The organism is Algibacter ulvanivorans (genome assembly GCF_048381495.1).
In the GTDB taxonomy this organism is placed as follows: domain Bacteria; phylum Bacteroidota; class Bacteroidia; order Flavobacteriales; family Flavobacteriaceae; genus Algibacter_B; species Algibacter_B ulvanivorans.
Genome location: NZ_JBLWGD010000003.1, coordinates 1 through 57,671, shown reverse-complemented (window position 1 = coordinate 57,671; position 57,671 = coordinate 1). Strand labels below are relative to the sequence as shown.

45 protein-coding genes (1 of these 45 running past the window's edge) are annotated in these 57,671 nt (G+C 31.1%); 28 read left to right on the top strand and 17 right to left on the bottom strand.

Going from position 1 to position 57,671, the window contains the following annotated elements; genetic code table 11:
- From ACNG5D_RS08645 to ACNG5D_RS08625, 5 genes are all read left to right on the top strand, one after another.
- A protein-coding gene (locus tag ACNG5D_RS08645; protein WP_472249518.1) for a translocation/assembly module TamB domain-containing protein crosses the window boundary here: on the top strand, positions 1–4,111 show its 3' portion. The gene continues 260 nt to the left of window position 1, outside the view; only the last 4,111 of its 4,371 coding nucleotides appear in the window; its start codon lies off the left edge, out of view; it ends in the stop codon at positions 4,109–4,111.
- A 167-nt stretch (positions 4,112–4,278) separates the two neighbouring features.
- A complete protein-coding gene (pfkA, locus tag ACNG5D_RS08640; protein WP_418183114.1) occupies positions 4,279–5,265 on the top strand; it encodes a 6-phosphofructokinase in 987 nt (328 codons plus the stop codon).
- A gap of 18 nt (positions 5,266–5,283) precedes the next feature.
- Complete coding sequence (gene gap, locus ACNG5D_RS08635; RefSeq protein ID WP_418183113.1) at positions 5,284–6,291, top strand: type I glyceraldehyde-3-phosphate dehydrogenase; 1,008 nt, start codon at positions 5,284–5,286, stop codon at positions 6,289–6,291.
- A gap of 140 nt (positions 6,292–6,431) precedes the next feature.
- Complete coding sequence (locus ACNG5D_RS08630) at positions 6,432–7,292, top strand: N-acetylglucosamine kinase (protein WP_418183112.1); 861 nt, start codon at positions 6,432–6,434, stop codon at positions 7,290–7,292.
- 6 nt (positions 7,293–7,298) lie between these two features.
- The gene (locus tag ACNG5D_RS08625; protein ID WP_418183111.1) at positions 7,299–8,534 is read left to right on the top strand and encodes an ABC transporter ATP-binding protein; all 1,236 of its coding nucleotides are present in this window, start codon (positions 7,299–7,301) and stop codon (positions 8,532–8,534) included.
- On the opposite strand, the gene ACNG5D_RS08620 is transcribed toward ACNG5D_RS08625, so the two are convergent.
- Entirely contained in the window at positions 8,531–9,568 is a 1,038-nt protein-coding gene (locus ACNG5D_RS08620; protein ID WP_418183110.1) for a GMP reductase, read from the bottom strand. The two genes, ACNG5D_RS08625 and ACNG5D_RS08620, sit on opposite strands and share 4 nt — an antisense overlap.
- Positions 9,569–9,735: 167 nt before the next feature.
- On the opposite strand from ACNG5D_RS08620, the gene ACNG5D_RS08615 reads away from it, so the two are divergent.
- Positions 9,736–11,124 carry a response regulator gene (locus tag ACNG5D_RS08615; protein WP_418183109.1) on the top strand — a complete coding sequence of 463 codons (1,389 nt, stop codon included), beginning with the start codon at positions 9,736–9,738 and terminating at the stop codon, positions 11,122–11,124.
- A gap of 6 nt (positions 11,125–11,130) precedes the next feature.
- On the opposite strand, the gene ACNG5D_RS08610 is transcribed toward ACNG5D_RS08615, so the two are convergent.
- The gene (locus ACNG5D_RS08610) at positions 11,131–11,511 is read right to left on the bottom strand and encodes a RidA family protein (protein WP_418183108.1); all 381 of its coding nucleotides are present in this window, start codon (positions 11,509–11,511) and stop codon (positions 11,131–11,133) included.
- Positions 11,512–11,514: 3 nt separating this feature from the next.
- Entirely contained in the window at positions 11,515–14,265 is a 2,751-nt protein-coding gene (locus tag ACNG5D_RS08605) for a putative LPS assembly protein LptD (RefSeq protein ID WP_418183107.1), read from the bottom strand.
- A 169-nt stretch (positions 14,266–14,434) separates the two neighbouring features.
- On the opposite strand from ACNG5D_RS08605, the gene ACNG5D_RS08600 reads away from it, so the two are divergent.
- From ACNG5D_RS08600 to bshA, 7 genes are all read left to right on the top strand, one after another.
- On the top strand, positions 14,435–15,532 hold the full coding sequence (locus ACNG5D_RS08600; RefSeq protein WP_418183106.1) for an N-acetylmuramoyl-L-alanine amidase family protein: 1,098 nt from the start codon (positions 14,435–14,437) through the stop codon (positions 15,530–15,532).
- A 55-nt stretch (positions 15,533–15,587) separates the two neighbouring features.
- Positions 15,588–16,529, top strand: a complete 942-nt coding sequence (locus ACNG5D_RS08595) for an MlaD family protein (protein WP_418183105.1) — start codon at positions 15,588–15,590, stop codon at positions 16,527–16,529.
- A gap of 7 nt (positions 16,530–16,536) precedes the next feature.
- On the top strand, positions 16,537–17,850 hold the full coding sequence (locus tag ACNG5D_RS08590; protein ID WP_418183104.1) for a 4Fe-4S dicluster domain-containing protein: 1,314 nt from the start codon (positions 16,537–16,539) through the stop codon (positions 17,848–17,850).
- A gap of 180 nt (positions 17,851–18,030) precedes the next feature.
- Positions 18,031–18,822, top strand: coding sequence for a (Fe-S)-binding protein (locus ACNG5D_RS08585; protein ID WP_418183103.1), 792 nt, complete (start codon positions 18,031–18,033; stop codon positions 18,820–18,822).
- 73 nt (positions 18,823–18,895) lie between these two features.
- Positions 18,896–19,381: an ABC transporter ATPase gene (locus ACNG5D_RS08580; protein WP_418183102.1), complete on the top strand. Its 486-nt coding sequence runs from the start codon at positions 18,896–18,898 to the stop codon at positions 19,379–19,381.
- Between the two features lie 203 nt (positions 19,382–19,584).
- Complete coding sequence (locus tag ACNG5D_RS08575) at positions 19,585–22,503, top strand: glycoside hydrolase family 3 N-terminal domain-containing protein (protein WP_418183101.1); 2,919 nt, start codon at positions 19,585–19,587, stop codon at positions 22,501–22,503.
- 45 nt (positions 22,504–22,548) lie between these two features.
- Complete coding sequence (gene bshA / locus ACNG5D_RS08570) at positions 22,549–23,685, top strand: N-acetyl-alpha-D-glucosaminyl L-malate synthase BshA (protein WP_418183100.1); 1,137 nt, start codon at positions 22,549–22,551, stop codon at positions 23,683–23,685.
- Between the two features lie 80 nt (positions 23,686–23,765).
- On the opposite strand, the gene ACNG5D_RS08565 is transcribed toward bshA, so the two are convergent.
- Positions 23,766–24,245, bottom strand: coding sequence for a hypothetical protein (locus ACNG5D_RS08565; protein ID WP_418183099.1), 480 nt, complete (start codon positions 24,243–24,245; stop codon positions 23,766–23,768).
- 199 nt (positions 24,246–24,444) lie between these two features.
- The gene (locus ACNG5D_RS08560) at positions 24,445–25,308 is read right to left on the bottom strand and encodes a UDP-2,3-diacylglucosamine diphosphatase (protein WP_418183098.1); all 864 of its coding nucleotides are present in this window, start codon (positions 25,306–25,308) and stop codon (positions 24,445–24,447) included.
- Positions 25,309–25,498: 190 nt separating this feature from the next.
- Here ACNG5D_RS08560 and aroC point away from each other — a divergent pair, with 190 nt between their 5' ends.
- Positions 25,499–26,560 carry a chorismate synthase gene (gene aroC / locus ACNG5D_RS08555; RefSeq protein ID WP_418183097.1) on the top strand — a complete coding sequence of 354 codons (1,062 nt, stop codon included), beginning with the start codon at positions 25,499–25,501 and terminating at the stop codon, positions 26,558–26,560.
- A gap of 3 nt (positions 26,561–26,563) precedes the next feature.
- Here the strand turns inward: aroC and ACNG5D_RS08550 are convergent, their stop codons facing one another.
- Positions 26,564–27,442, bottom strand: a complete 879-nt coding sequence (locus ACNG5D_RS08550) for a lysophospholipid acyltransferase family protein (protein WP_418183096.1) — start codon at positions 27,440–27,442, stop codon at positions 26,564–26,566.
- A gap of 61 nt (positions 27,443–27,503) precedes the next feature.
- Between ACNG5D_RS08550 and ACNG5D_RS08545 the strand changes: the two genes are divergently transcribed.
- From ACNG5D_RS08545 to cmk, 4 genes are all read left to right on the top strand, one after another.
- Positions 27,504–28,154, top strand: coding sequence for a rhomboid family intramembrane serine protease (locus ACNG5D_RS08545; RefSeq protein WP_418183095.1), 651 nt, complete (start codon positions 27,504–27,506; stop codon positions 28,152–28,154).
- Between the two features lie 160 nt (positions 28,155–28,314).
- On the top strand, positions 28,315–30,765 hold the full coding sequence (gene lon / locus ACNG5D_RS08540; RefSeq protein ID WP_418183094.1) for an endopeptidase La: 2,451 nt from the start codon (positions 28,315–28,317) through the stop codon (positions 30,763–30,765).
- A gap of 149 nt (positions 30,766–30,914) precedes the next feature.
- A complete protein-coding gene (gene porQ / locus ACNG5D_RS08535; RefSeq protein ID WP_418183093.1) occupies positions 30,915–31,934 on the top strand; it encodes a type IX secretion system protein PorQ in 1,020 nt (339 codons plus the stop codon).
- 135 nt (positions 31,935–32,069) lie between these two features.
- The gene (gene cmk, locus ACNG5D_RS08530; protein WP_418183092.1) at positions 32,070–32,762 is read left to right on the top strand and encodes a (d)CMP kinase; all 693 of its coding nucleotides are present in this window, start codon (positions 32,070–32,072) and stop codon (positions 32,760–32,762) included.
- 58 nt (positions 32,763–32,820) lie between these two features.
- On the opposite strand, the gene ACNG5D_RS08525 is transcribed toward cmk, so the two are convergent.
- The 4 genes from ACNG5D_RS08525 to ACNG5D_RS08510 form a co-directional block, all read right to left on the bottom strand.
- A complete protein-coding gene (locus tag ACNG5D_RS08525) occupies positions 32,821–35,358 on the bottom strand; it encodes a T9SS type A sorting domain-containing protein (RefSeq protein WP_418183091.1) in 2,538 nt (845 codons plus the stop codon).
- Positions 35,359–35,464: 106 nt separating this feature from the next.
- On the bottom strand, positions 35,465–36,217 hold the full coding sequence (locus ACNG5D_RS08520) for a LytR/AlgR family response regulator transcription factor (RefSeq protein WP_418183090.1): 753 nt from the start codon (positions 36,215–36,217) through the stop codon (positions 35,465–35,467).
- A 3-nt stretch (positions 36,218–36,220) separates the two neighbouring features.
- On the bottom strand, positions 36,221–39,079 hold the full coding sequence (locus tag ACNG5D_RS08515) for a sensor histidine kinase (protein ID WP_418183469.1): 2,859 nt from the start codon (positions 39,077–39,079) through the stop codon (positions 36,221–36,223).
- Between the two features lie 204 nt (positions 39,080–39,283).
- Positions 39,284–39,661: a LysM peptidoglycan-binding domain-containing protein gene (locus ACNG5D_RS08510; RefSeq protein ID WP_418183089.1), complete on the bottom strand. Its 378-nt coding sequence runs from the start codon at positions 39,659–39,661 to the stop codon at positions 39,284–39,286.
- Positions 39,662–39,742: 81 nt separating this feature from the next.
- On the opposite strand from ACNG5D_RS08510, the gene ACNG5D_RS08505 reads away from it, so the two are divergent.
- The 8 genes from ACNG5D_RS08505 to ACNG5D_RS08470 all read left to right on the top strand — a co-directional run bounded on the left by ACNG5D_RS08505 (position 39,743) and on the right by ACNG5D_RS08470 (position 47,297).
- Positions 39,743–40,915: a GNAT family N-acetyltransferase gene (locus ACNG5D_RS08505; RefSeq protein WP_418183088.1), complete on the top strand. Its 1,173-nt coding sequence runs from the start codon at positions 39,743–39,745 to the stop codon at positions 40,913–40,915.
- Positions 40,916–41,153: 238 nt separating this feature from the next.
- Entirely contained in the window at positions 41,154–42,986 is a 1,833-nt protein-coding gene (rpsA, locus tag ACNG5D_RS08500; protein WP_418183087.1) for a 30S ribosomal protein S1, read from the top strand.
- Positions 42,987–43,205: 219 nt separating this feature from the next.
- A complete protein-coding gene (locus ACNG5D_RS08495) occupies positions 43,206–43,973 on the top strand; it encodes a T9SS type A sorting domain-containing protein (protein ID WP_418183086.1) in 768 nt (255 codons plus the stop codon).
- Between the two features lie 131 nt (positions 43,974–44,104).
- Complete coding sequence (gene pyrR / locus ACNG5D_RS08490) at positions 44,105–44,644, top strand: bifunctional pyr operon transcriptional regulator/uracil phosphoribosyltransferase PyrR (RefSeq protein ID WP_418183085.1); 540 nt, start codon at positions 44,105–44,107, stop codon at positions 44,642–44,644.
- An 8-nt stretch (positions 44,645–44,652) separates the two neighbouring features.
- On the top strand, positions 44,653–45,582 hold the full coding sequence (locus ACNG5D_RS08485; RefSeq protein WP_418183084.1) for an aspartate carbamoyltransferase catalytic subunit: 930 nt from the start codon (positions 44,653–44,655) through the stop codon (positions 45,580–45,582).
- Positions 45,583–45,585: 3 nt separating this feature from the next.
- Positions 45,586–45,918, top strand: coding sequence for a ribonuclease Z (locus ACNG5D_RS08480; RefSeq protein WP_418183083.1), 333 nt, complete (start codon positions 45,586–45,588; stop codon positions 45,916–45,918).
- A gap of 1 nt (position 45,919) precedes the next feature.
- Complete coding sequence (locus ACNG5D_RS08475) at positions 45,920–46,390, top strand: DUF3291 domain-containing protein (RefSeq protein ID WP_418183082.1); 471 nt, start codon at positions 45,920–45,922, stop codon at positions 46,388–46,390.
- Position 46,391: 1 nt separating this feature from the next.
- On the top strand, positions 46,392–47,297 hold the full coding sequence (locus ACNG5D_RS08470; protein ID WP_418183081.1) for a ribonuclease Z: 906 nt from the start codon (positions 46,392–46,394) through the stop codon (positions 47,295–47,297).
- A 31-nt stretch (positions 47,298–47,328) separates the two neighbouring features.
- On the opposite strand, the gene ACNG5D_RS08465 is transcribed toward ACNG5D_RS08470, so the two are convergent.
- Positions 47,329–47,757, bottom strand: coding sequence for a hypothetical protein (locus ACNG5D_RS08465; protein WP_418183080.1), 429 nt, complete (start codon positions 47,755–47,757; stop codon positions 47,329–47,331).
- Between the two features lie 74 nt (positions 47,758–47,831).
- Between ACNG5D_RS08465 and pdxH the strand changes: the two genes are divergently transcribed.
- On the top strand, positions 47,832–48,479 hold the full coding sequence (gene pdxH, locus ACNG5D_RS08460; RefSeq protein ID WP_418183079.1) for a pyridoxamine 5'-phosphate oxidase: 648 nt from the start codon (positions 47,832–47,834) through the stop codon (positions 48,477–48,479).
- Positions 48,480–48,644: 165 nt separating this feature from the next.
- Complete coding sequence (locus tag ACNG5D_RS08455) at positions 48,645–49,142, top strand: CAP domain-containing protein (RefSeq protein ID WP_418183078.1); 498 nt, start codon at positions 48,645–48,647, stop codon at positions 49,140–49,142.
- 49 nt (positions 49,143–49,191) lie between these two features.
- Here the strand turns inward: ACNG5D_RS08455 and ACNG5D_RS08450 are convergent, their stop codons facing one another.
- The 6 genes from ACNG5D_RS08450 to ACNG5D_RS08425 form a co-directional block, all read right to left on the bottom strand.
- The gene (locus ACNG5D_RS08450; RefSeq protein WP_418183077.1) at positions 49,192–49,557 is read right to left on the bottom strand and encodes a DUF1801 domain-containing protein; all 366 of its coding nucleotides are present in this window, start codon (positions 49,555–49,557) and stop codon (positions 49,192–49,194) included.
- Between the two features lie 140 nt (positions 49,558–49,697).
- Positions 49,698–50,417, bottom strand: a complete 720-nt coding sequence (locus ACNG5D_RS08445; RefSeq protein ID WP_418183076.1) for a hypothetical protein — start codon at positions 50,415–50,417, stop codon at positions 49,698–49,700.
- Positions 50,418–50,524: 107 nt separating this feature from the next.
- Complete coding sequence (locus ACNG5D_RS08440; protein ID WP_418183075.1) at positions 50,525–52,447, bottom strand: OmpA family protein; 1,923 nt, start codon at positions 52,445–52,447, stop codon at positions 50,525–50,527.
- 68 nt (positions 52,448–52,515) lie between these two features.
- Entirely contained in the window at positions 52,516–54,441 is a 1,926-nt protein-coding gene (locus tag ACNG5D_RS08435; RefSeq protein ID WP_418183074.1) for an OmpA family protein, read from the bottom strand.
- A 13-nt stretch (positions 54,442–54,454) separates the two neighbouring features.
- Positions 54,455–55,381 (bottom strand): PorP/SprF family type IX secretion system membrane protein, encoded by a 927-nt coding sequence (locus ACNG5D_RS08430; RefSeq protein WP_418183073.1) that lies wholly within the window; start codon positions 55,379–55,381, stop codon positions 54,455–54,457.
- Between the two features lie 11 nt (positions 55,382–55,392).
- Positions 55,393–57,671 (bottom strand): gliding motility-associated C-terminal domain-containing protein (locus ACNG5D_RS08425; protein WP_418183072.1); only part of this gene is annotated, 2,279 nt, incomplete at its 5' end.

Here is a 57,671-nt window from a genome sequence, read left to right as displayed (position 1 = left end):
CCTATTATTTCATATAAAAACTTATAAAGGTGAAACGCAAACCAACCTTGATGTTTTTGTAGACAGGTTTGAAGATGATAACCCTAGAACAGGGAAGAGTAGTTTTTTATTGTCGTCAAGCGATGTATCTATTTACAATAGTATTTTTAAACTAACCGATGAAACTAAAGAAACAACTAAAGTGCTTCATTTTGAAGATTTAAATATTAATGCAACAAATTTTTTAATTAATGGTAGCGATGTTAGTACAAGAATAAATACACTTGCTTTTAAAGATAGTAGGGGTGTAGAGGTTAAAAATTTAATGACCAATTTTGCCTATACATTAACCGATATGACTTTTGCAGATTTGCAAATAAAAACACCAAACTCTGTATTAAAAGGCAACTTAAAGTTTTCTTACAAACGTGAAGATTTACAATATTTTGTAGATAAAGTGCAAATAAATGCAAGTTTTAAAGAATCAAATGTATTGTTAGATGAATTAAATACATTCTATAACGAATTTGGTAAAAACCAATACGCCAAGTTTAGTGCCAATTTTACTGGAACTTTAAACAATTTGCAAACAAAAAATTTAAGGTTAAACTCAAACTACAACACACGAGTTTATGGGAATATAAATTTTAAAAACTTATTTAGTAAAGCTGATGACGATTTTTATATGAATGGAAATTTTAGCAATTTATCATCAACTTATAAAGATTTAAAAGCCCTTTTGCCTAACGTTTTAGGAGAGGCCATACCAACGTCTTTCGATAGGTTAGGCTATTTTACTATAACAGGAAACTCTCAAGTAACATCAACCAAAGTTTTAGCAGATATTGAAATAGATACCGAGCTTGGATTTGTAGATTCTAATTTAGAAATTACTAAAATAAACGACATAGATAATGCCGATTACAAAGGAAATATAATATTTAAACAATTCGATTTTGGAATCTTTTTAAACGATAGCAATGTTGGCGAAGCCTCTTTAGATGTTAATGTAGATGGAAAAGGGTTTACAACCGAAAAAGTAGATACTCAAGTAAAAGGCGAAATTTTCGAGTTGGTTTATAATAATTACAACTATAAAAAAATAAAAGTAGCCGGAAACATACAAAATAGAATTTTTGATGGTAACTTAAACGTAAATGATAAAAACCTACAGCTAAACTTTACAGGTTTGGTAGATTTTTCTGAAACTATAAGAAAGTACGATTTTGAGGCTATAGTAGATTATGCAAACTTAAATACTTTAAATTTTATAAAAAAAGATAGTATATCTATTTTTAAAAGTAGAGTTAAAATGAACATGAATAGTAGTAGTTTTGACGATGCTTATGGAAAAATATCATTTAGTAAAACAAGTTACAAAAACGAAAACGACACATATTATTTCGATAAATTTAATGTGTATTCAAGATTCGAAAACAAAATTCGTTTTGTAGAATTTAACTCGCCAGATATTATTGAGGGCGAATTAAAAGGTCGTTTCTTTTTAAAAGAATTAAAAAAGTTATTCGAAAATTCTATTGGCCATATATACACCAATTATATACCGCATAAAGTACAAGCAAACCAAAGCATCGATTTTAATTTTAAAATATATAATAAAATAGTAGAAGTTGTTTTTCCAGAAGTAGAATTAGGAAAGAATACCTTTATTCGTGGTAGGGTTGAAAGCGATGAAGAAAACTTTAAACTAAGCTTTAAATCGCCCCAAATTAAATACCTTGAAAACTTTGCCGATAATATAGAGTTGCAAGTAGATAACAGTAATCCACTATTTAATACATATGTAGAAATAGATAGCTTAAATACAAAATATTATAACGTTTCAAAATTTAATTTAATTAACGTAACAGTAAACGATACATTGTTTATGCGTTCAGAATTTAATGGAGGTAACCGCAATAAAGACATTTTTAATTTAAGTTTTTACCATACTATAAATAACGAAAACGAATCTGTAATAGGCTTTAAACAGTCTAATTTTACTATAAAAAACAATACATGGTTAATTAACGAAGCCCAAGATAAGTTTCATAAAATATCGTTCGATAAAAAACTAACTAAGTTTAGTATAGATAAATTTAAAGTTAATCATAACAACGAAGAAATTAAACTTTCTGGGTTTATAAAAGATTCCACCCAAAAAGACATAAAGCTAAATTTTACTAATGTAGATTTAGCAAAAATAACACCAGATATTGATAGTTTGTCCTTAGCAGGAAATGTAAATGGTAAATTAGATATTTTACAAAAAAACGGAAGCTATCTTCCAAACTCTACTATTATAATTGATGATTTAAAAGTGAATAATTTCCTTTTAGGTTCTTTTGATGCTACAATAACAGGAAACGAATCGTTAACCAATTACAATGTAGATGCAACAATTAAAAACGACATTACAAAATCGTTTGCAGCAAAAGGCAATATTTCTGTTTTAGGCAAAAACTCTACAATAAATGTAGCTCTAGATTTTAATGCGTTTAATTTATATCCACTAAATCCATTGTTAGATGGCATATTGTCTAATATTCGTGGTGAAGCCAATGGAAATGTTAAAGTTGTTGGTAATCTTAAAAAGCCAAATATAAACGGCGATTTAATAGTTAAAAACGGAGGCTTAGGAATTCCATATCTTAATGTAGATTACGATTTTAGTACCAATGCTTCTGTAACATTACAAAACCAAAGTTTTAATTTTAATAGAATTAAGCTAACAGATACCAAATATAATTCTGTAGGCTTTTTAAGCGGCACGTTAAGTCATGTAAACTTTTCTAATTGGAGTTTAGGTTTAGATATTACAACGCCACGTTTATTAGTGCTAGATACCAAAGAAACAGAAGAATCTTTATATTATGGTACAGGATTTATAGGTGGTCGTGCAAGTATATCTGGTCCAACAGAGCAATTGGTAATTAGTGTTACCGGAGAAACAAAACCAGGTACTGTATTTAAAATACCATTTACAGATGCCGAATCTTTTGGCGATAATTCATACATACATTTCATAACAAAAGAAGAAAAAGAAGCCAGAAAAAAAGGCGAAGAGTTTATAATTGAAGAAATACAAGGGCTAGCACTTGATTTCGATTTAGATGTTACTGAAGATGCAGAAGTAGAACTAATTATAGATAAAGAAACTGGACATGCGTTAAAAGGTCGTGGAGTTGGTGGTTTATTAGTTGAAATAAATACCAACGGAAAGTTTGATATGTGGGGCGATTTCTCGGTTTTTGAAGGGGTTTATAATTTTGCCTACGGTGGCTTAATTCAAAAAGCATTTACAGTTCAGCCAGGAGGAACAATAGCTTGGGAAGGCGAACCAGCAAAACCTATAATTAATATGTTGGCCACCTATAAAACACAAACAAACCCATCACCATTATTAGATAACCCAATAAACAGAAGCATTCCAGTTGAAGTAAATATAAGCTTAAAAGGAAACTTAGAACAATTAGATCCAAATTTTAGTTTCGAGTTTCCAAATGTAAACTCGACCATAAAATCTGAGCTACAATACCGCTTAGAGTCAGAAGAGAATAAGCAAGATCAAGCCTTATATTTAATTTCAACCGGTTCATTTTCAAGAGGTATAAACGAACTCAATTTTTCGGGTACTATTGCAGAGCGTTTAAATGGCATAATAAACGGTATATTTACCTCTGGCGATAGCAAAGTAAATGTAGGTTTAAATTATGAAGCAGGACAAAACAGACCCGATTACCAAACCGACGATCGTTTTGGAGTTACCCTTCAAACACAAATTAGCGATCGTGTTTTAATTAACGGAAAAGTAGGTGTGCCTGTTGGTGGAGCAACCGAAACCGTTATAGCTGGCGATGTAGAAATAGATTTTTTACTTAATGAAGAAGGCACTCTTACCGCAAAAGTTTTTAATAGAGAAAATAGTATTAGAAATTTTGGAGATCCCATAGGTTATACGCAAGGTGTTGGGCTTTCTTATAATGTAGATTTTGATACGTTTAAAGAATTGCTTCAAAAACTTTTTAAAAGCCATACAGAAAATAAAAAAGAAGCTCCAGAAGAGACATTAAAAAACGAAGAAGAAGCACTTCCAGATTTTATTTCAATTAAATCATCTTCAAAAAAATAAACACTTTTTTAGTCTGTTTTTCATAACATTACCTTTTTAAATATTAACTAAAACGTTTTAGTTTTAAATACTAAAACGTTGTAGTTTTAAAATCATATTAATTTACAATATTGCTATAGATATATGCATTTTGTTTACTAATTTTACTTTATTAAATACAAAAATTAATGCCAAAAACAATTAAAAAAATAGCAGTTTTAACATCAGGAGGAGACTCTCCAGGGATGAATGCAGCCATTCGTTCAGTAGTTAGAACATCTGCTTATCATAATATAGAGTGCGTTGGTGTATATAGAGGTTACGAAGGCTTAATAGAAGGCGATTTTAAACAACTTGATGCTAGAAGCGTAAAAGGGATAATAAATAAAGGTGGTACGATACTTAAATCTGCAAGATCCAAAGAGTTTAGAACAGAAGAAGGAAGAAAAAAAGCATTTCAAAATTTAATAGATGCCAATGTAGATGCCTTAGTTGTTGTTGGAGGAGATGGGTCTTTTACAGGAGCCTTAATATTTAATCAAGAATTTGGCTTTCCAGTAATGGGTATTCCAGGAACCATAGATAACGATATTTTTGGAACATCGCACACATTAGGTTTCGATACAGCTTTAAACACAGTAGTTGAAGCTATCGATAAAATTCGAGACACAGCAAGTTCGCATAACCGTTTGTTTTTTATAGAGGTTATGGGGCGCGATGTGGGGCATATTGCGTTAAATGCCGGAATAGCTGGTGGAGCCGAAGAAATTTTAATACCAGAAGAAGATTTAGGATTAGACAGGTTAGTTGAATCTTTAAAAAGAAGTAGAAAATCTGGTAAAACATCTAGTATAGTTATTGTTGCCGAAGGCGATAAAATTGGTAAAAACATTTTCCAATTAAAAGATTATGTAGATGAAAACATGGAAGGTTACGATGTTAGAGTATCTGTACTAGGGCATATGCAACGTGGCGGAGCTCCTTCTTGTTTTGATAGGGTTTTAGCTAGTAGAATGGGTGTAAAAGCTGTAGAGTCTTTATTAAACGGACAAACCAACTATATGGTAGGCCTTCTAGATGGTAAAATGGAGCTAACCCCTTTAGATAATGCCATAAAAGGAAAAACAAAAATTAACTTAGAATTATTGCGTGTATCAGATATCATGAGCACATAAACATTTATAAATACAATTATGTCAAAATTAAAAATTGGAATTAACGGATTTGGTAGAATAGGAAGAATTGCTTTTAGAGTAGCAGCTTCTAGATCTAATGATATTGAAGTAGTAGGAATTAATGATTTATTAGATGTAGATCATTTAGCTTACCTATTAAAGTTCGATTCTGTTCACGGGCAGTTTGATGGAACTATTGAAACTAAAGATGGAAACTTAATAGTAAACGGAAACACTATTAGAGTAACTGCAGAGCGTAACCCAGAAGATTTAAAATGGGATGCCGTAGGAGCAGACGTGGTTCTAGACTGTACAGGTATTTTTACAACCTTAGATAAAGCACAAGCACATATTAAAGCAGGTGCTAAAAAAGTGGCTATTTCTGCACCATCAGCAGATGCGCCAATGTTTGTAATGGGTGTAAACCATAAGCAAATTACAGCAGCAGATACTATTGTATCTAACGCATCTTGTACTACTAACTGTTTAGCACCTTTAGCTAAAGTTATTAACGATAAATTTGGAATTGCAGAAGGTTTAATGACTACGGTTCATGCTGCAACAGCAACACAATCTACAGTTGATGGTGTTTCAAGAAAAGATTACAGATTAGGTCGTGCATCTTTAAACAACATCGTGCCTGCTTCAACAGGAGCTGCAAAAGCGGTTGGAAAAGTAATTCCAGAATTAAACGGAAAATTAACAGGTATGGCTTTTAGAATCCCAACGGTTGATGTATCTGTAGTAGATTTAACTTGTCGTTTAGAAAAACCAGCATCTTGGGATGAAGTAAAGAATGCTTTAAAAGAAGCTTCTGAAGGCGAATTAAATGGCGTTTTAGGATATACTGAAGAGGGTGTTGTATCTCAAGATTTCGTATCAGAACCAAAAACTAGTACTTTTGATGCTAACGCAAGTATGGCATTAAACGATGGATTTATCAAATTAGTATCTTGGTATGATAATGAGTTTGGTTACTCAACTAAATTAATCGATTTAGCTCAACATATCGGTTCTTTAAAATAAATAATTTATATATTTCCACAGTATTATTTAATTAAATAATGCTGTGGATTTTTTATATACACACATTACTTTTACCGTTAGGTAGGCTTTAACTTTTTTTAAAGATATTACAACGTTTCTAAACTTATAAAACTAAACTCATGATTTTAATTGTTGATAGTGGTTCTACAAAATCCGATTGGCTAGCTGTAGATAACAACGGAAATAAATTAATGGATAAAATCCGTACTAAAGGCTTAAACCCAGCTATTTTATCTGAAAAAAAACTAAAAAAATTAATTAAAAAAAGTAAGGAGTTAAAATCTAACGCAAATGTGGTATCGCATGTATTTTTCTATGGTGCAGGATGCGGTACAGATAACGCTAGAGAACTATTAACAACCGTATTAAAAGACATTTTTACTAATGCTCATGTAGAAGTGAATGAGGATACGTTGGCAGCAGTCTATGCAACAATTAATCATCCAAAAGAAGCAGCAGTAGTTTGTATTTTAGGTACGGGTTCTAACTGTAGTTATTATGATGGCGAAGTACTACACCAACGTGTAAAATCTTTAGGATATTCATTAATGGATGATGCATCTGGTAACTATTTTGGTAAACAATTAATTAGAGATTATTACTTTAACCATATGCCAGAAAACGTTAAAATAGCGTTTGGAGCAAAATTTAATATGGATGCCGATTTTATAAAATATAATTTATACAAACAACCAAGTCCCAACGCTTATTTGGCAAATTTTGCCGAGTTTATGTTTTTGCATAAAGATTCTCAATATACTATAGATTTAATAAAAAAAGGTATTCGAGTGTTTGCTACAAATATGATTATGCAATTTAAAGAAGAGCTTAAAACGGCACCTGTGCATTTTGCTGGCTCAATAGCATTCTTTGCGCAAAAAGAAATTAAAGAAGTTGCGCAAGAAATGGGTTTTAAAGTTGGTAATTTCGAGCGTAGACCAATTGATGGTTTAGTGCCATTTCATACTAAAGACTTATAAAAGTTTATGCTAAAGCATAAAGCATTTTATATTTCTAATAAAGAAAACAAAAAGCAACTTATAAGCAATATTACTTCTGGTAAATGGTTTAAAGATTTAACGCTTCTTAAAGGTGCTGTTTTTTCAGAATTTACAATAAATGCTTTTATTGAAGAAGAAATTCGTCATGCTCGTTTTAAAGTGCAAACCGTAACGAAAAATAGTTTAAAAAATTCTTCTGAAGGCGAACGTAAACGCGCTTTATTAAAACATATTTTAAAGTCTAATCCAGAGTATATTGTTTTAGATAATGTTTTTGATTGTTTAGATAATGAAGCACAATTAAAAATAAAAAATACACTTACCAAGTTAAGTAATACGGTTTTAATTATTCAAATAACCACAAGAAAGCGAGATATCTTAGCTTTTATAAATAATGTTTTTGTTGTTGATAATGATAAGCCAAAACGATTTATAGACACAAAAACTAAACATAAAAAGGAATACTTTACGCAACATTTACCAAAACCCTATAAGGCACGGAAAGTAAGTTTTAATCCATTAGTGCAACTTAAAAATGTATCTGTAAGTTATGCCAATAAATGCATTGTTAAAAATATAACTTGGAGTATTAAACCAGGAGAATTTTGGCAACTTGTTGGGCCAAATGGTTCAGGAAAAAGTACAATACTTTCATTAATTTCTGGCGATAACCCTAAAGGGTATTTGGTAGATATGACCTTGTTTGGAATAAAAAAGGGTAGTGGTGAAACAGTTTGGGATATTAAAAAAAATATAGGCTTTTACACATCAGAGTTGTTACAAGGTTTTAAACGTAGAGATACTATTGAAAGTATGATTATATCTGGATTTGAAGATTCTATAGGACTCTATAAATACCCAACCGATATGCAAATTACTATAGCCAACCAATGGTTAGCACTTTTAAATATGCTTCATATAAAAGACAAAAGCTTCCAGTTTTTGTCTGATGGGCATAAACGTTTGGTGCTAATTGCTAGGGCTATGGTAAAACATCCACCATTGCTTATTTTAGATGAACCTACAAACGGACTTGACGATGCCGATGCAAAATTATTTTCGGCATTGGTTAATAAAATTGCTAAAGAAAGCGAAACAGCTATAATATATGTATCGCACAGAAAGGAAGAGTTTATAAAACCCGATTTTGTTTATATGCTTGTACCAAACAAAAACGGGTCTACTGGTAAATTAATTGATAATTTAGTGTGTTATGTTTAAGTGTAAACCCTGTTTTCTTGCTCTGCTACACGAATAAAAGTGGTACGTTTTGTTAACTCTTTTAATCTGGAAGCACCTACATAAGTACATGTGCTTCTAATACCGCCTAAAATATCTTGTAGAGTGTTTTCTACCTTGCCTTTGTAAGGCACTTCTACCGTTTTACCTTCGCTTGCTCTGTATTCTGCTACACCTCCAACATGTTTATCCATGGCAGTTTCAGAACTCATACCGTAAAATTTTCGATACGATTTGCCATCTTTCTCAATAATATCGCCACCACTTTCGTCGTGTCCAGCAAGCATTCCTCCTAACATTACAAAATCTGCTCCTGCACCAAAAGCTTTAGCAATATCACCAGGAGTAGTACAACCGCCATCGCTTATAATTTGCCCGCCTAAGCCATGAGCTGCATCGGCACATTCTATAATAGCAGATAACTGTGGGTAACCAACACCAGTTTTAACACGAGTTGTACAGACCGATCCTGGCCCAATACCAACCTTAACAATATCGGCACCAGAAAGCAGTAGCTCTTCAACCATTTCGCCAGTAACTACATTACCAGCAATAATAACCTTATTTGGGTATTCTGTTCTGGTTTGTTTAACAAATTCTGTAAAATGTTCTGAATAACCATTTGCAACATCAATACAAATAAATTTTAATTGCGGGTGGTTGGCTAAAATTTCGGCTAACTTTTTAGCATCAACTTTACCAATACCCGTACTTACGGCAATGTAATTCTCAATTCCTTTTTGCGAATTGTTAAAAAAATCTTCCCATTCAGCCAAAGTATAATGCTTATGTATTGCTGAAAATAGTTTATTTTTTGATAGTGTTTTTGCCATTTCAAAAGTACCAACAGTATCCATATTGGCGGCCATTATTGGTATGCCAGACCATTTATGCGAGCTATGCAAAAATTTAAAATCTCGATCCAAGTTTACTTGTTGTCTACTTTTTAACGTAGAGCGTTTAGGGCGAATCATTACATCTTTAAACCCTAATTTAATATCATATTCTATGCGCATTAAAAGCTGTTTTGTTTTTTAAATTAAACTTTAAATTTAACCAAATTCATAATAAATATTAGATTTAATACTAAAATAATACTTTTGCTAAATCGTATAATTATAAATAAGTTTGTTAAAAGCATTATTTAATGAAGATTTTCCCTAAATCTATTAAGCAATTAAAAATGAAGAAGAAATTATCTTTTTTTATTTTTATATCTATTGCTACAATTTTAATTATTGGCTATGTATTTTTAGAAAAGAAAATATATGCCGAAAGTGCTGCTGTTTTCTTATTTATACTATCTATTATACAGGTTTTTGCATTGCAATTTTTTTTGAAAAATCAGCTTAAAAATGATGTTATAAAATCAAATTTAAAGTTAAGAGTAGACGAATTAAAAAGTAGCTTAGAAATAGCAGAAGAAATAGCAAGTCATAAATCTATTTATTTAGCAAATATGAGTTATGAGGTAAGAACACCTTTAAATACGGTTTTAGGTATGTTAAATATGTTGAAACAAACCGATTTAAATAACGACCAAACAGCGCAAATAGAAATAGCAGAATACTCATCAAAACATCTTTTGCAATTGGTTAATATGGTTACAGATAATGCCAAGGCAAATGAAGGAGAATTAGAGTTAAATTTAAAAACTGTAGATTTAAAAACAGATTTAACTAAACTGTTTAAGGTTTTTGAGTATCAAGCATGGGAAAAAGGTTTAAGTTTTGATTATAACTTTATATCTGAAGATAAAAGTAAGTTTTTAGTACTGGCAGACTCTGCTAAAATTCAGCAAGTTTTAATTAATTTGATTAATAATGCTATTAAATTCACTAATGCAGGAAAAATATCCATTATAGTCGATCAATCTGTAGGAATTGATAATGATCAAATTATTACATTTTATATTAAGGATACAGGTATTGGAATGAAGCCTGAAGATGCCAAAAGAATATTTAAAAACAATTTTGAAGGACTTTATTATAACCCGCTAAAAAAGGATTATAGAGGTGGAGGTATGGGTTTATCTATATCGCATAAATTGGTTGGTTTTTTAGGAGGCGAACTTAAAATAGAGACTATAGAGAATGAAGGAGCGACATTTTATTTTAGTTTACAGTTAAAAAAGACTTTAAATATAAAAGCAACTGAAGAAGTGCAAAAACCTATTTTGTCTGATAAGTTTAGTGTGCTTGTTGCAGAAGATAATAGAATGAACCAAAAGGTAATTAAGTTTCTTTTAGAACGACAAGGAGCAGATTGTACATTTGTAAAGAACGGAATTGAAGCTTTAGAGTTATATAAAATTTTAGATTTTGATATGATTTTTATGGATATTTATATGCCAGATATGGATGGATACGAAGCCACAAAATTTATAAAAGAAACCCAAAAGTATATAACTAATAAAACTCCAATTATAGGTGTTTCGGCTAGTGCTTTCGAGAAAGATATTGAAAAAGCTAAGCATGCCGGAATTGATGATTTTTTATCAAAACCAATACATGTTGATAAGCTTAAAAAATTATTGGTAAAATATTCTAAACCCAGTAACAATAAAATATAATTAAGGTTATTTTACAGCAATAACACTAATTTCTACATTAACATTTTTAGGGAGCCTAGCAACTTCAACCGTTTCTCTAGCTGGTGCGGTAGCATTATCGAAGTAACTTCCGTAAACCTCGTTTATTGAAGCGAAATTATCCATATTACTTATAAAAATGGTAGATTTAATAACGTTTTTAAAAGTCATGTTTGCAGCTTCTAAAACAGCTTTTAAGTTTTGCATAACCTGTTTTGTTTCGGTTGTTATATTATCTAAAACTAAATTATTTGTTTCTGGATTAATAGCAATTTGTCCAGAAGTATACAAGGTGTTACCAGTTAAAATAGCTTGATTATATGGACCAATAGGCGCAGGAGCATTGTTTGTAGTTATAATAGTTTTCATAAGTTATAATTGTATATCTGGTTGTCTTCTTTTTTCGTATTTAAGATCGCTTAAAATACTAGATTTAATACCAATAAAGAAATTCCACGAACTTCTATTACTAAACGGAACCCAACTAAAATTCATACGCCAGCTTAATAAATCGCGTTCAAAACGTAGTTGAGTGTAGGTAAATCCAGCGTTTTTTAGGTCGTATCCAGAAGAGCCTCCTATAGACCATTTAGGCGAAAGTTCTATATCTCCAGAAAACATAAGCGAATGTGATGAAATTTCGTTTTGGCGCCTACTATTCGAATAATTTACAGCATACGCAACCCGGAAATTCCATGGTATTTTATAATTATATAATTCGCTAGGTTTTTCATCTTTATCATCTTGGTTACCTCGCATTTGTTGATTGGCGAAGTCTTCAGAAACACCAAATAAATCATCGGCTCGGCCACCACTACGCATGTTTTCTTCTATACCAGAGTTGTTTTTTTTGTTTTTATTACCATCACTACTAGAAAAAGACCAGCTGGCATTTAAGCTGGCGCTTGTTAGCCTAAATAAACTGCCGCCATTGTCAATATTAAATTTATCTATTCTATTATTATTGTTATCTAAAGCATATGGGTCTAGTGTAGCACCAAAGTTAACACTCATTTTATTTTTAAATAGTTGTGTGCCGCCACTCATTCTTACGGGGCTCCATTGTAAAGAGTCGCCTGCAAAATTATAAGATGTAGAAAAGTTTAAGTTGTTTAATAGAATGATTTTTTTTGGTTCGGTAGCAGTACTATCTCTATCTCTTACTTTAGCTTCAAGGTTGTTAGATACCGATATTCCCATAGAACTAGAAAAGTTTTTATTGGGCGAACCAAATAAACCGTCTTCAAACCTACTAAACTCAACATCGTCTCTTGTTAAACCATCGGCGCTTACAACTTCATAGGTGTCATAATATTTATCAAAAGCCGGATTTATATTGTAACTAATAGATGGGCGTATAACATGCCTTATGGCTTTTATTTTTTTATCTTCACCTTCTTTTTCAAAATTAAACATACCATAAACAGTAGTTCCTATACTGGTGCTAAAGTTGTAAGTTCTAAAAGAGTCAAAACCATTAATGGTTTCTGTTACTGTTTCTTGTGTTTCAGAATCGTAAGTTTTATTTATAGTCTTAAATGTCCAAACTTCATTAAAATTTGTACTTGCACTTGCACTAAAGTATTTAAATAATTTAAAGTTTGTGGTTATAGGTATACTGTGTTGAAAACCTGCTTTAGCATCATCAAACATTTCTTTTTTAAAGAATAATGAGTCGGTAGTTTGAATTCTGTTTTCTCCTCGTAAATTGTATTGTAAATTTATATTTTGAATAATGCCTTTTTTAGTACCTGTTTTGGATGCAAAAGGATACATTCTGCCAACACTACCTTGAAAGGTTGGTAGGGTCATGTTAATACTTTCTGTGTTCGTGTTTTGCGAATGTGTAGCTGTTAAACTAAAATTAACTTGCGGTTCGCCTTGAAATGTTTTTGAGTATGAGACAGATGACGCTAAGGTGTTATTTAAAAAAGCACCTGTGTTTACTTGGTTTATAGATTGTTGGTAGTACGAGCTACTTCCTAAGTTTACCGATGCAGAGAAACGTGAGCTAGGGTTGGCTTTAGAGTCTTGACTATGCGACCAGCGTAAGTTGTAAATTGTGTTTATGGCATAATCAGGAAATCCTCTTTCGCTACTTATTAAGTTTTCATATCTAAACCCAACATTGCCTCTAAATTTATAACGTTTTGCGTAAGTGTTTTCTAAACGAATACCGTAGCTTCCGTTGGTATAATAATCGCCCAGAACAGCTAAATCTACATAATCGTTAATGGCAAAATAGTACCCGCCGTTTTGTAAAAAATAGCCTCTTTCATTTTGCTCGCCAAACGTTGGTATAATTACACCAGATGTTTGCTTTTCGCTTTGCGGAAAAAAGCCAAAAGGTAAGCCTAAAGGCGTAGGTACATCGTATATAAAAAGGTTAGCTAAGCCAGTAACAATTTTTTTACCAGGTACAATTTTGGCTTTTCTTAATTTTATATAATACTCTGGGTCTTCTAAATTGGATGCCGTTGTGTATTTTGCATCTTTAACAAAATAAACAGAGTCGTTTTCTTTTTTAGTGGTTTCAGAAATTACAGTACCTTCACCTTGCTCGGTTTTAGAATTGTATATAAGTGCTTTTTGTGTTTCTGTATTAAATACTATAGAGTCTGGTTCTACCACATTGCTTCCTTGTGTAAAAACAGGTTTTTGTGTGTATCCTTCTATCGAGTCTATTATGCCTTTAGCATAAACGGTATTTTTATTATAGTCTATAGTTATACTGCCCGATGTAATATTCATATCGCCATAATCAATTTTGGCTTCATTATATAGGTACAGTTTTTGTTTTTTATTGCTAAATCTAGTATAATCTTTAGCATGATATTTAACAATAGCTTCTAAAAGTTCTTTTTTAGGTTTTATAGAATCTTTAGTAATTGTATCTTGAATTTTCTCAGATGGTTTTAAAACAGCAAGACTATCTATGTGGGTTATTAAACTATCATTTGCTGTTCTACCAATAGGGTTTCCTTTTTGGGGAATATCTTGAGAGAAGCTTAACGTGTTGATAAACACAGTAAAACTAAGTGCAAAAAGTATTTTAAAGTTGTTTGTATGCAACGCTTTTAAATGTATTTTTGTAAAAGTATGGCTCGGTTTTTGAAAAGTCAAAATTACATATATTTTTTTGTGATTGATTTAATATTCAATTAAAAATTTAAAATTAAAATAAACCCCGTTTTTTTAATCGATAAAATGGCTTTTAGTACATGGTATTTGTTGTATCAAAAATGATGCCTTGTATTAAAAGTAAAAAGGTTTTAAAAATAGTATTCACCAAATGAAAACGAACAACATATTAATTTTCGTATTAATTATAGCAGTATTAACGTTTACTTTAAACATTAATGCACAAAGCACTTCTACTAAAAAATTTGTAGTAGTATTAGATGCAGGCCATGGCGGTAAAGATCCTGGTAATTTAGGTAATGGTTATAGAGAAAAGGATATAGCATTAAAAACCGTTTTGGCTGTTGGCCAAACATTAGAGAAAATGCCAGATATTAAAGTTGTTTATACTCGTAAAACCGATGTGTTTGTCGATTTGTTTGTAAGAGGGAAAATAGCTAATAAAGAAAAAGCAGATTTATTTGTATCAATACATTGCGATTCTCATACCTCTCAAGCTTATGGAGCAGGAACTTTTGTTTTAGGTACACACCGCAACCAAACTAATTTTGAAGTAGCAAAGAAGGAAAACTCTGTAATTTTTATGGAGGATGATTATGAAAAAAATTATGCAGGATTCGACCCTAATTCTCCAGAGTCTGTAATGAGTATTTTATTGAGCCAAGAAGAGTACCTAGATCAAAGTATACAACTAGCAAGTTTAATTCAAAAACACTTTACCACCAAGTTAAGCCGAAAAGATAGAAAGGTAAAGCAAGCGGGCTTTATCGTGTTGCACCAAACAGTAATGCCAAGTGTGCTTGTAGAATTAGGATTTTTAACAAATAAAAAAGAAGGTGCATATTTAAATTCCAAAAGAGGTCAACAACAAATGGCAAATGCTATAAGAGATGCCATTATACAATACAAAAAAAGTTTACAAACTAACGTAAGCGATTATAGAATAATAGAAGATGATAAAACTAACAAAATAACAGCAAATAGTAACATAACCTTTAAAGTACAAATAGCAGCAAGCTCAAAATCTATAGAAACAAAACCTTATAATTTTAAAGGGCTAAGTCAAATTTCTAAACTCAAAACAGGTAGTTTGTATAAATATTTTTATGGTAATACTTCTGATTATGAGCAGGTAAAGGCTTTAGAGCAGGAGGCTAAAAGTAAAGGTTATAAGTCTAGCTTTATAGTTGCTTTTAAAGACGGAAAAAAGGTGTCTCTAGATGAAGCTTTAAAATCAATTCCTAATTAGATGTTTTCTTCTTAAATTTATATTAAATTTGTTTATCTAAAAAAGACATTCAATTTTGAAAATATCAAGAGAAGTAAAAACAGGAGTACTTGTTTTATTAGGTATCATTTTATTGTATTATGGTTTTAACTATCTTAAAGGCAGAGACCTTTTTAATTCTTCACTAACACTTTATACAGAATATGATAATGTAGAAGGTTTAGTACCATCTACACCAGTAACTATAAATGGTTTAAGTGTAGGTAAAGTAGCCAATATAAACTTTAAAGGCGATGGCTCTGGCAAGCTATTAATAAAATTATTAGTAGATAGCGATTTTCAATTCTCAAAAAATAGTAGAGCAGAATTATACGAAACAGGTTTAATAGGTGGCAAAGCTATTGCTATTGTTCCTGCTTTTGATGGTGCCGAAAAAGCAAAAAATAACGATGCCCTTCAAGGTTCAATAAAAGCAGGATTAACCGATTTAGTTAACCAACGCTTAACCCCATTACAAGAAAAAATAGAAGTTATGATGGTTGGCGCAGATGCCTTCCTAAAAAACTTAAACGATGTTTTTGATGATAAAACAAAAGCCAATTTAAGAGCAAGTATAGCAGGATTAACCACAACAGTCGAGTCTTTTAAATCTACATCAAATTCATTAAACCAGTTAATGAAAAATAACGAATCTCAAATTAGTGCTGTTTTAGCAAATGCCGAAAAAGCATCAAATAATTTAACAAAAATCACAGGTTCACTTTCAGAGTCCGATTTAGGAGAAACCGTAAATAATTTAGAATCTACATTAAATAACTTTAATAAAATTTTAGTAAGTTTAGAAAATGGTGAAGGCACCATGGGTAAACTATTTAAAGACGATGCCCTATATAATAATTTAGAAGGCGCATCAAAAGAAATGGAAGCTTTAATACAAGACATAAAATTGCACCCTGTACGATACAGACGTATATTGTCGAAAAAAGAAATTCCTTATAAAAAACCAGAAACTAACTAAACATTTCATGGACTATATACCAAACATAATTTTTGCCATAATCCTTATATTAGGTATAGGCTATTTTGTAAACAACGTAAAAAAATTAATCAGGAATATAAAGCTTGGTCAAGATAAAGATGTAAGCGATAACAAGTCGCAACGTTGGAAAAATATGGCCATGATAGCTTTAGGGCAAAGTAAACTAGTGCGTCGTCCAATATCGGGGTTCTTGCATGTAGTAGTATATGTAGGTTTTATAATAATAAATATAGAAGTATTAGAAATTATTATAGATGGATTATTTGGTACACACAGAATAGGTTTAAGTGTATTACCAAAATCTGTTTACGGATTTTTAATAGGCACATTCGAAGTTTTAGCCTGTTTAGTATTTATATCGGTAATTGTATTCTGGATACGTAGAAACATTATAAAAATAGCACGTTTCTGGAAAAGCGAAATGACAAGCTGGCCAAAAAACGATGGTAACTTTATATTATACTTCGAAATGGTGTTAATGACACTATTTTTAATAATGAATGCAACCGATGTACATTTTCAAACCTTAAATTCAGGAAACATAATAAGTCAATATATAGCCCCATGGTTTTCTGGATTGCCAGAAAGTACGCTGCATATTATAGAACGTAGCGCATGGTGGATTCATATTATAGGCATATTAATCTTTTTAAATTACCTGTACTTTTCAAAGCACTTACATATATTATTAGCTTTCCCAAACACATATTATGGTAATTTAAACCCTAAAGGACAGTTTAATAACCTAGAAGCTGTAACCAATGAAGTAAAAATGATGATGGATCCAGATGCAGACCCATTTGCAGCACCAGCAGAAGGCACAGAAGATGAGGAGCCAGCAAAATTTGGAGCCAGCGATGTACAAGATCTCAATTGGGTACAACTATTAAATGCTTACACATGTACAGAATGCGGGCGTTGCACTAGCGAGTGCCCAGCAAACCAAACCGGTAAAAAATTATCGCCAAGAAAAATAATGATGGATACCCGCGACCGTTTAGAAGAAGTAGGTAAAAACATAGATGCTAATAAAGGCGAATTTAAAGACGACGGAAAACAACTTTTAGGCGATTACATTACAAACGAAGAGCTTTGGGCATGTACAACTTGTAATGCCTGTGTAGATGCCTGCCCAGTAAGTATCGATCCGCTATCTATAATACTAGAAATGCGTCGTTATTTAGTCATGGAACAATCTGCAGCACCAGCCGAGTTAAATAACATGATGACAAATATCGAGAATAATGGAGCGCCGTGGCCATACAACCAAATGGACAGATTAAACTGGAAAGACGAGTAAAAAAATAATAAGAGCGTTACCCGAAAAGGGTCGGGCTTTCGGCAGTCGCTTTTTTGTGTTGCATAAGCGCAACAACACAAAAAGAGCTTCAACAAAGCCTCAATCCCTAACGCAACAAACAACACATAACGATAATCCTGCAAAGTTAAAAACAAAAGCAGGCATTAAAATTAAAACACAATGAGCGAATTACTAAAAGTACCAACCATGGCCGATTTTATGGCACAAGGAAAACAACCCGAAATACTATTCTGGGTAGGATCTGCAGGTAGTTTTGATGATAGAGCAAAAAAAATAACCAGAGCCTTTGTTAAAATTTTAAATAAAGCTAATGTAAATTTTGCCGTATTAGGAACCGAAGAAAGTTGTACAGGCGATGTAGCAAAGCGCGCCGGAAACGAATTTTTATTTCAAATGCAAGCCGTAACAAACATAGAAATATTAAACGCTTACGAAATAAAAAAAATAGTAACCTGCGATCCACATTCATTTAACTGCCTAAAAAACGAATACCCAAGTTTAGGTGGCAATTACGAAGTTTTACATCACACACAATTTATTAAACAGCTTATAGCAGCAGGAAGGTTAGAAGGATTAAACGATCAATACAAAGGAAAAAGAATAACATTTCACGACCCTTGTTATTTAGGCAGAGCAAATAACGAATACGATGCCCCTAGAGATGTATTAAAACAAACCAAAGCAACCATTGTAGAAATGAAAAAACACAAACGTACAGCATTGTGTTGCGGAGCAGGAGGCGCTCAAATGTTTAAAGAACCCGAAAAAGGAGATAAAGACATCAATGTACTTCGTACAGAAGGCGCTCTTCAAACAAATCCAGATATTATTGCTACAGGATGCCCGTATTGTAATACCATGATGACAGATGGTGTAAAAGCTAAAGAAAAAGAAAACCAAGTTCGTGTATTAGATATTGCCGAGCTAATAGCAAATGCACAAGGTTTATAATATATTTTATTACCATTAAAATAAGAAGTTGCATTAAAAATATATACCATTAAAACCCAAATTAGTAAATTAAATGCTAGTAGAATTTAATACATTACCAGAGCAATCTCGCGTTTGGATATACCAAGCAAATCGCTCATTTTCAGAAACCGAGTTAGATGAAATTGCATCTAAACTTAATACGTTTATAGAAAACTGGACTGCACATGGTAGCGATTTACAAGCAGGTTTTACAATTAAATATAAACGCTTTATTGTACTTGGATTAAACCAAGATTTAAATAAGGCAACAGGCTGTTCTATTGATGCTTCAGTACATTTTATTCAGCAATTAGAAAAAGATTATAATGTAGATTTAATGGATAAAATGAATGTCTCATACAAACAAGGCGAGTATGTTGCTTACAAATCATTATCCGACTTCAGGAAAATGGCTAAAGATAAAGCCGTTTCAAAAAACACCATAGTTTTTAATAATCTAGTTAATAACATAGCCGAATTTAAAGAAAACTGGGAAGTTCCAGCAAGCGATAGTTGGCACGGGCGTTTTCTTAAGTAAACATAGTTGTTTTCTAACGCAAATTATTAAGTTGCATATTAATTTGTTTAAACCTTTGTTAGTTATTATTAGCATAAGTGTTTTTAAAATAACTTCTTTATAAAACTATCTTAAAGTCTTTTTATCTTCTTTTTAAAAGTATTATTTTGGCATGATTATTAGTATTTAAATATTAAAACTAATAACCCCTTAATAAATCTTTTATGCGTCAACCCTTTATTACTATAATAGCACTATTTTTTGTACTACAAATAAGTGCTCAAACTAATAATAACCCTTTATTAACAGCAGATGCTACAGCTCAAAAAAAATGGGTTGATAGTTTATATTCAAGCATGACTTTAGCCGAAAAAGTAGGGCAGTTATATATGGTTCAAGTCATGTCAAACCAAGATCAAGCTACCAAAAACAAGGTGGTTAAAATAATTAAAGACCATCATATAGGAGGAATTATTTATTCTAACGGAGGGCCAAATAGGCAAGCTAAATTAAATAACGAGTTACAAACCTTATCAAAAATACCAATGCTTATAGGTATGGATGCCGAGTGGGGGTTAAGTATGCGTTTAGATTCTACTTACGCATTCCCTTGGAATATGACATTAGGCGCTATAAAAGATAATAAATTAGTTGAACAGGCAGGAAAGCATATAGGAGAACATTGTAAACGCTTAGGTGTTCATTTTAATTTTGCACCAGTTGTAGATATTAATACAAACCCTAAAAACCCCATAATTGGAAATAGATCTTTTGGAGAAGATAGAGATAATGTAACAGAAAAAGCTTTGGCATTTATGAAAGGCATGCAAGATGCTGGTGTACTTGCAAATGCAAAGCATTTTCCTGGGCATGGCGATACCGATCAAGATTCGCACCATACATTACCAACTATAAATTTTAATGAAAAGCGCATAGATTCTATAGAACTTTATCCTTATAAAAAACTAATTACCAAAGGGCTATCAAGTGTTATGGTAGCGCATTTAAATGTGCCAAGTTTAGAGTCAAGACAAGGCTATCCATCATCATTATCAAAACATATAGTAACCGGTATTTTAAAAGAAAAATTGGGCTTTAAAGGTTTAATTTTTACCGATGCTTTAACCATGAAAGGAGCAGCAGATTTTAGTGAAACTGGAGCTATAGATTTAGCAGCGTTTAAAGCTGGAAATGATGTTATGCTGATGTCTGAAGATGTAGGTATAGGAGTTTCCAAAATAATGGAAGCTTATAACAATGGAGAAATTACCGAAGCCCGTTTAGCCCACTCGGTAAAAAAAATACTTCAAGCTAAGTATAAAGTAGGTCTTCATAATTATCAGCCAATTGGACTTTACAATCTATCAAAAGATTTAAATAGATTAAAAGACGATATGCTTTATGAAGAATTATTAGAAAACGCAATTACGGTTGTAAAAAATGAAAAAGAGGTATTGCCACTTAGAAGGTTAGAAACTAAAAGCATTGCTTATGTAAAATTTGGAGACGATTCTGGTTCTGCATTTCTTAACGAATTAAAAAAATATGCTAAAGTTCATACCATAGCTTCAGATAATTTATACTCTTTAATGGGAAGCCTTAAACCTTATAATACCGTAATTATTGGTTTACATCGCTCTAATGATACCCCATGGAAAAGCTACAAATTCACTAATAAAGAGCTCGTTTGGCTGCATGAAATTGCACAAAATCACACCGTAATTATTGATGCCTTTGTAAAGCCCTATGCGCTTTCAAAGTTAAAAACTCTTGAAAATATAGAAAGTATTGTTGTTAGTTATCAAAATAGTGAAATAGCGCAACGCAAATCTGCACAATTAATTTTTGGAGCAATACCATCAAAAGGAAGCTTGCCAGTTTCTATTGGAAACTATTTTAAAGTAGGCGATGGTATATATAATAACAGCATTAAACGTTTAGGTTATACAATACCAGAACGCGTTGGCATGAGTTCTACTAAATTAAATAAAATTGACTCGGTAGCCAAACATGCAGTTAATAGTGAAATGACACCTGGTATTCAATTACTAGTTGCTAGAAAAGGAAAAGTTATATACAATAAAAATTTTGGCAAACATACTTATGGAGGTAAAGAAAAAGTTGCATTTGATGATATTTATGATGTTGCATCGCTAACTAAAATATTAGCAACACTACCTTTATTAATGGAGTTAGAAGAGCAAGGAATAGTGTCGTTAAATACAAAGCTTTCAGAAATTTTACCAGAATATAAAGACTCAAATAAAGCACATATTACTTTAAAAAGCATGTTGTCGCATTATGCACGTTTAAGACCATGGGAGCCTTTTTATTATCACACTTTAGATACCATAACAAAACGCCCTAGTAGAAAATATTATAGAAAAGAGCGTAGCGATAAATTTAATATAGAAGTCTCTAAAAATTTATTTTTAAGAACTGATTATCAGGATTCTTTACCCAAAATTATCAAGAATTCTGAACTGTTGGAAAGACAAAGATACCGTTATAGTGATTTTCCATATTACATTTTAAAGAAATTTATTGAACAACATTACGACAGAACATTAGATGAGTTGGTACAATCGCATTTTTACGAATCATTAGGAGCCAATAACACATTGTATAATCCTTACCACAAAATAAGTAGTAAAAAAATAGTACCAACTGAAATTGATGATTATTATAGATATGGGAAAATACATGGTTACGTACACGATATGGGAGCGGCCATGCAAAATGGAGTAGGAGGACATGCAGGTGTGTTTAGCAATGCCAATGATGTTGCAAAAATTATGCAAATGTATTTACAAAAAGGATTTTATGGTGGTAAACGATATTTAAAGCCCGAAACTATAGATAAGTTTAATACCTGTTACTATTGCGATGATAATAACAGAAGAGGCATAGGGTTTGATAAGCCACAATTAGGAGATACAGGGCCAACATGTGGTTGTATATCCATGACAAGTTTTGGGCATTCTGGTTTTACAGGAACATACACTTGGGCAGACCCTGAAGAAGAAATTGTATACGTTTTTTTGGCAAATAGAACGTATCCGCATGCAGGTAAAAATTTATTGCTAAGAGAAAATATAAGAACAGAAATACAACGCTTAATTTACGAAGCGATAGAAAAATAGGTATTAAAGTTTTAAGTAATTACTTAAAACATACATAAAAAAAATATGAAAATAGGAATAGTTTGTTATCCAACATTTGGTGGTAGTGGAGTTGTTGCTACAGAACTAGGTTTAGAACTCTCTAAACGTGGACACGAAATACATTTTATTACATACAACCAACCTGTAAGACTAGAGTTATTAAGTAATAATGTACACTATCATGAGGTAACTGTACCAGAATATCCACTGTTTCATTATCAGCCATATGAGCTAGCATTATCTAGTAAATTGGTCGATATGGTTAAACTTCATGACATAGAAATTTTACATGTACATTATGCAATTCCTCATGCATATGCTGCTTACATGGCCAAAAAAATGTTAATAGAAGAAGGTATATATGTGCCAATAGTTACAACCTTACACGGAACGGATATAACACTAGTAGGAAGCCACCCGTTTTATAAACCAGCTGTAACTTTTAGTATAAATAAATCGGATGCGGTTACTACAGTATCACAAAGTTTAAAAGACGATACTTTACGTTTATTTGATATAGAAAACGAGATTACTGTTGTACCAAACTTTATAGATTTAGAAAAATACAATCATGGTTTTACAGATTGCCAGCGTGGTATGATGGCTAATGATAATGAAAAAATTATTACGCACATTAGTAATTTACGCCCTGTTAAAAGAGTACAAGATGTTATAAGCGTGTTTTACAACATTCAAAAAGAAATACCAGCTAAACTCATGTTTATTGGAGAAGGCCCAGAAAAAGAAAAGGTAGAATTAAGATGCAGAGAGTTAGGTATATCTAATAAAGTAGTTTTCTTTGGGCGAAGTAACGAAATTGATAAAATTTTGTGTTTTAGTGATTTGTTTTTATTGCCCTCGCAAACCGAAAGCTTTGGTTTAGCTGCCTTAGAGGCTATGGCATCTGGAGTGCCGGTAATATCAAGTAACACAGGTGGTTTGCCAGAAGTAAATATACATGGAATTTCGGGGTTTTTAAGTAATGTTGGAGATGTTGACGACATGACAAAAAACGCATTACATATTTTAAAAGATGAATCTACCCTAAAAACGTTTAAAAATAGTGCAAGAAATGAAGCATTAAAATTTGATTTACATGCCATTGTACCTAAATATGAAGCTATATATGAAGACACTTTAAATAAATGTCTGGTTATTTAATATTTTACTTAAAATATTAAATAGCAGTAATAAAAAAGCACCCTTTAAGGTGCTTTTTTATTATGTATGCTTGTGTAAAATTAAAATTGATATCTAATTCCTAATGCTATATCAAAATCTAAATCATCACTAAAATCACCAAAACCTAATTCTGGTCTAAAGTCTAAAGATAGTAATAAAGGAATATCAAAATTGTATTCAATACCAATATCACCAGCTACAAAAAAAGCAGTTTCGCTTACACCATCAAAAGCATCTTTACCATCAAACGAAGCTAATCCTCCACCGGCACCAACAAACCAGTTAAAAGAACCATCTAAAGGCATAACCCATTGGTAAAGTCCAGTAAGTTTAAAAGCATTATAGTTGTTTCCGCTTCTCCAACCTAAATCGGCTTCTAATCTATTATTATCGCCTAAAGCATGTTGGTAAGAAACTTCGGCTCCTAAACCATCGCTATCTCCTAAACGTAGTCCTATAGCATGATCTGAGATATCTTGTGCGTTTGATGTTAATGCAAAACCTAATACTGCAAATGATAATAAAAATAATTTTTTCATAAATTAAAGTTTTTTGTTAATACTATTATGTACGTCTGTTTATGTAAAACAGATTATTTACATACTATTAATGTTCAACAAAAATAACGCCATTTTTGTATTTATATTTATGCATATCATAGTTTTTTTATGTTATGCATATAAATAACTCAAAATCAAACTAAACAGTTTTTAATTTTTAAGCTTAATGTAGAAAAGGTTAAAGTGTACTCCTTTTTTTCTTTTTTTCAGCTTGATCTACAATAGTAATTGCAGCAATTAAATCTTTAATTTCTAAATCGTTTTCATCTTTATCAACAACAATAAAAGGAGCTAGTTTATCTTCGTTAAAATTATAAATTTTCCAGCGCTTAAATTGGTATTCTAGAGCAGTAAAATTTTCAACCCAATCTCCAGAATTTAAGTATTTTGTTCTGCCGTTTTTATTTTCGAAGTATTCCATTTTAGGTTGATGAATATGACCGCAAATTACATAGTCGTAGTCATTTTCAATAGCAAGTTCAGAAATAACTTTTTCAAAATCATTAATGTATTTTACAGCGCCTTTAACTCCGTTTTTAACTCGTTTAGATAAGGAGTAGCGCTCTTTTCCTCTTTTTTCAAGATACCAATTTACAAGTCTATTTAAAAGCGTTAATAAATCATACCCGTAGCCTCCAAGCTTAGCTAACCATTTAGCATTTTGTATAGAAATATCAAAAACATCACCATGAAAGAACCAAGCTTTTTTGCCATCGAGTTCTAAAACAATTTTATCAACTATAGATATATTTCCTATTGTAGTATTGCTAAACTTTCTAAGCATTTCATCATGATTGCCCGTTATATAAATAACTTCAACACCGTTAGATGCCATAGTCATTATTTTTTTTATAACTTTTAAATGTGATTTAGGAAAATACCTTTTACTAAACTGCCAAATATCTATAATATCGCCATTAAGAATTAGTTTTTTAGGCTCAATACTATTTAAATACGTTAGTAAATGTTTGGCATGGCATCCGTAAGTTCCTAAATGAACATCTGAAATTACGGCAATTTCTAGTTTTCGTTTTATTTTCAAGCTTAGGAAGTATTATTTCAATACAAATAACATGTTTTAGTATTATGTAATCATTATCCTATAATTAATTATCTGTGAGAATATTGTTAACTAATTGTTATGCAATGCGATATTCGTAATTTATTAAGCTAAATACGATTTCATTTCTTAATTTCTAGGATTAACATTATTTTAGCCAAAAATTGAAATTATGGCTGGAAATTCTTTCGGAAAACTATTTAATTTAACAACTTATGGAGAATCTCATGGACCTGCTTTAGGCGGTGTAATTGATGGATGCCCTTCTGGAATTAAGTTAGATTTAGATGAAATTCAGAATGAATTAAACCGAAGAAAACCTGGGCAATCTGCTATTGTTACACAACGTAAAGAGCCAGATACTGTAAAGTTTCATTCTGGTATTTTTGAAGGTGTTACCACGGGAACTTCCATAGGTTTTGTAATAGAAAACACAAACCAAAAGTCTCATGATTATTCGCATATAAAAGATAGTTATAGGCCAAGCCATGCAGACTATACTTATGATAAAAAGTATGGAGTGCGCGATTATAGAGGTGGCGGAAGAAGCTCGGCACGAGAAACAGCATGTCGTGTTGTAGCTGGAGCGATAGCTAAACAAATTATAAATCAAGTTAAAATTACGGCTTATGTATCTAGTGTTGGCACCATGAAACTGGATAAGCCTTATAACGAAATAGATCTTACTAAAGTAGAATCGAACATTGTACGTTGTCCAGATCAAGATATGGCAACAAAAATGGAAGCATATATTAAGCAAGTACGTGCAAAAGGCGATACTGTTGGTGGTGTGGTAAGTTGTGTTATAGAAAATGTTCCAGTAGGACTAGGAGAACCAGTTTTTGATAAATTACATGCAGAATTAGGAAAGGCTATGCTATCAATAAACGCCGTTAAAGGGTTTGAGTATGGTAGCGGATTTCATGGAAGTACCATGTATGGTAGTGATCATAACGATGCTTTTAATAATGATGGCTCTACTAAAACTAATTTTTCTGGTGGTATTCAAGGCGGTATTAGTAATGGTATGGACATATATTTTAGCGTTGCTTTTAAGCCAGTTGCTACTCTAATACAAAAATACGAAACTATAGATAAGGCTGGTAATACTGTAGAAATGCAAGGAAAAGGGCGTCACGATCCGTGTGTTGTACCACGAGCTGTACCCATTGTTGAAGCTATGGCAGCTTTAGTACTAGCCGATTTTTATTTAATAAATAAATTATATAAATAATATTTATTTATTTTTTCCACGATGTTTCCATCTTTTATGAGTCCAAAAATAATATTCTGGAGCTTCATAAATTTGTTTTTCAACCTCTCGTAAAAACATATCGGTTAACTCATAATCATTATAACCTCTTGAGTCTTCTGCTAGAGTCATAATTTCAGCTTCATAAAAGCCACGTTTTACTTTAGTAACTTTTAAGTATGCTGTAGATAAATCTAGCTTTTTAGCTAAACGCTCTGCACCTGTAAAGCATGGTACATTTATACCCATAAAACGACTCCAGTAAACATCTTTACTTAGTCTTGGCGATTGGTCACTTAAAAAACCAGTAATCGTTTTTATTCCAGACGCTTCACTTTCATTTATACTATTAATGGTTTCTTTTGTGCTTATTAATGTGGTTTTAAATTTAGATCGAATGGCTCTTACCATTTTATCAAAATGCTTATTGGCTAGTTTTTTATATACAGCAAAACCTTTAAAATTAATATAGTTTTGTAATACTATAGACCACTCCCAACTTGCATAATGCCCAAAAATTAAAATAATGCTTTTGTTAAGTTTTTCTAAGCGTTTAAGCTCTTCTGGGTTTTTAATTTTAAAGCGTTTATTTAATTCTTTTTTAGATATTGTCATGGTTTTTGCCATTTCTAAAAACATATCGCATAAATGTTTATAGAATTTTTTTCGAATTAAATTTATTTCATCATCACTTTTATCAGGGAAAACTAGTTTTAAATTTGCGGTAACAACCTTTTTACGATAGCCAATTATATAGTAAAGTAGCAAGTATATACCATCAGAAAACAAGTACAACAATCTAAAGGGTAATGTAGAAATAATCCATAAAAACGGATAAACTAGAATATAAACTAGAAATTGCATGAATTAATTTTAGATTTGTAAAGCAAATATATGTTAATTTGGTTTTAAACGAGAACACAAAATGGGCAAATTAGATCTAGTTACAATAATAATTATAGCTGCAAACGTTATAATTTCGTATAAAGGTTTTAACGATTATAATTTTTTTGATAAATATAAATTTCAAGTAGGCGGCATACAGCGTGGTGAGCAAATAAGAATGTTTAGTGCAGGTTTTTTGCATGCAGACACGCAGCATTTATTGTTTAACATGGTGTCGCTTTATTTTTTTGCCGATGTTGTGATTGCTCTTTTAAGTCCGTTTCAATTTTTATTAGTGTATTTGGGTAGTCTTTTAGTAGGTAATGTATTGTCTTTTTATTTTCATAAAAACGAGTACCATTATAGCGCTGTTGGTGCTAGCGGAGCAGTAAGTGGTATTATATATTCGGCTATTTTATTACAGCCAGGCATGAACCTTTATATGTTTTTTATTCCTATACCAATTCCTGCGTATATATTTGGTATAGGCTACTTGTTGTATTCTATTTATGGTATGAAAAATAGAATAGGTAATATAGGGCATGATGCCCATTTTGGAGGAGCTGTTGGTGGGTATTTAATTACCTTATTACTGTCGCCATGGTTATTTCAAACGAATATGTTAATGATTGTTTTATTGGCTATTCCAATAATTATTTTGTTTGGTTTAAAGAAAATGGGCAAGATTTAAGTTTTTAAATTAAATGTATGGCATAGCTATTGTTTTTATAACTATGTTGTTTATCTTGGTTTGTGTACAAGCCTTTTGTATTCAGCAATTTAACTTATTTATTATAAAATTAAAAAAAAGATCAGTTTTGTTTTAATGACAGATTGACCTAAATAGATATATGAAAAAATCAAAATTCACAACCCTTGACAGTTTGTCATTACAAGAGTTTGATGAAAACTCGGAGTTAATACCATTAATGACACCAGAAGATGAAGAGGCTATAAATAATGAAGAATTACCAGAAACATTGCCTATTTTATCCTTACGCAATACGGTATTATTTCCTGGTGTAGTTATTCCAATTACTGCAGGAAGAGATGCATCAATAAAACTAATAAATGATGCCAATAAAGGTGGTAAAGTTATTGGAGTTGTTGCTCAGAAAGACGAATCTGTTGAAAAACCATCAGCTAAAGATATTCATGAAACTGGAACTGTAGCAAGAATTTTACGTGTTTTAAAAATGCCAGATGGTAATGTAACGGTTATTATTCAAGGAAAAAAACGCTTTAAAGTTGCCGAGGTACTTACCGAAGAACCATACATGAATGCGACCATACGTGATATTCCAGAGGCAAAACCAGCACAAAAAAATAAAGAGTTTACAGCAATAATAGATTCTATAAAAGACCTTGCATTAGAAATTATAAAGGAAAGTCCAAACATTCCTAGCGAAGCATCGTTTGCTATTAAAAATATAGAAAGTAATTCTTTTTTAGTAAACTTTGTGTCTTCTAACATGAACTTATCAGTCGAAGAGAAGCAAAAACTTTTAGAAATTGATGATCTTAAAAAACGTGCTTTAGCAACGCTTAAGTATATGAACGTTGAGTTTCAAAAACTAGAACTTAAAAACGATATTCAATCTAAAGTTCAAATGGATATGAGCCAACAACAGCGCGAATATTTCTTGCATCAGCAAATGAAAACTATTCAAGAAGAATTGGGAGGTGTAAGTCATGATCAAGAGATTGATGAAATGAAAGCTAAGGCCAAAGAAAAATTATGGGATGAAAAAGTAGCAAAACATTTTGATAAAGAAATAGCCAAAATGCAACGCATGAATCCTCAAGTTGCCGAGTATTCAATTCAAAGAAACTATTTAGAGCTGTTTTTAGACTTGCCATGGAACGAATTTAGTAAAGATAAATTCGACCTAAAACGCGCCATGAAAATTCTAGATAGAGATCATTTTGGTTTAGAAGACGTTAAACGAAGAATAATAGAGTATTTGGCTGTTTTAAAGCTTCGTAACGATATGAAATCTCCTATTTTATGTCTTTATGGACCTCCTGGAGTTGGTAAAACATCGTTAGGGAAATCTATTGCAGAGGCATTAGGTAGAGAGTATGTACGAATATCATTAGGTGGATTAAGAGACGAAGCAGAAATTCGCGGACATAGAAAAACTTATATTGGTGCTATGCCTGGACGTATTATTCAAAGCTTAAAAAAGGCCGGAACATCAAACCCTGTTTTTGTTTTAGATGAAATTGATAAGCTATCAAATTCTCATCAAGGCGATCCGTCGTCGGCATTATTAGAAGTTTTAGACCCAGAACAAAATAACGAGTTTTATGATAACTTTTTAGAAATGGGTTACGACCTATCTAAAGTTATGTTTATAGCAACTTCAAATAGTTTGTCAACCATTCAACCTGCATTAAGAGATAGAATGGAAATAATTAATGTAACAGGATATACTATTGAAGAAAAGGTAGAAATAGCCAAACGCCATTTATTACCAAAACAGTTAAAAGAACATGGTTTAACAGATAAACACCTAAAAATAGGTAAGCCTCAATTAGAAAAAATAGTTGAAGGGTATACAAGAGAATCTGGTGTTCGTGGCTTAGAAAAGCAAGTAGCAAAAATGGTGCGCTTTGCAGCAAAAAGCATTGCTATGGAAGAAGATTATAATATTAAAGTAACTAACCAAGATGTTGTAGAAGTTTTAGGTGGGCCAAAATTAGAGCGCGATAAATACGAAAACAATAATGTGGCAGGCGTTGTTACTGGATTAGCCTGGACTCGTGTAGGAGGCGATATATTATTTATAGAATCTATTCTTTCTAAAGGAAAAGGAAGCATGACAATTACTGGTAACTTAGGTAAGGTAATGAAAGAGTCTGCTACAATAGCCATGGAGTTTATTAAATCTAATGCAGATAAATTTGGTATTGATTCTTCAGTTTTCGATAAATATAATGTGCATATTCACGTGCCAGAAGGTGCAACACCTAAAGACGGGCCAAGTGCAGGTGTAACAATGTTAACATCGTTAGTTTCTTTATTCACTCAGAAAAAAGTAAAGAAAAGTATTGCCATGACAGGCGAAATTACACTTCGAGGTAAAGTATTACCAGTAGGAGGAATTAAAGAAAAAATTCTAGCAGCTAAACGAGCTAGAATTAAAGAAATTCTTTTGTGTGAAGATAATAGACGCGATATTGAAGAAATTAAACCCGAATATTTAAAAGGGTTAACGTTTCATTATGTAACAGATATGAGTAATGTTATTGATATAGCACTTACTAAACAAAAAGTGCAAAACGCTAAAAAATTATAATACTTATAAAAGTGTTCTAGTTTGTTTTAAATTAAAAGATAAGCTAGAACACTTAAAATAGTTATTTCTAGAAATAGAATTAAATATTAAAAAAATAAAAAATGCATGCTACCGTTTTAGTATAGATTCATTTACTTTGTGTCGTAAATATGCTAAGAAAAATTATAACCCGTTTTTGTTTATTAATAGTTTCTCATTCTATAGCTCAAGTAGGAGGAGAAACCACTTACCAGTTTCTAAATTTGGTATCTTCTCCAAGGCAAGCTGCTTTAGGCGGTAAGGTTTTAACAAATGTAGATTACGATGTAACACAGGCCATTTTTAATCCTGCAACTATAAATGTAGAAATGGATAATCAATTAGCTGTTAATTATACTAGTTATTTAGGAGGCATTGGATACGGAACAGCATCATACGCGTATACAATTGATAGAAGAACACAAACCTTTCATGCCGGCATTACTTACATAAATTATGGGTCGTTTGATGGTTATGATGAATCTGGAAATTCAACAGGCACATTTACAGGTAATGAGGCTGCTTTATCCTTTGGGTATGCAACGCAAATTAGCTATTCCGATTTTTATTTTGGTGCTAATGTTAAATTGATAACATCAAAACTAGAGCAATATAACTCTGTTGGTACAGCTTTAGATTTTGGAGTTATATATATAAATGATGATTTAGATTTTAATGCTGCTTTAGTGGTAAGAAATCTAGGAACTCAAATTACTACCTATGCAGATTTAAGAGAACGGTTACCGTTTGAAATTGCTTTTGGTATGTCTCAACGTTTAGAAAATGTTCCTATTCGATGGCATGTAACATTAGAAAATTTACAACAATGGCCAATAGCTAAACCAAACCCAGCACGATCAACAAGCGATTTGTCAGGCAATCAGTCTTCAGAAAAAATTGGTTTTCTAGGGCAAGTAATAAGACACACTATTGTTGGAGCCGAAGTTTTTCCAGAAGGTGGTTTTAATATTCGTTTAGGATATAATTTTAGAAGAGGCGAGGAGTTAAGAATTATAGATCAACGAAATTTCTCTGGGCTATCGGCTGGCGTATCAATTAAAATGAATAAAATGCGATTTAGTTATACACATGCTAAATACACTAGCGCAGCAAATTCAAATTTCTTTGGTTTACAAATAGATTTGCAGTAATAAAGTATTTAATTTTAAATTATAGGTGTTTGAAGTTGTAAAATGTGTATGCTCAAGTGTTAATTAATATAATTAGTATTTTTCACTATAGGTATTTTAAGTACTTTGTAGCCTTAAAACTTTTCAATATTAAAAATGAATAAAATTACTATTGCTATAGATGGTTTTTCATCAACAGGAAAAAGTACTGTAGCTAAACAATTAGCAAGCGCTCTGGGCTATGTTTATGTAGATACAGGTGCTATGTATCGTGCCGTTACTTATTATTGCATGGAAAAAGAACTTATTAGTACAGATAAGTTTAATAAAGAAGCTATAATAGGTGAATTGGCAAATATAAATATCGGTTTTATATTCAATAAAAATTTGGGTTATGCAGAGGTGTATTTAAACAATGTTAATATTGAAAAACAAATAAGAAGCTTAGAAGTATCAAGTTTTGTAAGTAAAGTTGCAGCAATATCAGAAGTTCGTCAAAAACTTGTAGAGCAACAACAGGCTATGGGGAAAAACAAAGGTGTTGTGATGGATGGTCGCGATATTGGAACTGTAGTGTTTCCTGATGCCGAACTAAAACTATTTATGACTGCCTCAGCCGAAACGAGAGCACTACGCAGATACCAAGAATTATTAGATCGAGGAGATCATGTAACATACAAAGATGTGCTTAAAAATGTTGAAGAGCGAGATTATATAGATTCTAATCGTAAAGATTCTCCATTAGTAAAAGCAAAAGATGCTATTGAAATTGATAACTCTAATTTATCATTACAAGAGCAATATGAAAAAGTGTTAGATTTAGTAACAAAGACTTTAGAAAATATTTAATGAAAAAAAGCGTTCAGCTAAATGTAGTTGAACGCTTTTTTTATTAAAGTTAAAAAAATTAGAGCTTTAAGAATTTTTTATTTACACTTACAGAATTACTTTTTATGCTTATTAAATAAAATCCTGAAGATAAGTTAGATACATCAATACCATTATTTATAGTGTTAGCTAGTTTTACTAATTGACCACTAAGTGTATAAATTAATACTGCTTCTATTTTCTCTGTAGATTTTAAAAATAATCTATTAGTTACAGGATTAGGATATAGTTTTACTGAATTTTCATTTAAAACTTCATCATTAACTCCTAATGTAGAATTGTACTCATAAGCACCTAAATCTATTGTAGTGTTAAAAATTCTACCGTTACCTGACAAATCTAAATTACCAAATAAAGCTACATCGTAGTAAGCGTTATCTCCTTGGTCTATAATGTGATTTGAAGCAGATGTTGGTTTGTTATCAGCATCTAAATTTAAGTTATCTGTTGCTGGATCTAAAGTGGTTACATTTGTAGCACTAAATGTCCCATAGGTTCCGGCGCTTGACGATACATTAGCAATAGAATTGCTAATAAACACATCGTAAGTAGAATTCATTCCGTCGGAAATATCTCTAGTAGCTGCTGCACCATTAACAGTATTCTGCCAAAAGATAGAATTATGAATATTTAGGTTAACACTTCCATTACCTGAGGCTGTAATAGAATTACCATAAGTACCATTATAATCATTATTAACAAACGTACTATTATTAATTACAACATCTAAAGTGCTTCCGTTATTCCAATCTGATCTAAAAATATCTAAGGCTGAAAGATTAATATCGTTATCTGCTACCAAAACATTTGCCCAACGTGTAAAAATATAACCGTTTGTACTATCAGATTGCACATAAACCAATCCCATATTAACAATGGTATTATTTATAAACGTAGTGTTTTCAATAAGTAATCCTTGATTAAATTTTCGCATTTTAAGTAAATATCCATTAGAATAATTACTTCTGAATATCGAATTTTTAATTTTTAAATTATTAGCATTTAAGCTATTTGGTATAAATATAACACCGTTTTCTTCTACGCCACCAGATTGTGATGTGTCGTAAATATTTTCAAAAATAATACCATTAAAAGTGACGTCACTTGTTCTTAATTCAAATAAACGCTCTGCATTATCTGTTTTGTTCGATGAGAAATCTCCATCAATATCATCACCATTAATATCTCCCGTAAAAACTGTTGCATTTGTAGTGTGAATAGCTGTTAAATCTCTATCTGCTAGAGTCGTTTCGGTTCCAGAAAAACCTCCAATAATATCAACCTCGTTTGTACTAACGGCAATTGGGGTATTTTTATCTGTTAATGTATACGTTCCTTTTGCTACCCATACAGCATCGTTTAAATTGGTATTTGCTAAAGCGTCTGTTACGTTTGTAAAAGCATCTGTCCATGAGCTACCATCGTTGGCTCCTGTGGCATTTGCATCTACATAATAAACTGCTGGTATGCAATTTTCACTATAATTTGCTTGACCATCTTTAGTCCAACCTACTACATACTGACCGCTGTTTGCTGGTGGCGAAAAGCCTGCATCAACTTGAATACATGTTAAACTTGCATTACTATACGCTTTCATGTAGGTGAAATTGCTGTTATTTCCGTTAGAAATCAACAATGTTTCTAATGCACTATTTTCATAACAAAACAATTCATTAATACTTGTATTTAAACGTATATCTAAACTTGTTAAATTGTTGAAACCAACATGCAAACGTGTTAAAGATAAATTGTTACTTACGTCAATAGTCGTTAAGCTATTATTAGGCACATCTAAACGCGTTAAGTTTATAAAAGCTTCAATACCTGTAAGGTTTGCAATACCTGTACCATTCATAATTAACTCGGTTGTAGCTTGCGCTTCTGCCATGGTAATGTCTGAATCTCCATTTATATTAATGCTGCTATCATTAACTAAAAAACTTTTAAAATTAGCATCTGGAATATCTACTACTTGATTTAATGCAACACAGTCTTCACTATAAAATGCTGAGTTACCTTTAGTCCAACCTTGGCTGTAAATTCCTGCATCTGCTGGTGGTGTAAAACCAGCATCTATTTGAATACACGACAAACTATTACCATAGGCTTTCATCCAATTTATATTGCTGTTATTACCGTTGGCAATGTTTAATTCATACAAAACACCATTATTATGGCATTGAATATCTGTAATTAGAGTATTTGCACTAATATCTAATGTTTCAATTTGATTTGAACCACAGTGTAAACGTGTTAATGCTAAGTTATTACTAACATCTAAGGCTGTTAAATTATTACTGTAACAATCTAGACGTGTAATATTAACAAAAGCTTCAATACCTGTTAAATCTGTAATAGATAATCCATTTACCAATAAGTTGCCTGTAAAAGCTTGCGCTTCTGCAACAGAAATTTCGCTATCACTATCGGTATTAATGGTCGTATCTCCAACAAGATAAGCTTTAAAATTAGCATCTGGAATGTTAACATTTTGTGCATGTATACTACACCATGCAGTCGCTATTAAAAAAGAAAATAAGAGTAAATTTTTTTTCATTGTAGTTGATATTTTTTATAATTAATCAGCTACAAAACAAAGGGGAGTTTCTAGGTATTCAATTTGCTTTTTTCTGAATAGCTCTAATTTCTTTCTGAATGAAAAGCTACATAAATGTTTCTTTGATTATTTCTAAAAATTGATCGCGTTTAGATTTTGAAATTGGAATGCGTTTTTGATTGTTCATTAATAAATAATCGCCATCATCTTTTACCAATTCATCTACATATTTTAGGTTGATTAAATACGATCGATGACATTTAAAAAACATCGCGTTGCTTTCTAATTGCGCTACAAAATGCTTCAACGGTTTGCAAATGGTTTTTTGTTTGCCATCCATAAGTTGTACGTTGGTGTACATGCCATCGGCTTCAAAATATACGATATCGTTGTGAGATGCGAACATAATCCCTTTTGGTATTTCTAAAGCAATTTTGTCCATTGAGAGTTGCTTTAACGAGTCGCGTAACTTATTTAACTGGTCGTTTAAATTGTTAGTTTTTATGGCTTCTTCGGCTTTTGCAACTGCTTCTTTTAATTCGTTAGTATCAACTGGTTTTAAGAGATAATCTACAGCCGATAATTTGAAGGCTTCAATGGCATATTGGTTGTATGCCGTAACGAAAATGATTTTAAAATCGACGTGATTTGGGAAGTATTCTAAAATATCTAATCCGGACTGATTTGGCATTTCAATATCTAAAAAGACAACATCTGGTTTACTGGTTTTAATCAAATCTACACCAGATGCTAAATCTTGCGCTTCTTCAATGCTTGTAATACTTGCGCAATGTTCGGTTAGCAAGTTGGATAGTAAATGTCTGGCGCGTTTTTCGTCGTCTATAATTATCGCTTTCATATCTTAATGTATTGGAGTGGTAATGATCACTTTTGTACCAGCAGCAACGTCGTTTTCGTCATACAAATCGTTGGTAGTTATGGCTATATCACGCTTTAATTTGTTTTTATAAAGATGCACACGTTCTTCATTGGCTTTGGTTGCAAAAGGCTTGTGCTGTTGGTTTGGTCGTTTTAATGTTTCGGATTGTTCTCGACCAATACCATTATCTTCAACTGTAATTTGTAATTTATTTTGCTGAACAATTTTTGCTTCAATATGCAATTTTCGGTTGTTTAATTTGTGTAATAATCCGTGTTTTAAAGCATTTTCAACATAAGGTTGAATGAATAAAGATGGTACTTTTATCTGTTTTGTTTTTAACTGATTATCGATAGAAATACGATATTCCAATTCATCTTCAAAACGCACTTTTTCTAATTCTAAATAGAGTTTTAAAGCGTTTAATTCTTCTTCTAAAGTGATTTCGTTTTGCTGACTGTAATCTAAATACATGCGGATTAATCGGCTAAACTTCACTAAATACGAGCTTGCCAATTCCTTTTCGTTCGAAATGATATAATCTTGAATAGAATTTAAAGCATTAAAAATAAAATGCGGATTCATTTGCGAGCGCAGATTTTCTAACCTTAAATTCGTTATTTTTTTATCTATTAAAATCTTGTCAATTTCGGCAATGCGTTGTTGCTCTTTTTGTTGTAGTCTCCATCTAAAATACAGCCAAACTAAACCTATAATTGACACTAAGACTAGGCCATAAAACCAATAGGTTTCCCAAAATGGTTTAGCAATTACAAAGGTTATTGGTGTTGCAGAAACAGGATTTTTAGAACTGATATTTTGTGCTTTTAATTCAAAAGTATAGGTTCCGCTAGCTAGACCATTAAAGTTAACAAAATGCGTATTTAAAGGAATGTTTTGCCAACTAGTATCTAGCTGTTTTACACGATAATGGTAGTTAACATGCTTGCTTGATTGAAAGCCATTGGAATTGAAGGTTAGTCCTATTTTATTAAAATCATGTGGCAATTTGTAGTTGTTGGCAACCAAAGTGTCCCGATTGTTTATAGAAACCCCTTCTATCTTAACCTTTGCAGTTTTAAAGGTTTTAAACAAACCACTTGCTTTAGGAAGTGTATAAAATGCTTTTGGTAGGCTTACAATAATTTGATTTTGAAGTACCAAAAAGTCGTTAACTGCTGTGTTTAAACCATCTTGCGTATTTAACGATTGAAGCTGATGTGTTTTTGTATGATATTGAAACAATCCCGAATCGGTTGATATCCATAGTACAAACCCATCTGAATGTATTGTATTTGTTTGAAGGTTGTCCGGAAGATTAATTCCTGAAGGTTTTAAGGTATTGTTCTCGTATTTTAGTAATCCGTTGTGCTGTGTGGCTAACCAAATAATTCCGTTGGTATTTGCAATTGAATTAACCATTAGACCACTTGAGTTGAACTTAATTTCCTCAGAAGTAAATGTTTTGGTGTTGTATTTGTATAGTCCATTTATATAAGATACAAACAATGTGTTTCCTAAAACAACAGAAGCTTTTACACGACTCTCTTTAAGAATCTGTTTTTTAGGATTATCAAAAGCGTTTTTATACACAATACCTTGTCGATAATTACCATAAAACAAAGTCTTATCGTCTATTTTAGAAAAGGTTTTTGCAACCGAAAATTGGTTATTTACGTCGGTAATTTTATCCGTTTTTAAATCGATCACAAATGATTCTGAAGCGTTAATACTAACAATTAATTGTTCATTTTTTTTATCAAAATGCAATTTGCCTATAATTTTTTTCCCTGGTAACTGTAGTGTTTTTATAAGATGATTTAGATTATAAAACAGCAATTTTCCGTTGTTGGTTCCAAATACAAAATGATTGTTTTGTAATGTGGCAGAAGCTGTAATTTTAGATTCAATACTTGATAATTCTACTCGACGAATATTAAGGTTTGGAGATACAAACACACCGTTATCTAAAGTTGTAAACCAGTAATTATTATTGAAATCTTTTTGAACATCTGTAATAGATTCAGTTTTAAAAAGTTGTTCTTTAAACGTAAAAAATTCACTTTTAAAAGTATAAATAAACACACCAGAACTAGTTAAAAACCAATACTCGTCGTTAAAATTTAGAAGATTATAAATGATTTCATGTTGTATTTGCGATGGTGTTTTAAGCTTGGTTACATTATTATTTACTTTATTTATAGAATATAAAACATTACCATTAACGCTTTTGTGTGTAAAGAATACATTAGTATTAAAAGCAAATAATTTTGGAGATTGTATTCTTTTTGTACTTGTTATTTCAAATATTTTTTCGGACTTATTTTTATTTAATTTATAAATACGATGACGTTCTAAATTGTCTTCAAAGCTAATAGCAAAGGTGTAATTGGTCTCTTTAAAAGTAGAGCTACTAATACACATACCATTAAAAAGCTTATTGATTTTTTTTGTTGTTAGACCAATATCATAAACACCTGTTACGGTAAATAATCGGATATAGTCTTTGTGTGCGGTATAAGGCGCTAGTTGTCCTTTTACCAATTTGCTTGCATCGTAAAATAGTTTTAAACTATCATTCTCTACATAAAATAACTGGCCGTAAATATTGTTACACCACAGTTTATTATCTGTATCAAATTTTAATTGAAAAAGGGAATTCGATTTTTGTTCAGGATGAATAAATAGTTTGTAATCTTTTCCGTTATAACGGTATAATCCTTTATTTGCGGCTAACCAAATGTAATTTTCTTGGTCTTCTACGATGTCGTAAAACTCGGTGTCAGGTAAAGAGGAAATATTTTGCAGATAACTATGCGTTGGGTTTTGTCCCAATAACATAAAAGTGTTAAGTATTAACACTTTTAAAATAATATATTTTTTAAGCACGTTGTGAGTCACAAAACAAACTTATTACATATTACTTAGTTTTGGAATAATGATTTTCTGAAAATAGATGTTTTTTTTCTAAAACTTAAACTAGTCGTTTTAAATATAAATTAAAAAAGCGGCAAAAAGCCGCTTTAGTATAAATAGATTAAGTGTCTATAAATTAGGTATAACCAATTCTTGGTCAGGATGAATAACATCCGGATTCTTTAAAATATTAGTGTTAGCGTTAAAAATTTCTTGATATTTAGAAGCTTGACCATAATAATGCTTAGCAATTTTTCCTAAAGTATCACCACTTTTTACAATATGCCTTGCATACACACTTTCATCAGCAACTGTAATATTTGCTTTAATATCAGATGGATTTTCACCACCTATTTCTTTAATTTTATCCCAAAGAATATTTTTTTCATACTGTGTTTTTGCTGTTCCTTTTATTTTAAGAATGCCATTTTCTTCAGTAACATTTCCATCTTGAATGTTTAAGGCTTCTCCTAAATTTAATACCTCTTGATATTTTGCTTTTACCATGATTTTGTACGTTTAAAATTTTAATGTCAATATAATAAAAATCTTATATATTTAATATGTTTGTTAAAAAATAAAATAACTATGTTTAATGATTATATAGATTTCTTTCATGATATTTTTGAAAAACAAAATGGTGTTCCAGTAATTTATTCTCAAATATCTCATTCTAAAAATAATCAAATTTTATTTAATTCAATTGATGAAAGTTTAAATGAAAATAATAAGCTTTTTTTTCGTTTAAAATACGTTCCAGATTACTTAGATTTAAAATTAAAGCAAGAGTCGTTATTTAAAACAAAAGTAATAAAAGAAGTTAAAGGGTATTCATGTTATTTACAGGATTTTAACCATGTTAATGAGTATTTAAAAGTACAGTTTAGTCTCAAAAAAAAGAGCGCAATAAAAAAGTATATAAGAAGGTTAGAAACTAGTTTTAACATTCGTTATAAAATGTTTTATGGATACATAGATGAAGCTGAGTATAATTTTATAATGAATGCGTTACGGAACATGCTTGATGCGAGATTTAAACAGCGCCAAGAAACCGATATATATAAAAGTGATTGGGATAAATATAAAGCGCTTATTATAAAACTAATAAAATTAAAAAAGGGATCTTTATTTGTAGTGTATAATGAAAGTGAGCCTATAGCTATTACGGCAAATTATCATTTTAATAACAAAATATTTTTTTATGGTATTCCTTCCTATAATATTGACTATGCATCATTTAGGTTAGGGCATGTCGTACTATATAAAGAAATAGATTGGTGTATAAAAAATAACTATTTAGTATTTGAAACCGGTAGAGGAGACTTTGAATATAAAAAACAATGGTGTAATAATGTTTATAATTTTAATTATAACCTAATTTATAAGAAAAACTCAATACCAGCATTTTTCGCTTTTAAAAAAGAATATTTTAAACACATTTTAATTAAATTTTTAAGAGAGAAAAAAGTTAACGTTTTATTTTATCAAATAAAGAATAAACTATTAAATAAAAAATCTAAAATTAAAACACATAAAAAGCAAGATAATTTTAGATTAGTTCATATTAATGAAACTGAAGTAAGTAATTATAGAAACGAGATAAACCCTTTTGAAAAAAAATATTCTAAACTAAGAAAGCCAATTTACGATTTCCTTTACTTAAATAAAGAACATGTTTCGAATATTAAGATTTATACAATAAAAAATCAAGAAAAATTTTTAATAAAAGGTAAGAGCAATAAACAGTTAATAATAGCTTGATAATCAACAAACACACGCTAAAAAAAGCGTAAATATTTTATTTTCTCATTACTAGGTATTTATAGTAAAATTATGTATTTTTGCACTCCTTTTAGCGAATCGTCAGGAAGATAAAAGGAATGAAACTAAAAATAATATAACACTTCTGTGTGTTAATCGCTTAAACTACCTGAAACATAACAGAATACAAATGTGATGAGATTTTATTTTAAAATAAAAAACATCACAAATTAATTAAATGGCTGAAAAAGCAAAACAAGCTGAAGTTGAAGCAACAGAAGCACCAGCAAAAGAAGCTCCAGTAGTATCTGAAGCTCAAGCAAACCCTGAAAAATTCTTAAAAGAGTTTAACTGGCACAATTATCAAGAAGGTATTGATGAAGTTGACGATTTACAATTAAAAGAATTTGAAAAATTAGTAGCCGAAAATTTCGTTGACACTTTAGATGATGAAGTTGTAGAAGGTACAGTAGTACACATTTCTGATAGAGATGCTATTATCGATATTAATGCAAAATCTGAAGGTGTAATTTCTTTAAACGAATTTCGTTACAACCCTAACTTAGCAGTTGGAGATAAAGTAGAAGTATTAATTGATGTTCGTGAAGACGCAACAGGACAATTAGTATTATCTCACAGAAAAGCTCGTGTAATTAAAGCATGGGATCGTGTTAATAAAGCACATGAAACTGGCGAAATTGTAAATGGTTTTGTAAAATGCAGAACAAAAGGAGGTATGATTGTAGATGTTTTTGGAATTGAAGCATTCTTACCAGGTTCTCAAATTGATGTTAAGCCAATTAGAGATTACGACCAGTATGTAAATAAAACTATGGAATTTAAAGTTGTTAAAATCAACCACGAATTCAAAAATGTTGTTGTTTCTCATAAAGCACTTATTGAAGCTGATATTGAAGAACAAAAGAAAGAAATTATTGGTCAATTAGAAAAAGGTCAAGTATTAGAAGGTGTTGTTAAAAACATTACTTCTTACGGTGTATTTATCGACCTTGGTGGCGTTGACGGATTAGTACATATTACAGATTTATCATGGTCTCGTATTAACCATCCAAATGAGATTGTTGAATTAGACCAAAAATTAAATGTTGTAATCCTTGATTTTGATGAAAACAAATCAAGAATCCAATTAGGTCTTAAACAATTATCTAAACACCCATGGGAAGCTCTTGCAGAAGAGGTGAAAGTTGGAGATAAGGTAAAAGGAAAAGTAGTTGTAATTGCAGATTACGGTGCATTTATTGAAGTAGCAGATGGTGTTGAAGGATTAATTCACGTTTCTGAAATGTCATGGTCTACACACTTACGCTCAGCACAAGATTTTGTTACTGTTGGTGATGAAGTTGAAGCTCAAATCTTAACTTTAGATAGAGAAGACCGTAAAATGTCTCTTGGTATTAAGCAATTAACTCCAGATCCATGGACAGATATTACTGCCAAATACCCATTAGGTTCTAAACATACAGGTGTTGTACGTAACTTTACAAACTTTGGTGTATTTGTTGAATTAGAAGAAGGTATTGACGGGTTAATTTATATCTCAGATTTATCTTGGACTAAGAAAATTAAGCATCCATCTGAATTCTGCGCTGTAGGCGATAAGTTAGATGTTGTTGTACTTGAGTTAGATGTTGAAGGACGTAAATTATCTTTAGGTCACAAACAAACTACAGAAAACCCTTGGGATAAGTACGAAACAGAGTTTGCTTTAGGTACAACCCATACTGCTGCTATTTCTGAAATAGTTGATAAAGGAGCAACCATCGAGTTTAATGAAGATATCGTAGCCTTTGTACCATCTCGTCACTTAGAGAAAGAAGATGGTTCTAAACTTAAAAAAGGAGAAGAAGTAGAATTCAAAATTATCGAATTTAATAAAGAGTTTAAAAGAGTAGTAGCATCGCATACTGCAATCTTTAAAGCTGAAGAAATGGCTAACGTAAAAGCTGCTGTTAAAAAACAGGCTTCTCAAGCTGCAGAAGCAAAACCAACTTTAGGTGATGCTAATGATGCTTTACAAGCTCTTAAAGATAAAATGGACGGGAAAAAATAATTGAATAATTTTAATTACATTTAATTTCCTTATAACGGAAATCCATTTTAAATAAAAAAACCTCCAATTATTGGAGGTTTTTTTATTTAAACCTAATGTGTTTTAACAAATCGTAATATTTAGCTTATAAATTTTATTTTATGTAATAAAAACAATACATTTATATGTGTTTTAAATAAACACCACTTTAATTTAATTGTTAACCTAAATACTTTGTTTATGAGAATTATTACATTTTTACTTTTATTTCTTTTTTGTTTTAATCTATCCAGAGCACAAAATGGAGACGAAATAACCGATGCCGTATTATGCCCAGATTCTACGCCTATAACAGCATTTCATGTATCAGATGCCACTACAGCCTCTAGCATATCTGCTCCAAATTGTGTTTCAGGAGGTATAGATGCTTTTTATTTTAACCCTATTTCTGCTAGCGACAATAAAATTACTATTGGTATGGAAACTACCTATGCGGTTAATACTACTATTCATTATCAAATATTAAGAGCGCCTGCAGGAGATATAAATAATTTACAAGAATATATTTGTAGTTCTTTTGATGTTATAGTAGGCGTACCCCCACTTACCGATGGAGGAAGCTTTTCAACAGAAATAACTACCAATGTAAACAGTACAGACGTGTATTATTTACGAGTATACAAACCTACAGGCTTAACAGATCCAATTATTGAAGCCTTGTTTGATGCCACTACAGTTAGTATGACTAGTGAAAATGATGGTACATTATCGTTTTCAGAATTTAGTAAATCGAACATAAAGCTAGTTATGAAAACAGATAGGTTGGAAATTATTAATAATTCTCAATATTATAATTATCGAGTATATAGTATTAGTGGAAAACTTATAAAGGAAAAAAAGCAAAAAGAGCTTGTTAGCCAAGTAGACATATCTTTTTTTAATAAAGGAGTATACCTTTTAATGTTAGATAACGGGAAAAAAAATAAAGTGTACAAATTTATTAAGTAACAACACTTAATTTAATTTTTTAAAGACCATACAAAATAAGTATGGTCTATTTTTTTGCTTAAACTTAAAAGTACATTGTGCACTTTGTTTTTTTAGCTTAACTTTGTATGCCAAACACGTTTGGATAATATATGAGTCAAAAAGTTTTACTTAACGCAAAAGAGGTAAACATCATTCTTCACCGATTGGCTTGTCAACTTATTGAAAAACATAACAATTTTTCTAATACTGTACTTATAGGTTTACAACCACGAGGCATTTTTTTAGCAGATAGATTAGCTAAAATTTTATCTGAAGATTATAAAGTGAAAGATGTAAAAGTTGGCCATTTAGATATTACCTTTTTTAGAGACGATTTTAGAAGAAGTGATAAGCCATTAGAAGCAAACAAAACTAAAATTAATTTTTTAGTTGAAGATAAAAATATAGTTTTTATTGACGATGTCTTGTATACAGGACGGAGTATTAGAGCCGCTTTAACAGCCATACAATCATTTGGTAGGCCAAATGAAATAGAGCTTTTAACCTTAATTGATAGACGCTTTAGCAGACACTTACCAATACAGCCTAATTATAAAGGACGACAGGTAGATGTAATAAATAACGAAAAAGTAAAAGTAAACTGGAAAGAGCATGATAATGAAGATTCGGTTTATTTAATAGAAAAATAAATAAAACAATGAGCGAATTAAGTGTAAATCACTTATTAGGAATTAAATATCTTAAAGAAAAAGATATTCAACTTATTTTTGAAACTGCCGATCATTTTAAAGAAGTAATTAACAGGCCAATAAAAAAAGTACCATCGCTTAGAGATATTACTATTGCCAATCTATTTTTCGAGAATTCAACCAGAACAAAATTATCTTTCGAACTTGCAGAAAAACGCTTATCTGCCGATGTAATAAACTTTTCATCTGCACAATCATCAGTTAAAAAAGGAGAAACTTTAATTGATACGGTAAACAATATTTTATCTATGAAAGTAGATATGGTTGTAATGCGCCATCCTAACCCAGGAGCAGGCGTATTTCTATCAAAACATGTTAATGCAAGTATAGTTAATGCGGGCGATGGTGCACATGAGCATCCAACACAAGCATTGTTAGACTCTTACTCAATAAGAGAAAAACTAGGCGATGTAAAAGGGAAAAAAGTAGTTATAGTTGGCGATATTTTGCACAGTAGAGTAGCCCTTTCAAACATATTCGCTTTGCAACTGCAAGGCGCAGAAGTTATGGTTTGCGGCCCAAAAACATTAATTCCTAAATACATAAATAATCTAGGAGTTAAAGTTGAAACAAACCTTCGTAAAGCCCTAAATTGGTGCGATGTAGCAAATATGCTTCGTGTACAAAATGAGCGTATGGATATTAGTTATTTTCCTTCAACAAGAGAATATACACAGCAGTTTGGAGTAAATAAAAATTTATTAGATTCGTTAAATAAAGAAATAACCATAATGCATCCTGGACCAATAAATAGAGGTGTAGAAATAACAAGTGATGTTGCAGACTCTAAACAATCTATTATATTAGATCAAGTACAAAACGGTGTTGCAATAAGAATGGCTGTTATTTATTTATTAGCTTCTAAAATAAAACAATAGATTATGATTTTTAATCAAAACGAGAATACAACTATAATCACTCAAGAAAAGGTTTCGGTTATAGAATTGGTAAAAAAGCTTCAAGCTTTATATCCAAAATATAAAAACAATAATATAATAATAGCATTAACGAGCTTAAATACTTTAACCAAAGCCGAAATTGTAGAGTTTTTAGATATTTCAAATACACATAAGGCAGCTAAGCATTCATTTGTTATCGTATCCAATAAAATTGATTTAGATATTGTACCTAATCAATTAGTAGTTGTACCTACCATTCAAGAGGCTCATGATATTATTGAAATGGAAGATATGGAACGTGATTTAGGGTTTTAAGATGATTAAATATAACCTTGCACAAGTTAATATAGCTAAGCCATTGGCCCCAATGGACAATCCAATTATGCAAGATTTTGTAAATAATTTAGACAAAATTAATGCCATAGCTGATGCTGCAGAAGGTTTTATTTGGCGTTTAAAAGACGAGGATAAGAATGAAGCCACAAGTGTTTTTCAAGACGATTTATTAATAATTAACATGTCGGTTTGGGAAAACCTAGAATCTCTTTTTAACTATACTTACAAATCAGGACATATAGATGTATTTAAAAGAAAAAAAGAATGGTTTAGCAAAATGAAAATGATGCATATGGCATTTTGGTATATTCCCGAAGGGTATACTCCTAGTTTTCAAGATGCTAAAAACCGATTAGATTACTTAAATACGCATGGAGATACACCTTATGCTTTTTCATTTAAAAGTAAATTTACTTTTAAAGATGCCTTAAATTATAAACAGCTTATATAACATGAAACTTTCTATATTAGGCTGTTATAGTGCAACACCACGTACATTAAACAATACCACTTCTCAAGTTTTAGAAATTAATAACCATATGTTTTTAATTGATTGTGGTGAAGGTACACAGGTACAATTACGCAAGCATAAAATTAAATTTAATAGAATAAAACATATTTTTATTTCACATTTACATGGCGATCATTTTTTTGGTTTGGTAGGGCTAATTTCAACATTTAGGCTACTTACTAGAGAAACAGATTTACATATTTATGGCCCTAAAGGAATTAAAGAAATTGTAACCCTTCAAATGAAATTAGCCGATTCATGGACTAATTATAACTTATATTTTCATGAACTAACATCAAAAAAATCTGAATTAATATTTGAAGATGATAAGGTTGAAGTATATACCATCCCTTTAAATCACAGAATTTATACTAATGGATACTTATTTAAAGAAAAAGAAGGTTTACGAAAACTTGTTATGCATAATGTTAAAGAAGCAAATGTGAATGTTGCTTATTATAGAAAATTAACACAAGGGTTTGATGTAGAAAATGATGATGGCATATTAATTAAAAACGAAAGCGTAACTACAGCAGGGCCAAAGCCTAAAAGTTATGCATTTTGTAGTGATACTATGTATAAAGAAGATATTGTTTCAATTATAAAAAACACAGATGTACTTTATCATGAATCTACTTTTTTAGAACAACATGCGCATTTAGCTGTAAAAACAAAACATTCTACAGCAAAAGAAGCAGCAAACATAGCAAAGCTAGCAAATGTAAAAACACTAATATTGGGGCATTATTCTACACGTTATGGAAATATTCAGGATTTTAAAATCGAAGCTAAATCTATTTTTGATAATGTAGAGCTAGCCGAAGACGGTAAAACGTTCGAGTTTTAAATAAACACTTTAAGTTTATTTTTATTGAAGTTTAATGATTTTCGCAGTATAATTTAAATTTTATTAACCATTTATCTATTTGTTTTTTAAACATATTAGGGAAAAAATTAGCTAATATTTTTAATAGCACCCCTTTAAACTCTGTGTATTCAATAGTAGTTTGCATAATAGTTTGGTTACTATTAAATACGCTAAATTTTGTATTCATGGTGTTAGTTATTTTTTTATGCTCGTATTTGGCATAAAATTCTTTGGGTAAATTATTAAGTATTATCGTTTCAATTAAATCAAAATTTTTATAAACTAATTTAGATTTTGCTCCAGCATGCCCTTTAGTTCCACTTAAATGCTCTAGCCTTAAAAAATCTTTTTGCGATTGTTTTAATGCATCAGGATCTTTAAAATGCTTAACAACTTCAAGCAAAGGTTTATTTATTTTAATACTAAAAGCAAATTTCATTTTTAAAGTTTGTATTAAGATAATAAAAATATTTATCATAATTTTTTTTAAAAAAACATGTAAATTGCACTAGTATGGAAAAAGATTTAAGCAACTACAGAAGGTCTTATAATAAAGGCGAATTACTTTTAGAAGAAGTGCCAGAAAATCCTTTAGAACTATTTCAGAAGTGGTTTTATGAAGTTGATTCTCATTTTTTAGAAGATGAAACTAATGCTATGACAATTTCTACAATAGGTTTAGATGGTTATCCTAAAAATAGAGTAGTGCTTTTAAAAAAATACACTTACGAAGGATTTATATTTTATACCAATTACAATAGTGAAAAAGGTAGAGCTATAAATGCTAATCCTAATGTTTGTTTATCCTTTTTTTGGCATGGGGCAGAACGACAAATTATAATTAAAGGTAAAGCTGAAAAAATTCCAGATAATTTAAGTGATGGTTATTTTGAGTCAAGACCTCGCGGTAGCCAATTAGGTGCTATAGCATCAAACCAAAGCGAGTGTGTTGATAATAGACAATATCTGGAAGATAAACTTAATAAGTTAGAAAAAGAGTACGAAGGTAAAGAAATTTCAAGACCAAGCTATTGGGGTGGTTACATTGTTAAACCTGTAGAAATTGAGTTTTGGCAAGGCAGACCTAATAGACTTCATGATCGTATTCGATATAAGCTTCAAAACGACTTCAATTGGTCGATTAATCGATTATCTCCATAAATTAACGACGAAATACACATAAAATTCAACTTAAGTCACGCTTTATCGATTAAAAACTCAAATAATCGATGAAATACATACTTTTTGTCGATTTTAACAATTCCTTAACAGTTACTTCAGGCTTACGGGTTAATTTTACAGAACCAAATCTAATTAACTTAACCTATGAAGTTATTAATCAAACTACCATTGGTAGCAGTATTTACTGTTTTTATGTTGTCATCTTGTTCAACAGACAGTATTAACGACAAAGAAGATGCTATGGAATTAAGTCTTGAAACCCCACAAGCAAAAACCATAGAAGTAGAAATTCTTGAGCTTATAAATAATCACAGATTATCGTTAGGCTTAAATGCACTTACAGAAATGTCAATAGTAAAGTCTGTAGCGTTCAGCCATACAGATTATATGATTGATAATGATGAAGTATCGCATCATAATTTTTTTACAAGAAGTGAGTATTTAAAATCTAATGCTGGCGCAAAAAAAGTTTCTGAAAATGTAGCCTTTGGTTATAATTCTGCAGACGCTGTTGTTAGAGCTTGGCTTAAAAGTAAGGCTCATAAAGAAAATTTAGAGGGTGATTACACAAACTTTGATATTTCTGCAGAGAAAAATGCAGAGGGCAGATGGTATTACACTAATATATTTATTAAAAAATAATATTTTTATATTTTTTATTAAAAAAGTAACTAACATTGCTTGTTAGACACTATTTTAAAGGTACTTTACCTAGTTTATATAAATTTAAAGCAGTATTTAATAATATCTTTATAGTATCTAGTGGTATATCTTTGTTAGGATTTACATTAAAAATTTTCATACGTTTACGAGTTCCTGTTACTAATTCGGGATGGTTTAAGTAAGCGCCTTCAACAAAAAGTAAGTAAGGCATATTTGTCTTCTTATTTATCCATAAATAGCAAAACATTTTCTTTTTAAAACAAAAACAAGGCATGCCATATTTAGTGGTTTCTGTAATGTTATTATCTTGTTTTAATATAAAATCGCGTAAGGTTAATAAACAACTTAGATTAGGTTCAGTTTTACTTAAATAGAATTTTTCGTTAGGCAGCATTAATAGTTTTTATGTATGAAATGTAGCGTGTATAAGCTACTAATTTAGAGATTAAAAACTAAATAGAATATTCTGCAGGGGTATTTGTAAGTAGGTAGAACTAACAATGAAGTAAACACGGTGATATTGCACGGTTTTTTTTACGAGATCCAAGTTTTAACAATATCATCGATTATCCATTTACCGCTTTCGTTTTTCTTAATATAAATCCTAAAACCTTTTCCGTTTAGAATTCCTATCGCATATCCTCCATTTAGAACTCCGTAAGATTTGGTTTGATCAAAAATAATTCTACTGAAACCAATTTTCGCAGAAATAAAATAATCATATTCAGTTGTCCAAAATTCACGTCCATTAGGGAATTCCGACCGATACTTAAATTTAATCTTTTGATTGTTTGATTTTAATTTGTTTAAGTCAATTTTATAATTTAATCCAAGTTTTATATTTATGGAATCTTGAATTTTAAAATGTTTAGCCAATTTGTTTAAATCATCTTCTTCGAATCTGCTTATTGAATCTGAAACAACAAGAAAAATTGAAGATTTATCTCTTTTTAAAGAGTCTTTTTTTCTTTCCCATTTTTTAATATCATTTTTGTATTTATCAGTTTGTTTATAATCCAGAATTCCTTTATCAATATCATTTTTATATTCTTCTTTTTCAAAGAATTCTGGTGGCGGTGGCGGTGGCGGTAAAAGTCGTTTGTCGAAATGAATAGAATCTATAATTGAAGGAAAAATTTGGTAAAAAACAGCTTGTTCAAACTTAGTTTCAGAAATGACTTTGTCTTCTTTACAGTTCCAGTAAAAAAGTGTTGAAATAAAAAGTATGAATATTAATTTGAACGGTTTTCTCATACGTGAGTAACAATTAATATAATTTGCTTTATTAAGTTACAATTTAATAAAAAACCATCAAAACGATATTACGTTTTGATGGTTTGTAATATAAGGTTTTAAAACATTTAATTCATTTTTACAACAATAAACTCGGTGCGTCTATTTATTTGGTGTTGTGCTTTTGTACAGTTAGATGAATTATTACAGTTATTAAGTAGTTTTTCTTCTCCAAAACCTTTATAGTTAATAATTCTAGAAGGATTAATACCTTGTTTTATAAGGTAATTATAAGCAGCACTTGCTCTTTTTTGCGAAAGTAAATAATTATAATTATTAGGCCCTCTGGAGTCTGAATAAGAAGCAATTTTAATACTCATTTTCGGGTATGTATTTAACATAGACTTTACTATATAATCTAGACTTTCTTTGTCTTCTTTTCTAATTGAAGCACTATTAAAATTGTAATAAATAGGAGATAGGCTAATTGTTTCAATTGGTTTTTCTGTAATTACAACTTTAGCTTGCATTAAAAAGTCATGACTAATAGACCTTGTATCTCTACTCGTATTTTTTGATGATACAGATTTTGTGTTTTTATTATACCCATCTTTATTTACTGTAATTTGATATGCCGTATCTCTGTTTATGGTTATAATATAATGTCCGTTTTCATTAGTTTTTGTGGTTGTAATTACATTGTTGCTATCAACTAATGTTATAGTAGCATTATTAATAGCTTTGTTGTTAGAATCGTTATAAACAGTACCTTCAATATTTAATGGTGGAATTCTATCGTAGGCATATATATCATCGCTACCAATACCTCCTTTTCTGTTAGATGCAAAAAAACCAGATAAGCCATCTTGATTCATAAAAAATGAAAAATCATCTTTGCTTGAATTTACTGGTGTTCCTAGGTTAATAATACTCTTAATGTTTTTGTTTTTATCTGAAACAGTTCCATAAATATCTAATAAACCAAGTCCAGGATGACCATCGGAAGAGAAGAATAATACACCTTTACTATTAACAAAAGGGAATTTTTCGTTTTTGTTAGTATTTATAACAGTTCCTGCATTTATTGGTTGGCTATAAGAACCGTTATTTATATTTACATAATATATATCTGAACCTCCATAACCACCAGACCTATCAGAAGCAAAATAGAGTTTAGTTTCATCTTCATTTAATGCTGGATGTCCGTTTGAAAAATGATTACTATTAAATGGTAAATCTTCAATATTACTCCATTTTCCATCAACTAGCGTAGCTTTGTATATTTTTAAATTAGAAATACCTTCTCCATTTTTTCCTAGAAAATTTTTAATAAAATTTGTTCTAGAAAAATACATGGTTTTACCATCTTTAGTTATAGTAAGCGGGCCATCATGATATACCGAATTTATTTTTCCTTTTAATTTAGATTTGTTATTAACTACCGTATTGGCGTTTTTTTCGGTTACATAAATATTTAAAAAAGGCTCTTCATCCCAAGCATTAAGGTGTTTTTTTAAAGTTCCTTCATCTCTAGCCGATGTAAAATATATTTTGTTGTTGTGTTGGTATGCACCAAAATCGCTAAACTTAGAATTAAATTTAACAGGTTTTAAAACATATTGTTTAGTAGCATTAAATATGGCGTTTAAAAAATCTGAATCTTCTAAATAATGTTGTTCTTTAATATTTCCGCCAGCATCTTTAAATTGTTTTAACCAAGTTCTGGAGGCTTCATAATTTTTAGTACCTCGTAGTGCTTGTGCATAATTATAATAATACTCAATTGGTACATGGTTTTGCTTAACCACTTTTTCATAATATACAACTGCGCTGTCTGGATTTCTTAAATAGGCATAACTATCTGCCAATTGCCTAGTCGCATAATTGGTGTTTATATTATGATTAATTAAATTATGATATGCACTTGTGGCTTGAACAAATGCAAAATTGTTAAATAAATTATCTGCTTTTTTTTGTAAATCGTTTTGAGCAAAAGTGCTAAAAGTGCTTAATACTAATAAAGCTGCTGTTATGTTGTTTTTTAATTTCATTTGGGGTCTTATTTAATTAAAAAATCCTATACTATAATTGTATTATCACGCTATTTGTAGTGCGTTATCTATTCCATTTTAACTACTATAAATTGTGTACGTCTGTTTAATTGATGCTCTTCTTCTTCACAATCTTGTCCGTCTTCACAGCCGTTTGTTAACCTACGTTCTCCAAAACCTTGATGTTCTGTAATTCTAGAAGGATCGATACCTTTAGATATTAAATACTCATACGTTGTATTTGCTCTGTCTATTGATAGTTTATCATTGTATGATAATTCACCTCTAGAGTCTGTATGCGATTCTATTCTAATTACCATTTCTGGATAATCATTTTGCATTAGGTTTACAATTTTATCTAACTGTATTGCTGCATCATCTCTAATGGTATGACTATCAAAATTAAAGTAAATGGTATTTAAGTCTATTTCGGCAAGTTTAACAACGTTTTGTACGGGATTTAAAAGTAAATTACCAGTAATAGTAGTTAGCTCTGTTTGTAAATTTTTAGATGTAAACTCTCTGTAATCTTCTATATATTTATCTTGATTAGCAACAATTTTATAATCTTTATTTCTGTCTATATTTATTTGATAGTAACCATTTTGATCTGTTTCCATGTAAGCTACTTGATTATTTTTATCATCAAATAAAGTAATTTTTGCACCAGCAATAGGGTTTGTGTTTATGGCATCGGTTACAACACCTTCAACATGAAGTACAGGTTCTCTATGAAAAGCATAAATATCATCACTACCACGGCCACCTTGACGGTTTGAAGCGAAATACCCTGTTATTCCGTTTTGATTCATAGTAAAAGCAAAGTCATCTTTATTAGAATTAACAGGAACGCCTAAGTTTATTACATCTACAATACTCTGTTCGTCTTCGCCTTTAATAGAGGCAAATATATCCAGTAAACCTAAGCCTGTATGACCATCTGAAGAGAAGAATAAAACTCCTTCGTTGTTTATAAAAGGAAATCCTTCTGCATTTTCTGTATTAACTACATTGCCAAGGTTTTGAATGTTTGATAAAGATCCGTCGGGAGCAATATCAACACTCCAAATATCGGAGCCGCCATATGTTCCTGGTCTGTCTGATGTGAAATATAATTTTGTGTCGTCTGTGTTTAAAGCAGCATGTTGAGTGGAAAATTCATCGCCATTTATTGATAGATCTTCAATATTTGTCCATAGGCTATCTACTAGAGTAGCACGATAAATTTTCATATTTGTTAATCCTTTTTTGTCTTTTAACTCGATATCATCCTTAAAATTATTTCTAGAAAAATACATGGTTTTACCATCTTTTGTAATGGTAACAGGTCCATCATGATAAATAGAATTAACATCGCCTTTTACCTTAGCGGTATGATCTACGTTTCGTTTAGAACCGGCTTCGGCCACATAAATATCTAGAAAAGGTTGTTCGTTCCAACCATATAACCGTTTAATGGCAACACCTTCGTCTCTGGCAGATGCAAAGTATACCTTTCCGTCATGTTCAAAGGCTCCAAAATCACTATATTTAGAGTTAAAGCGAACACGATCTAAAAAATATTGTTGTTTTGCTCCAAATACACTTGTTATAAAGTTAATGTTTTTTGAAAAATCGTTTGCATTTACAACGCCACCAGAATCTTTATACCGCTTAAGCCACACTTGAGATTCGTCGTATTTTTTCATACCACGAAGCGATTGTGCATATTTATAATAATATTCAATTGGTACATCTTTTTGCTTAACAACGCTTTTATAATACCTAGAAGCGTTTCTTGGATCTCTTAAAAAAGCATAACTATCGGCAAGTTTTCTAGTAGCATAATTTCTGTTATAGTTATCTTGCACCAGTTCTCTATATAATTTTGCTGCTTTAACAAAAGAGAATTTATTAAATAGTGTATCTGCTCTTTTTTGTTTTCCTTGTTGCGAATACGTAGAAAAACTAAGCATTAAAGCTAAACAAACTAATATGTAATTTTTAATATTCATAGGAAAATGAGTCTTAGAAATATCTAGGTGATTTTAATTTAGAACTTAAGAATTTAAACTCGTACATAAGTAATATTTCATGTGTACCAGTTGTATAATCTGCAATTTCAGATATTGGTTTTTCATAAGCATAACCAATTCGTAATTGCCTTGATACTTGAAAATCTACTATGCCACCAATGGCTGCTGTTTGTTCGTTTATTCTATAAGAACCACCAACCCAAAACTTTTCGTTGAATAAAAAGTTTCCAGTTAAGTCGTACGATACAGGTGCTCCATTTGTTGCTTTTATTAAAGCTGCAGGCTTAAATTTAATCGTTTTACTAATATCTATTACACCACCAGCTGTAAAATAGTAGCTAATACGATCTAGAGCTTCAAAATCATTAGCATTATTGGCATCATTATTTAGTATTCTTGGTGCTGATAAACTAGCATAAACTCTATTTGTACTCCAATAAATACCAGCGCCAATGTTAGGTGCCCACCTATCTTCAGTACCATAAATTAATGGGTCGTTTTGGTTATCGTCATCTAAACGGAAATTAGTATCAAAACTAAATTGAGTAAACCCACCTTTTAAACCAAAGGCTAATTTTCCGTCTCTACCTACTGGGATACTATATGAGAAATCTCCATATAGATATGTGAAATTTTGTGGTCCTAAATCGTCTTCAATAAAAGATAAACCAACACCAACACGATCGTTTCTAAGTGGTGTATGAATAGATAATGTTTGTGTTATTGGACCACCCTTAAAGCCAACCCATTGGCTTCTATGTAAACCCACTACACTTAATGCTTCTCTACTTCCTGCATAGGCAGGATTTATAGATATGGTGTTATACATGTACTGTGTAAATTGCGGTAATTGTTGTGCAATTCCCATGGTACAGCTTAACAACGCAATAGCGATTATATTATATTTTAAAAATTTCATAGGTTAAGATGTTATTTGGTTCCTAAGTAAACAGGTCCGGTTATAGGATCTAATCCACTATTTCTTAAGTTAATGATATAATAATATGTTCCGTTAGGTAATTTTCCGTTATTTCCAAAAGATGATTTAGTTGAAGAACCGTTCCAATCTCCAAATACACCAGAACCTGATTTTAAACTTCCAAGAGTGTATTCATTCGATTCATAAACTAGAGCTCCCCATCGGTTAAATATTTTTACCTCTGCTACAAATCCACATAAATCAATACCTTCTATATCAAAAGATTCATTATGCCCATCTCCATTAGGTGTTATTGCTGTAGATATACTAATATCTTTTTCACCACAAGGTAAAACTTTACATTTAGCATCAACAACGATAATAACATCTGTAATATTAATACATCCAGATTGGAAACCAGTATATCTAATTACATATTGTATACCTTCTGTATTAGGATTAAAAGTTTCAGAGTAAGCCTCTTCTAAATTAGTTGGATCAAATATACTGCCTGTTACTGTTGCTATTGGGTTACCTTCTATAATTTCCCATGAGCCTCCAAAAGTATCTTCAGCTAAGTAACCATCTAGGTTTATAACGCCGTTATCAAAACAAATATCTTCTGCTACAACTTCACTTAATATTTCGTCTAACGATACATTTAGTGTTTGTGTGTATGTTTCTTCATTATTACAAGCATCTCTTACTGTCCAAGTTCTTATAATTTGATAATCTGCAATAACGTTTTCATCAAATGTATTTGTTTCGTTAAAGTTTACAATAACATTAGAAGAGCAGTTATCTTCAAATTCAACTTCAGGAGCTTCAGGTATATCTGTACAACTTACATTTAATGTTGTCTCAAATGCTGTTGTTGGTTCTGGAGCTGTCGTGTCTTGTACAGTAATAATTTGGGTGTGAGATGTTGTTAGTCCACACTCATCAGTTGCTACCCAAGTACGTGAAATGGTGTAGTTAGAAGGACAATCGCCATCTGTTCTGGCATCATTTACAGTTACTGTAGCATCGCCACAATTGTCAATTGCTGTTAGTGTTGTTATTTCTGGTAGCATATCACATTCAACAGTTATATCTCTTGGTAATGTTTCAACAAATGTTGGAGGTGTAGTATCTTGAACAATTATGTTTTGAGTATATGTAGTTGTTAAACCACACTCATCTGTAGCGACCCATGTTCTTGCTATACTGTAGCTGTTAGGGCAGTCTCCATTTGTTCTAGCATCACTCACAGAAACAGTAGCTGTTCCACAAACATCGGTTGCTGTTAATATTTCAGGCTCTGGAATATTATCACATTGCACAACAATATTTAAAGTTGGTAAAGTCTCTACAAAAACTGGAGGTGTTGTATCTTGAACTGTTATTGTTTGTACATGTGTATTAGTAATTCCGCATTCGTCTGTGGCTGTATACGAACGCTTTATTACATAATTGTACTGGCAATTACCGTTTGTTCTTTCATCATTAACTGTTACTGTTGCTGTACCACAATTATCGGTAGCAGTTAAGGTAACAGGATTAGGAATGTTATCACACTCAACTACAATATCTCCAGGAAGTGTTGTTTGGTCAAATTCAGGAGCAGTAGTATCAGAAGTTGAAATAATTTGATCATCACTAATAGTATTTCCACAGCTATCTGTTGCAGTCCATGTACGTATAATTGTATATGTTCCAGAACAGTCTCCATCTTGTCTTACATCATTAAATGTAACCGTTGGATTATTATCACAATTATCTGTTGCAGCAGCTGTTCCGAAAGCTGTTGGGCTTAAATCGTCACTACATTCTGCAGTCACATTAGCTGGTATTATAAGCACAGGTTTGGTTGTGTCTTCTACAAAAATAGTTTGTGTTGCAGTTGCAGAGTTACCACAATCATCCGTAATTGTATAAGTTCTTATAACTTCAATAGGACAAGTGCCAGAAGCACTATCTAAACTTGTTACAATAAGATGATCATTTGATGAGCATCCATCTGAAATAGTTAGACCTAATGATTCTAAATCGGCAACAGTATTAGCTGGCATGCTTACATCTGAAGCTGTACATCCTTCAACTGTTGTTGTAGGTATTGTTCCTGCTACTGAAGGTGCTGTAGTATCTTCAACATTAATGGTATGCGATGCATTAACAGTATTCCCACAAGCATCCGTAATGGTATATGTTCTAGTAACAACAAGAGGACAAGTGCCAGAAGCGCTATCAGAGTTTGTGACTACTAAGTTATCATCTGTAGTACAGTTATCTTCAATATTTAACCCAAGAG

Bases quoted from the DNA above. Each gene is read 5' to 3' on its own strand.
- pfkA (WP_418183114.1), top strand. From the start codon at position 4,279: ATGCCAAAAACAATTAAAAAAATAGCAGTTTTAACATCAGGAGGAGAC.
- gap (WP_418183113.1), top strand. From the start codon at position 5,284: ATGTCAAAATTAAAAATTGGAATTAACGGATTTGGTAGAATAGGAAGA.
- ACNG5D_RS08630 (WP_418183112.1), top strand. From the start codon at position 6,432: ATGATTTTAATTGTTGATAGTGGTTCTACAAAATCCGATTGGCTAGCT.
- ACNG5D_RS08625 (WP_418183111.1), top strand. From the start codon at position 7,299: ATGCTAAAGCATAAAGCATTTTATATTTCTAATAAAGAAAACAAAAAG.
- ACNG5D_RS08620 (WP_418183110.1), bottom strand. From the start codon at position 9,568: ATGCGCATAGAATATGATATTAAATTAGGGTTTAAAGATGTAATGATT.
- ACNG5D_RS08615 (WP_418183109.1), top strand. From the start codon at position 9,736: ATGAAGAAGAAATTATCTTTTTTTATTTTTATATCTATTGCTACAATT.
- ACNG5D_RS08610 (WP_418183108.1), bottom strand. From the start codon at position 11,511: ATGAAAACTATTATAACTACAAACAATGCTCCTGCGCCTATTGGTCCA.
- ACNG5D_RS08600 (WP_418183106.1), top strand. From the start codon at position 14,435: ATGAAAACGAACAACATATTAATTTTCGTATTAATTATAGCAGTATTA.
- ACNG5D_RS08590 (WP_418183104.1), top strand. From the start codon at position 16,537: ATGGACTATATACCAAACATAATTTTTGCCATAATCCTTATATTAGGT.
- ACNG5D_RS08585 (WP_418183103.1), top strand. From the start codon at position 18,031: ATGAGCGAATTACTAAAAGTACCAACCATGGCCGATTTTATGGCACAA.
- ACNG5D_RS08580 (WP_418183102.1), top strand. From the start codon at position 18,896: ATGCTAGTAGAATTTAATACATTACCAGAGCAATCTCGCGTTTGGATA.
- ACNG5D_RS08575 (WP_418183101.1), top strand. From the start codon at position 19,585: ATGCGTCAACCCTTTATTACTATAATAGCACTATTTTTTGTACTACAA.
- bshA (WP_418183100.1), top strand. From the start codon at position 22,549: ATGAAAATAGGAATAGTTTGTTATCCAACATTTGGTGGTAGTGGAGTT.
- ACNG5D_RS08565 (WP_418183099.1), bottom strand. From the start codon at position 24,245: ATGAAAAAATTATTTTTATTATCATTTGCAGTATTAGGTTTTGCATTA.
- aroC (WP_418183097.1), top strand. From the start codon at position 25,499: ATGGCTGGAAATTCTTTCGGAAAACTATTTAATTTAACAACTTATGGA.
- ACNG5D_RS08550 (WP_418183096.1), bottom strand. From the start codon at position 27,442: ATGCAATTTCTAGTTTATATTCTAGTTTATCCGTTTTTATGGATTATT.
- ACNG5D_RS08545 (WP_418183095.1), top strand. From the start codon at position 27,504: ATGGGCAAATTAGATCTAGTTACAATAATAATTATAGCTGCAAACGTT.
- lon (WP_418183094.1), top strand. From the start codon at position 28,315: ATGAAAAAATCAAAATTCACAACCCTTGACAGTTTGTCATTACAAGAG.
- porQ (WP_418183093.1), top strand. From the start codon at position 30,915: ATGCTAAGAAAAATTATAACCCGTTTTTGTTTATTAATAGTTTCTCAT.
- cmk (WP_418183092.1), top strand. From the start codon at position 32,070: ATGAATAAAATTACTATTGCTATAGATGGTTTTTCATCAACAGGAAAA.
- ACNG5D_RS08525 (WP_418183091.1), bottom strand. From the start codon at position 35,358: ATGAAAAAAAATTTACTCTTATTTTCTTTTTTAATAGCGACTGCATGG.
- ACNG5D_RS08520 (WP_418183090.1), bottom strand. From the start codon at position 36,217: ATGAAAGCGATAATTATAGACGACGAAAAACGCGCCAGACATTTACTA.
- ACNG5D_RS08515 (WP_418183469.1), bottom strand. From the start codon at position 39,079: ATGTTATTGGGACAAAACCCAACGCATAGTTATCTGCAAAATATTTCC.
- ACNG5D_RS08510 (WP_418183089.1), bottom strand. From the start codon at position 39,661: ATGGTAAAAGCAAAATATCAAGAGGTATTAAATTTAGGAGAAGCCTTA.
- ACNG5D_RS08505 (WP_418183088.1), top strand. From the start codon at position 39,743: ATGTTTAATGATTATATAGATTTCTTTCATGATATTTTTGAAAAACAA.
- rpsA (WP_418183087.1), top strand. From the start codon at position 41,154: ATGGCTGAAAAAGCAAAACAAGCTGAAGTTGAAGCAACAGAAGCACCA.
- ACNG5D_RS08495 (WP_418183086.1), top strand. From the start codon at position 43,206: ATGAGAATTATTACATTTTTACTTTTATTTCTTTTTTGTTTTAATCTA.
- pyrR (WP_418183085.1), top strand. From the start codon at position 44,105: ATGAGTCAAAAAGTTTTACTTAACGCAAAAGAGGTAAACATCATTCTT.
- ACNG5D_RS08485 (WP_418183084.1), top strand. From the start codon at position 44,653: ATGAGCGAATTAAGTGTAAATCACTTATTAGGAATTAAATATCTTAAA.
- ACNG5D_RS08480 (WP_418183083.1), top strand. From the start codon at position 45,586: ATGATTTTTAATCAAAACGAGAATACAACTATAATCACTCAAGAAAAG.
- ACNG5D_RS08475 (WP_418183082.1), top strand. From the start codon at position 45,920: ATGATTAAATATAACCTTGCACAAGTTAATATAGCTAAGCCATTGGCC.
- ACNG5D_RS08470 (WP_418183081.1), top strand. From the start codon at position 46,392: ATGAAACTTTCTATATTAGGCTGTTATAGTGCAACACCACGTACATTA.
- ACNG5D_RS08465 (WP_418183080.1), bottom strand. From the start codon at position 47,757: ATGAAATTTGCTTTTAGTATTAAAATAAATAAACCTTTGCTTGAAGTT.
- pdxH (WP_418183079.1), top strand. From the start codon at position 47,832: ATGGAAAAAGATTTAAGCAACTACAGAAGGTCTTATAATAAAGGCGAA.
- ACNG5D_RS08455 (WP_418183078.1), top strand. From the start codon at position 48,645: ATGAAGTTATTAATCAAACTACCATTGGTAGCAGTATTTACTGTTTTT.
- ACNG5D_RS08450 (WP_418183077.1), bottom strand. From the start codon at position 49,557: ATGCTGCCTAACGAAAAATTCTATTTAAGTAAAACTGAACCTAATCTA.
- ACNG5D_RS08445 (WP_418183076.1), bottom strand. From the start codon at position 50,417: ATGAGAAAACCGTTCAAATTAATATTCATACTTTTTATTTCAACACTT.
- ACNG5D_RS08440 (WP_418183075.1), bottom strand. From the start codon at position 52,447: ATGAAATTAAAAAACAACATAACAGCAGCTTTATTAGTATTAAGCACT.
- ACNG5D_RS08435 (WP_418183074.1), bottom strand. From the start codon at position 54,441: ATGAATATTAAAAATTACATATTAGTTTGTTTAGCTTTAATGCTTAGT.
- ACNG5D_RS08430 (WP_418183073.1), bottom strand. From the start codon at position 55,381: ATGAAATTTTTAAAATATAATATAATCGCTATTGCGTTGTTAAGCTGT.